Annotated in this window: 37 protein-coding genes and 1 pseudogene; 16 read left to right on the forward strand and 22 right to left on the reverse strand. The window is 64.4% G+C overall.

Features of this window, described 5'->3' with window-relative positions:
- Positions 1–409 precede the first annotated feature (409 nt).
- The gene (locus ACH49N_RS36555) at positions 410–1,090 is read left to right on the forward strand and encodes an FCD domain-containing protein (protein WP_358277929.1); all 681 of its coding nucleotides are present in this window, start codon (positions 410–412) and stop codon (positions 1,088–1,090) included.
- Positions 1,091–1,096: 6 nt separating this feature from the next.
- Here the strand turns inward: ACH49N_RS36555 and ACH49N_RS36560 are convergent, their stop codons facing one another.
- Complete coding sequence (locus ACH49N_RS36560) at positions 1,097–2,680, reverse strand: AMP-binding protein (protein ID WP_358277931.1); 1,584 nt, start codon at positions 2,678–2,680, stop codon at positions 1,097–1,099.
- 248 nt (positions 2,681–2,928) lie between these two features.
- Between ACH49N_RS36560 and ACH49N_RS36565 the strand changes: the two genes are divergently transcribed.
- Positions 2,929–4,938, forward strand: coding sequence for a GAF domain-containing protein (locus ACH49N_RS36565; protein ID WP_358277933.1), 2,010 nt, complete (start codon positions 2,929–2,931; stop codon positions 4,936–4,938).
- Positions 4,939–4,959: 21 nt separating this feature from the next.
- Here ACH49N_RS36565 and ACH49N_RS36570 read toward each other — a convergent pair whose 3' ends face one another.
- The gene (locus ACH49N_RS36570) at positions 4,960–8,241 is read right to left on the reverse strand and encodes a protein kinase (RefSeq protein ID WP_358277934.1); all 3,282 of its coding nucleotides are present in this window, start codon (positions 8,239–8,241) and stop codon (positions 4,960–4,962) included.
- Positions 8,242–8,702: 461 nt separating this feature from the next.
- On the opposite strand from ACH49N_RS36570, the gene ACH49N_RS36575 reads away from it, so the two are divergent.
- Together ACH49N_RS36575 and ACH49N_RS36580 are read left to right on the forward strand one after the other, a co-directional pair.
- Positions 8,703–10,145, forward strand: coding sequence for an MFS transporter (locus ACH49N_RS36575; RefSeq protein WP_358277936.1), 1,443 nt, complete (start codon positions 8,703–8,705; stop codon positions 10,143–10,145).
- 146 nt (positions 10,146–10,291) lie between these two features.
- Positions 10,292–10,639, forward strand: coding sequence for a hypothetical protein (locus tag ACH49N_RS36580; protein WP_358277938.1), 348 nt, complete (start codon positions 10,292–10,294; stop codon positions 10,637–10,639).
- Between the two features lie 117 nt (positions 10,640–10,756).
- On the opposite strand, the gene ACH49N_RS36585 is transcribed toward ACH49N_RS36580, so the two are convergent.
- The 7 genes from ACH49N_RS36585 to ACH49N_RS36615 all read right to left on the reverse strand — a co-directional run bounded on the left by ACH49N_RS36585 (position 10,757) and on the right by ACH49N_RS36615 (position 19,614).
- Positions 10,757–11,434: a response regulator gene (locus tag ACH49N_RS36585; RefSeq protein ID WP_358277940.1), complete on the reverse strand. Its 678-nt coding sequence runs from the start codon at positions 11,432–11,434 to the stop codon at positions 10,757–10,759.
- A complete protein-coding gene (locus ACH49N_RS36590) occupies positions 11,431–13,908 on the reverse strand; it encodes a sensor histidine kinase KdpD (RefSeq protein WP_358277990.1) in 2,478 nt (825 codons plus the stop codon). Before ACH49N_RS36590 ends, ACH49N_RS36585 begins: the two co-directional genes overlap by 4 nt.
- 91 nt (positions 13,909–13,999) lie before the next feature.
- Positions 14,000–14,650, reverse strand: a complete 651-nt coding sequence (locus ACH49N_RS36595; RefSeq protein WP_358277942.1) for a potassium-transporting ATPase subunit C — start codon at positions 14,648–14,650, stop codon at positions 14,000–14,002.
- Positions 14,651–14,655: 5 nt separating this feature from the next.
- On the reverse strand, positions 14,656–16,752 hold the full coding sequence (kdpB, locus tag ACH49N_RS36600; protein ID WP_358277944.1) for a potassium-transporting ATPase subunit KdpB: 2,097 nt from the start codon (positions 16,750–16,752) through the stop codon (positions 14,656–14,658).
- Positions 16,749–18,434: a potassium-transporting ATPase subunit KdpA gene (kdpA, locus tag ACH49N_RS36605; RefSeq protein ID WP_358277946.1), complete on the reverse strand. Its 1,686-nt coding sequence runs from the start codon at positions 18,432–18,434 to the stop codon at positions 16,749–16,751. The genes kdpB and kdpA overlap by 4 nt, the downstream gene beginning before the upstream one ends.
- Positions 18,434–18,532 (reverse strand): K(+)-transporting ATPase subunit F, encoded by a 99-nt coding sequence (kdpF, locus tag ACH49N_RS36610; protein ID WP_358277947.1) that lies wholly within the window; start codon positions 18,530–18,532, stop codon positions 18,434–18,436. Before kdpF ends, kdpA begins: the two co-directional genes overlap by 1 nt.
- Positions 18,533–18,882: 350 nt before the next feature.
- Positions 18,883–19,614 (reverse strand): MerR family transcriptional regulator, encoded by a 732-nt coding sequence (locus tag ACH49N_RS36615; protein WP_358277949.1) that lies wholly within the window; start codon positions 19,612–19,614, stop codon positions 18,883–18,885.
- A gap of 55 nt (positions 19,615–19,669) precedes the next feature.
- Here ACH49N_RS36615 and ACH49N_RS36620 point away from each other — a divergent pair, with 55 nt between their 5' ends.
- Positions 19,670–19,969: a hypothetical protein gene (locus tag ACH49N_RS36620; protein ID WP_358277951.1), complete on the forward strand. Its 300-nt coding sequence runs from the start codon at positions 19,670–19,672 to the stop codon at positions 19,967–19,969.
- A gap of 52 nt (positions 19,970–20,021) precedes the next feature.
- Here the strand turns inward: ACH49N_RS36620 and ACH49N_RS36625 are convergent, their stop codons facing one another.
- Positions 20,022–20,723, reverse strand: coding sequence for a cation transporter (locus ACH49N_RS36625; RefSeq protein ID WP_358277953.1), 702 nt, complete (start codon positions 20,721–20,723; stop codon positions 20,022–20,024).
- Positions 20,723–21,052 (reverse strand): metalloregulator ArsR/SmtB family transcription factor, encoded by a 330-nt coding sequence (locus tag ACH49N_RS36630; protein WP_358277954.1) that lies wholly within the window; start codon positions 21,050–21,052, stop codon positions 20,723–20,725. Before ACH49N_RS36630 ends, ACH49N_RS36625 begins: the two co-directional genes overlap by 1 nt.
- A 156-nt stretch (positions 21,053–21,208) precedes the next feature.
- On the opposite strand from ACH49N_RS36630, the gene ACH49N_RS36635 reads away from it, so the two are divergent.
- Both ACH49N_RS36635 and ACH49N_RS36640 read left to right on the forward strand, forming a co-directional pair.
- Positions 21,209–22,585, forward strand: a complete 1,377-nt coding sequence (locus tag ACH49N_RS36635; RefSeq protein ID WP_358277956.1) for a potassium transporter TrkG — start codon at positions 21,209–21,211, stop codon at positions 22,583–22,585.
- Positions 22,578–23,243, forward strand: coding sequence for a TrkA family potassium uptake protein (locus ACH49N_RS36640; protein WP_358277958.1), 666 nt, complete (start codon positions 22,578–22,580; stop codon positions 23,241–23,243). Before ACH49N_RS36635 ends, ACH49N_RS36640 begins: the two co-directional genes overlap by 8 nt.
- On the opposite strand, the gene ACH49N_RS36645 is transcribed toward ACH49N_RS36640, so the two are convergent.
- Positions 23,227–24,483 carry a LuxR C-terminal-related transcriptional regulator gene (locus ACH49N_RS36645; protein ID WP_358277992.1) on the reverse strand — a complete coding sequence of 419 codons (1,257 nt, stop codon included), beginning with the start codon at positions 24,481–24,483 and terminating at the stop codon, positions 23,227–23,229. The two genes, ACH49N_RS36640 and ACH49N_RS36645, sit on opposite strands and share 17 nt — an antisense overlap.
- A 192-nt stretch (positions 24,484–24,675) precedes the next feature.
- Between ACH49N_RS36645 and hxlB the strand changes: the two genes are divergently transcribed.
- Together hxlB and hxlA are read left to right on the forward strand one after the other, a co-directional pair.
- Complete coding sequence (gene hxlB, locus ACH49N_RS36650; RefSeq protein WP_358277960.1) at positions 24,676–25,257, forward strand: 6-phospho-3-hexuloisomerase; 582 nt, start codon at positions 24,676–24,678, stop codon at positions 25,255–25,257.
- Positions 25,258–25,313: 56 nt separating this feature from the next.
- Entirely contained in the window at positions 25,314–25,943 is a 630-nt protein-coding gene (hxlA, locus tag ACH49N_RS36655) for a 3-hexulose-6-phosphate synthase (RefSeq protein ID WP_109334663.1), read from the forward strand.
- Positions 25,944–26,119: 176 nt separating this feature from the next.
- On the opposite strand, the gene zwf is transcribed toward hxlA, so the two are convergent.
- Both zwf and ACH49N_RS36665 read right to left on the reverse strand, forming a co-directional pair.
- The gene (gene zwf, locus ACH49N_RS36660) at positions 26,120–27,658 is read right to left on the reverse strand and encodes a glucose-6-phosphate dehydrogenase (RefSeq protein WP_358277962.1); all 1,539 of its coding nucleotides are present in this window, start codon (positions 27,656–27,658) and stop codon (positions 26,120–26,122) included.
- A gap of 156 nt (positions 27,659–27,814) precedes the next feature.
- Entirely contained in the window at positions 27,815–28,300 is a 486-nt protein-coding gene (locus tag ACH49N_RS36665; RefSeq protein WP_358277964.1) for a hypothetical protein, read from the reverse strand.
- A 304-nt stretch (positions 28,301–28,604) separates the two neighbouring features.
- Here ACH49N_RS36665 and ACH49N_RS36670 point away from each other — a divergent pair, with 304 nt between their 5' ends.
- Positions 28,605–29,357, forward strand: a complete 753-nt coding sequence (locus ACH49N_RS36670) for an SDR family NAD(P)-dependent oxidoreductase (protein WP_358277966.1) — start codon at positions 28,605–28,607, stop codon at positions 29,355–29,357.
- 3 nt (positions 29,358–29,360) lie between these two features.
- On the opposite strand, the gene ACH49N_RS36675 is transcribed toward ACH49N_RS36670, so the two are convergent.
- The 5 genes from ACH49N_RS36675 to ACH49N_RS36695 form a co-directional block, all read right to left on the reverse strand.
- Positions 29,361–30,593 carry an FAD-dependent oxidoreductase gene (locus ACH49N_RS36675; protein ID WP_358277968.1) on the reverse strand — a complete coding sequence of 411 codons (1,233 nt, stop codon included), beginning with the start codon at positions 30,591–30,593 and terminating at the stop codon, positions 29,361–29,363.
- A complete protein-coding gene (locus ACH49N_RS36680; RefSeq protein WP_358277970.1) occupies positions 30,590–30,913 on the reverse strand; it encodes a 2Fe-2S iron-sulfur cluster-binding protein in 324 nt (107 codons plus the stop codon). Before ACH49N_RS36680 ends, ACH49N_RS36675 begins: the two co-directional genes overlap by 4 nt.
- A gap of 73 nt (positions 30,914–30,986) precedes the next feature.
- On the reverse strand, positions 30,987–32,288 hold the full coding sequence (gene eno / locus ACH49N_RS36685; RefSeq protein WP_358277972.1) for a phosphopyruvate hydratase: 1,302 nt from the start codon (positions 32,286–32,288) through the stop codon (positions 30,987–30,989).
- Between the two features lie 83 nt (positions 32,289–32,371).
- Positions 32,372–33,379 carry a C-terminal binding protein gene (locus ACH49N_RS36690; protein ID WP_358277974.1) on the reverse strand — a complete coding sequence of 336 codons (1,008 nt, stop codon included), beginning with the start codon at positions 33,377–33,379 and terminating at the stop codon, positions 32,372–32,374.
- On the reverse strand, positions 33,376–34,233 hold the full coding sequence (locus tag ACH49N_RS36695; protein WP_358277976.1) for a fumarylacetoacetate hydrolase family protein: 858 nt from the start codon (positions 34,231–34,233) through the stop codon (positions 33,376–33,378). Before ACH49N_RS36695 ends, ACH49N_RS36690 begins: the two co-directional genes overlap by 4 nt.
- A gap of 440 nt (positions 34,234–34,673) precedes the next feature.
- On the opposite strand from ACH49N_RS36695, the gene ACH49N_RS36700 reads away from it, so the two are divergent.
- From ACH49N_RS36700 to ACH49N_RS36725, 6 genes and pseudogenes are all read left to right on the forward strand, one after another.
- Entirely contained in the window at positions 34,674–35,696 is a 1,023-nt protein-coding gene (locus ACH49N_RS36700; protein WP_358277978.1) for a phosphotransferase, read from the forward strand.
- A gap of 390 nt (positions 35,697–36,086) precedes the next feature.
- Positions 36,087–37,340 carry a cytochrome P450 gene (locus ACH49N_RS36705; protein ID WP_358277980.1) on the forward strand — a complete coding sequence of 418 codons (1,254 nt, stop codon included), beginning with the start codon at positions 36,087–36,089 and terminating at the stop codon, positions 37,338–37,340.
- Positions 37,341–37,547: 207 nt separating this feature from the next.
- On the forward strand, positions 37,548–37,814 hold the full coding sequence (locus ACH49N_RS36710; RefSeq protein WP_358277982.1) for a 4Fe-4S binding protein: 267 nt from the start codon (positions 37,548–37,550) through the stop codon (positions 37,812–37,814).
- Between the two features lie 14 nt (positions 37,815–37,828).
- Positions 37,829–38,125 (forward strand): hypothetical protein, encoded by a 297-nt coding sequence (locus ACH49N_RS36715; protein ID WP_317612813.1) that lies wholly within the window; start codon positions 37,829–37,831, stop codon positions 38,123–38,125.
- An 8-nt stretch (positions 38,126–38,133) separates the two neighbouring features.
- Positions 38,134–39,501: an FAD-dependent oxidoreductase gene (locus ACH49N_RS36720; RefSeq protein WP_358277984.1), complete on the forward strand. Its 1,368-nt coding sequence runs from the start codon at positions 38,134–38,136 to the stop codon at positions 39,499–39,501.
- 277 nt (positions 39,502–39,778) lie between these two features.
- Positions 39,779–39,963, forward strand: a pseudogene (locus ACH49N_RS36725) (IS481 family transposase); the annotation flags it as partial.
- A 194-nt stretch (positions 39,964–40,157) separates the two neighbouring features.
- Here ACH49N_RS36725 and ACH49N_RS36730 read toward each other — a convergent pair.
- From ACH49N_RS36730 to ACH49N_RS36740, 3 genes are all read right to left on the reverse strand, one after another.
- On the reverse strand, positions 40,158–40,997 hold the full coding sequence (locus ACH49N_RS36730) for a fumarylacetoacetate hydrolase family protein (RefSeq protein WP_317612811.1): 840 nt from the start codon (positions 40,995–40,997) through the stop codon (positions 40,158–40,160).
- Between the two features lie 52 nt (positions 40,998–41,049).
- A complete protein-coding gene (locus ACH49N_RS36735; protein WP_358277986.1) occupies positions 41,050–42,534 on the reverse strand; it encodes a CoA-acylating methylmalonate-semialdehyde dehydrogenase in 1,485 nt (494 codons plus the stop codon).
- Between the two features lie 84 nt (positions 42,535–42,618).
- Entirely contained in the window at positions 42,619–43,176 is a 558-nt protein-coding gene (locus tag ACH49N_RS36740) for a chromate resistance protein ChrB domain-containing protein (protein ID WP_358277988.1), read from the reverse strand.
- Between the last annotated feature and the right edge of the window lie 310 nt (positions 43,177–43,486).

Genomic DNA, 43,486 nt, shown 5'->3' on the forward strand with positions numbered 1-43,486 from the left:
TTACTCATGGCACCACAATCCTTTGCTGACTCAGAAACAGTTCCTATAGATGATCTACAGCAACTGGGTCTTGTGTCAACCATCACTTTCCGCGATCCCCACCCCGGCCCACGGAAACACCTGCTCAACACCCTGCGCAGCAGTGCGCACACGTGACCCCGGAACGCAGACCACCGTCGGATCGATTCCTCCGAAGCGGGACGGCCCACTCGTCTGGCCCGATTCCTTGCAAGTTCGTCAGCGCCACATTTTGGCCACGGCGGAAGGGCCGCCTCTCGAGTTGTTCTCGTGTAGGCGCGATCTCGGGATGTGTTGAGTCACCATCGATTCGTCGGCGGTGTCGACGAATTGGCCACCTCACCCGTCTTCATCGCTTCACGCAGCGGTAATCCCTAGGGAGAGGGCTATCATGAGCGTTATGAAAGTTGTTGGCCGGAAGACTGCGCGACTGGTGGCGGGTCGAATCGTGCAGGACATTGGAGACGAAGGGCTCTCTCGGCTTCCCTCGGAAGCGGAGTTGCTCGAACGCTACGAGGTCAGCCGGCCGTCGCTTCGCGAAGCCCTTCGTATTCTCGAAATGTACGGAGTCATCTCCATTCGACCCGGCCCGGGTGGGGGTACCCGAGTAAATCAGGTCGCAAGCTCGCAATTTGCGAGCGCTTCATCGTTGTATTTCCATCTACTCGGCCTGACGCTCCGAAATGTGCTGAACACGCGCTTGCAGGTCGAGCCTTTGATGGCTCGGCTCGCGAGTGAACGCGTGAAGTCGGGTATACCCTGGGATCCTGAGGAGGCGGACGGGGACAACGCGGAGTCCGGTAGTTTCCACTTTTCAGTGGCCCGGTTCACCGGCGACCCGATTTTACTGTTATTCGCGGACGGACTCCGCAGCATATATGTCGATGAATCCGCCGACGAGAAGATTCCCCGAGAAGAATTGCCGGTATCGCACGATCAAATCGCCGACGCCATCAAGAGTGGTGATTCCGAAAAAGCTGAGCGCCTCATGCGTGATCATATTCGGAGTTATGTCGACGCGTTGGAGAAGAATTGTCCCGAGGTGCTGGACCAGGTAGTGGACTGGAACTAGTGACCGTTACGCGTCCTCGGACTTCAGCTGTGAGCGTCTGATCTTGCCGACACTTGTTCGTGGAAGTTCCGCCACCTGGTGCCAATCGCGTGGACATGCCTGTGGTGGAAGGTTGTTCGATGCCCAGGCGGTGAGCTCGTCGATGTCGAGCGGAGTCTCCACGTTGCGCGCTACTACATAGGCGACGGGAACAACGTCCCGAATGGGGTCCGGCCGCGGGACGACCGCGACCTCCAGGACACCGGGTGCCTGCGCCAATGCGGCCTCGACCTCGGTGAGGCTGACGTTCTCGCCGGACACCTTGATGACGTCGTCGACCCGGCCGACGAATCGCAGGCGCCCGTCCTGATCGGACACCACCAGGTCGCCAGTTCGTAGCCACGTCTCGCCGCCTTCTTCGAGAAGTGCGGCCGACGTCGCCTTCGGGTCCGAGAGATACTCCTGAAAAAGGTCACACCCGGGGGTGCCGGCCACCAGCAGGAGGCCGGGGGTCTCCGTGTCGACGGGCTCGAGGCTGTGGGGATCGACAATGGCGGTTCTGCGTCCTGCGTCGCTGGGGTTGCCGATGAAGACCGGACTCGCGTCTTCGGGGCTTTCCGCCGTGACCATGGCAACGGTTTCGGTCATTCCGTACAACTGGCGCGGTGCACATCCCACCATCGACGCGAACTCGTCGAAGTGACCGGGAGCGAGGCTTTGGGCGAACCACACATGCCTGAGATTCAATTGTGGTGTGTCCTCGGGACGCCGCGCAAGAATCATCCGAATCGGTGCCGCGAACAAGCTGGCGTGGGTGGCCTCGAGTCGGGCGGCCTGCTTACCCCACTGAGAGGCTGAGAATGTGTGGGTCAGGGCCACACTCGCACCCACGGCGATCGCAGGAGCGAAGCAATAGTACTGGGCGTTCGCATGGAAGAGTGGGAGTGTGACCAACCAGCGATCCCCCGATTTCAGGTCGGCGGCCTTCGCCATCGCCTGGGCGACATGTGCATAGTTGCACTGCGTCAGCACAACAGCTTTGGGCTCGGATGTTGTTCCAGACGTGAACATCACTGCGAGTCGGTCATGCGGGCCTGGTTCGTCGAGAAGACGTGGGAGGCGGTCGCGGGAGACCAGGAGGCTGCCAGGAAGCACGTCGATCGAGTCTTCCTTCAGGACAAGAAGTTCTATATCGAGTGCCGACCCCACACCCTCGTCGGACGCACGCTTGACGCCCTGGAGGTACGTGTCGGCATTCCGGGAACCGCACAGCGCCACAGTCGGTGTCGTTCGACGAATATGCATCGCGATGTCCCTGGCGGAGGACGCCGGATCGGCGAAAATGGCTGTTACGCCGATACGCGCTGCGGCGAGCCACACTGCCACGAAGGCGGGACAATTCTTCAGGACCACGTGGACCGCTGACCCGGGCACCGCTCCCGCCTCTTCGAGCGCGGCGGCCGTCGAATCGACGATTCGATCGAACTCCTCATAAGTCCATTGCGTGACGTCGTTCGTCGACCCTTCGAAGACCAAGAAGGTCTCGCTCGCGTGAACCGCGACCGTCTCGTTCCAGGTTCGTGCGAATGTTGCGCAGGCAACGGCGTCCAACGTGCACCTCACAGATTGTCGTACATATCTCGGATCGTTCTCGGTGCCTTGTCGTGCACCCACAACGTTCGGTCTGCCCTACACTTCGTGCGTCGATCGGGCCTCCGCCGAAGCCTACGTTCGTCGCGTCCGTGTCGATATGTCCGATGGAGACGGTACTTGCGCCGATTCTGGTCCGCGGTGGACATACACCGTATGGTGAAGGCAACTGCTGCGGCTGAATGCGCGCAGGATGAGATGAGGCGATCATGAAACACGAATTGCGGCTCACATCTTCCGAGAATCTGGCGGGTGGCACAGCCACCGACATCCTGCGAGTCGCGTCTGAGCTGGTGCGCGCCGTCTCCCGCACGGGTTCGGATCTCGGGGAGGTCGAGCGCACTGTCGTCGAGATCTTGAGCGCGGCTTCGGAGCTCCCGGTCAGCGCTGAGGAGCCGGGGTTCCATCCGGCCCTGCTTGCTCTCCTCAGAGAAGTCGCTGGTCAGCACGAGGCGCGAGATGATCGGTATCGAGCACTGTTGGACACCGTCGCTGACATCACCTCGGAAGACGATCCGGACAGGCTTCTCGGCGGTATTGCCGATCGTGCGCGGAGGCTTCTTCGCGCCGACGTCGTCTACCTCTGGTTAGCGGAACGAGAGGGTGAATACGCTTACCTGGGTGCGACCTCGGGGGGCATGACTTCCGAGCTTCTCGATCTGCGTGTACCGGCGGGGATGGCGATGACAGGGCGGATAATAGAGAGCGGAATGCCGTTGATCGTTTCGAGGTACTTCGGCGATCCGAATTTTGTTCATTTTCCAGACGTCGACCGGGTCATGGAGCGGGAGAAAATCGTTGCGACCGTCGGCGTGCCCCTGGTGAACGGATCTAAACGGCTCGGTGCGTTGATTGCTGCCAACCGTGACGAACGTGCCTACACTCCAGCGGATCTGGACCTTCTGCACTCGCTGGCCGGGCATGCCGCCATCTCGATCGAACGCTCGAGGCTCGCTGAGGAAACCAAGACTGCACTCCGGTCACTCGAGGACGCGAACCGCGAGCTGGCCCGCAGCAACGCCGAGTCCGAGCGCGCGACCACGGCGCACTTCACGCTTTCCCAGGTCGCCTTGGCCGGCGGAAACATCGACAATCTCGTTCAGGAAGTCGTCAAGATCGTCGGCGGTGAGCTGGCTGTGTTCGATCCGGACGACCGCCTACTCGCTGACGCAGGCGACCTCAGCGGAACTGCGCAGCCTCCCGAGTTGATTCGTCTCGCCGCTCTCGCGCGGACCACTCAAACGTCCGGGAGCCTGGTAGCCATCCCGATCTTGGCGGCCGCCAGACTTCTCGGCATTCTGTACTACCAAGGTGACGGGACTCCCGCGAAGCCAGACATTCAGATCCTCGAACGTGCAGCAGTCGTCGCTGCTTTGCTTCTACTCTTGGCCGAGGCAGAGGCCGGAGCCGCGGGTTTTCGTCGCGACGACTTCATCGACGATCTCCTGTCTGGTGACGAAGCTCCCAGCCGCCTGATCCACCGCGCCGCGCAGTTGCGAATGGAACTGCGTCAGCCGTACACCGTTCATGTCGTGCGAGCACCCTTGCAGCAACGTCGGCTTGCTTACCTCGCAGACGAAGCAGCGAAGATCCGAGGGGGCTTGGCCGGGCAAAGTCATATCCTCCAACGCGGAAACAAGTCGTCGGTAGTAGCCCTGATACCAGGAAATGATCCGCGGTCGAATTCCGCGGAGCTGTCCTCGGCAATCGCACGCGCTGGACGGGTGACGCCATCGGTGGCCGGCGCGGGACCGACGCGTGCGGTAGCCGGCGTGCGTGAGCTGTTCGACGAGGCGGTGACCTGCAGTGATGCGATGGAACGGATACAGGGCGGTGCCATGTCGGGCACCCTGGACGATCTCGGGTTCGTCGGACTGGTTCTGAGCAATCGACCGAATGTGGACCGATTCGTGCGGACGACGCTCGGCCCGGTGGCCCGGTACGACGTGGCACATCACACCGAATTGTTGAGCACTCTCGAGGCCCTCCTTGCAACGGATGGAAGTCCGACAGCAGCGTCGGAAGTTCTGCATGTTCACGTGAGTACGGTGAAACAGCGAATGCAGCGGTTGAAGGACCTATTGGGAGACGATTGGAGAACTGTGGATCGAACGAGCGAACTCCGTCTCGCGCTGAAACTTCATCGGCTCAATCAGAACACACTGGAAGCTGATGCCCAGTCGGCTCCACACAGGGGCGCCGCCTCGGCCGGCAGCTAGTCGAGCGGTTCTGTTTCGTGGCTAGGTTGAAGTCTGCTCGACGACCCACGCTGCGATCTGCGCGCGGCTGTTGAACCCGAGCTTGGACAGAATGTGCTCGACGTGGCCTTGAACGGTGCGCGGGGAAATGACCAATCGGGTGGCGATGGCCCTGTTGGTCAGGCCCTCCGCGACGGCCTCTGCTATCTGACGTTCTCTCTTGGTCAACGTCGCGGTCTCCCCAGGTGTGGGTGGCGGCGTGGGCGTTTTCTCACCGAGGGCATAGGCGATGGCAGCATTGAATCCCAGGACTCGGCCGTCCCTTCGGGAAGCCACGAATGTCGGTTCGCCGAGCGCGTGCATCGTCCTGCGCTCGCACTCGTCGTGATAATGGAGCAGGTTCGGGAACCACAGCGTGAAAGTCCCTACGGACTGCGCCATTTCCTCCGCGGCACCTATCAGTACAGCTGCACGCCGCGCATCTTTGTTCTCGGCTGCGACCCAGGCAAGGACTTCAAGGCACGTTGCGGTCGTACGGAGATCGCCTACCTCACGGGACAACTGCAGTGCGTGCCGCAGCAGTTCAACCGTGCCGGGGTGGTCTGATCGTCGCCATGCGGCGATGCCCAGTGCCCGGAGGGTCGCGGCGCGGTGCACGACCTCGCCGCAGGACTCGGTGATCGCGAGTGCCTGTGAATAGCACTCGTTCGCTCGTTGTTCGTCACCCGCCTGGTCGCATGCCCGTCCGAGCATGTGGAGCACCTCGATGTGCGAGAAATCGTGAGCGCCGAACTTCTCGATCGCGGTTTCCAGCAGTGATCGCGCCCGCGCGAAATCGCCGCGATACAGAGCGAGTGTTCCTTCGGCTCGGGCGACGAATGCATCTGCCGTCGAGTCGGAAACCCGTTGGGCCACCATGCGTGCCTCGGCTACCGAGGCGGAGGCCGCGGTCAGGTCGCCCTGCAGTTCGGCCAGGACGCTGTGTGCATGCAAGGCCTTCACCCGCTCCACCGTCGGAGTCTTCCACGGCGCAGCAAGGAGTCGGTCGAGCCAGCGCCGACCCTCGCTGAACAGTCCGCGCGCCTGCCAGAACGGCTGGAGGGCGGCGGCGATCGTCAGTCCGATTCCAGGATTGTCACTCAGGCAGAACTCCATCACCTCGCGAAGGTTGGTCTGTTCGCGATCCAGGCGGGAGATCCAGTCGAGCTGTCGGGGGCTGATCCACTCCGACTCCGCCTCGAGCGCCAACTGCCGGTACCAGTCTCGGTGGCGACAGCGCAGATCTGCGTACTCCTCGTTTCTCTGCGCGAGTTCCCTGCCATAGTCCCGCAGGATGTCGAGTAACCGGAAGCGCACTACTGCGCCGGACTCCTCCCGAATAAGGATCGACTTGTCGACCAGAGAAGTCAGCGCATCGAGTACCTCCTGCGCATCCATGTCATTGCCGCAAATCTGCTCAGCCGCATCCAGTTCGATGCTCCCCGCAAACACCGACAGCCGGGCCCACAGCAACCGCTCTACGGGGTTGCACAAGTCATAACTCCAGTCGACGCACAGACGCATCGTTTGCTGCCGGGTCGGGGCGGTTCGGCTGCTGCGGGACAGCAGCGTGTAGCGGTCGGTCAGCCGCTGGAGAATTTGCTCTGGCGACATGGCTCGCACCCGGGCCGCAGCGAGTTCGATGGGCAACGGTAATCCGTCGAGCCGATTGCAGATCTGGGCCACCGTGCCCGCGTTGTCCTCGGTCAGTGTGAACGTCGGGAGAGCCGTCGCGGCGCGTTCGGCGAACAATGTCACGGCGTCGTAGCTAGGTGTTCCTCGAAGTGAGGGCACGCGCTCGGGAATGGTGAGCGGCGGGACGCGCAGAACAGCTTCCCCGGCGATGCCGAGAGGCTCGCGACTGGTGGCGAGGATACGCAATTGCGGACAACCGCGAAGAAGGGTTGCGGACAGCTCTGCCGCCGCGTCCACTACCTGCTCACAGTTGTCGAGCACCAATAAGAGCTCGCGTGCAGCCAGAAAGTTCAACAGGCCGTCGCGCTGGTTGCTCGCCCGTTGATCCCGCAAGCCTAAAGCTGCAGCCACAAGGTCTGCCACCAGTGAACCGTCCGATAGCTCGGCGAACTCCACCAGCCATACTCCGTCGTTGAATCCGCGTCGCACACTGTCAGCTGCCCTGAGTGCGAGGCGTGTTTTGCCGACGCCTCCGAAACCGGTCAGTGTCACCAAGTGCGATGTTTCCAGGGAGCGTTTCACTTCCGACAGTTCATGCCTGCGACCGACGAAACTAGTCAGCTCCACCGGCAAGTTCCCTGTGGTCCTGCCCGGCAACCGAGTCGGGCCAGGATAGGAACTGCCTCCGGCGGGACGAACAACCATGGAGTTCGGCAGGGCCTCTTGCGGCCGCTCACCTCCTGAACCGGTGTGGAGCGCCATGTCGTCGACTGCGAAACCGTGATCGAATTGCGCGCGCCGGAGGGCCTCACCGAGGGTGGCGGCGGAGTGCCGGTCTGGTGCGGAAGTGGCCATCGCCCGTTCCACCGCCGCACTGACGTCGTCAGCGATGTCCTGTTCCCGTAGATCCGGAACGGGCTCGGTGGTGATGCGAACGAATTGCGCGACCAGCTGCTCACCGCTGCGCCGCTCGAAAGCAGCATGACCGGTCAATGCGCAGAAGAGAGTGGCGCCCAGCCCATAGACGTCCGAGGCCGGGCTCGGCGACTTTCCGGCTAGAACCTCGGGCGCGGTAAACGCAGGTGAGCCGGTGACGGTACCGGTGGCGGTTTCGAAACTCCCCTGAATGCGCGCGATACCGAAGTCAGCCAGTGCGGGCTCGTCGTAGTCGGAGAGCAAGATGTTCGCGGGTTTGATATCGCGGTGCAGGATGCCGAGCCGGTGCGCTGTTTCGAGGGCGCCCGCGATCTTCACCCCGAAGCGAAGGGCCTCGTCCAGTGGGAGAGGTCCGTGCCGGCGGACTCGCGTGTCGAGGCAGCCACGGGCGTAGTAGGGCATCACAAGAAAGAGCCGGCCACTGTCCGTGGTACCTATCTGCAGGACATTCGCGATGTTCGGGTGCCCTGTCAGCCTCCCCATCGCCCGCTGTTCGCGGAGAAATCGTTCCCGATTCTCGTTGTCGTCGAAGTCTGCGGTGAGAACCTTCACCGCGACAGTGCGATCGAGAGCGGTCTGCGTGCAGCGATACACGACGCCGAAGCCACCGCGCCCGATTTCCTCGGCATTGGAAAATCCCGCCGATTGCAGGTCCGTCACCAACAAAGCGTTGTCGACACGCTGTGTTGCGAAGGGATCATTGTCGGTCGCCATCTACGATGCGCTCTTTGCCCCTGTTGAGGGATTCGACGAGGTGTCGGCCGACACCTCCTGAATCACCAGGATATCGCTGGACGCGTCACCCAACAGTGCGCGATGGCCGTAGGCTGAAGACCGCAAACCCGAAATTCGACGGCTGCGTAATCCTCGAATGCACCGTCACCAACTCGCTCTATCGGCTGGCTACCCCCTCGGGGACACAAAGTCGAGGGCAGTGTGTCTCCGGCGGACATTTGTCATTGCTCCAACCAGGAATACTGTCTCTGTGTGTCGCGGATCACCACGGCCTCGCACGTCCGAGCTGACGGGCCTGGCTGCCCGATCAGCTCTGGTCCCGACCAACCCTGCTCGCCGGAAACCAAGGAGTCGCGCTACGCAACAGAAACCAGATGATCAGTGAAGTTCAGTCGGGTGCAATCGACGGCAATCACCATCATCTCTCCGGAGGACCAGAAGTGACATTATCCGAAAGATCGCAGGGGCACCGCGTCAATCCAACGCTGACGCTTGCGGTCGTTGTTGCCTCAGTATTCGCCTACAAGGGTCTCGAATCGATCCTTTCCCCTGCTCTGCCGCTGATTCAAGAGTCCCTCGGCGCAACAGAAGCACAGATCGCGTGGGTAATCACCGGTGTGCTGCTCACGGGTGCGGTGGCCACCCCGTTGATCGGCCGCCTGTCTGACATTCGCGACAAGAAGTCGATCCTCCTTGCCGTACTGGCAATCGTCGCAACCGGAACCGCAGTCTCGGGTCTTTCGAACTCGATCTTGATGCTTACCTTGGGACAGCTCCTGCAGGGTGTTGGCCTTGCGGTGGTCCCCCTTGCCTTCGGAATTATTCGCGATACTCAGACCGAAGCCCGGATCAAGTCGGGCAATGGTTCGGTCATTGCCTTCATCTACGCTGGGACGGCGTTTGCGCTCGTCGGCTCCGGGCTGCTCGTGAGCGTTCTCCCCTGGCGTTGGTTGTTCTCGGTCCCCTTCGTGATCATCACCATCATCTTCGTCGCCGCGTGGCGCCTGGTCCCATCATGTCCACCTGCCAATCACGGCCGCGTCGACTACACGGGCGCCACCTTCCTCGGCAGCGGAATGGCCGTCATTCTCATCGGCATCACCAAGGCGCCCGAGTGGGGTTGGCTCTCTGTCGAATTCGGAGCAACCGTGCTCGCGTGCGTTGCGCTGTTGACAACCTTCGTCGTCCTCGAGCTTCGTTCGTCCGAGCCGCTCATCGACGTGCGCTTGCTTGCGACGCGGCCACTTGCAGTGAGCTGCCTCGTGTATCTGCTGTGCGGGTTCGCTACGAATGCACTGTTTCTGGCGGTACCCATGCTGGTGCAGCAACCGACCGACACAGGGTTCGGTCTCGGCGCCTCCGAGTTCACGACGAGCCTTCTCCTGCTCCCCCTCGGCTTGGCCGGCGCCGTTGTAGCACCGCTGACAGGTTGGCTCGATCTTCGGGTCGGTGGACGAACCACCATGCTCACTGGTGTCATTCTGGCCGGGGCGTCGTTCGTCCTTCTTCTCACTGCAAACGGACATTTTCTCATGGTCATGGGAGCGACCATCCTCATCGGCGCTTCGGGTGGGATCACACTGACGCAGGCAATGAACACAGTGGCGCTGACGTCTCCGGTCAGCCGGATCGGGGCATTCAGCGGTCTCGCGTTTGTCGTCAAGGCAGTCGGTGGCACACTCGGCGTCCAACTTTCGGGAAGCATCCTCACTACCGGCACCAGTACGGCTGCGCCGACCTGGACTTCCTTCACGATCGTGTTCGTGATGGGCATCGCCGTCACAGCGCTGGTTGCCGTCAGCTGCTTGCTTCTGCCACGGAAAGTGACAACTTCGGCACAAGGAGCAGAACCACTGGTCACCACCAGGGTTTCGACCGACTGAACTGACCCCCGGTTACGTCAGAAGTAGTCGTCGACTCGACGTCGTCGAAATTCGGGTGCGGCAGTCTCCGGTGAGTCCGCCATTCCGCTGACTGCCGCACCTGCACGGGTGACCACATCAGCAAACAGACCGCCAAGTAGAAGCGGATGCCAGAAAGCTGTCCATTGAAGCCAACCAAAAACGGCGCAGACTCTACGGGCGTCGAAACCTACACGCGCGAGTATCGGAACTTGCGCCGGACCAAACACACCAGGCGACAAATACAGACGGAGTACAAGTCCCGGGGAGAAGCCGCTCGATTCATCGAATTCGCTCGAGCGTGGATTCCCTACGGCGGCGCGACTGACGAGGACATCTTCGTCAGCTTCGGCATGACACGTACTCGCTTCGTACAGATGCTTCGCCACTTCATCGTCGAATCCGGCCTCGATGCCGAAACCGTCAGAGAACTCGCCGACACCTATCCGTATTCGCCCCCTCAGGTCGATCGATGACCTGACACAGCCGACTCGGCAACTACAAGGACATCGCTCTCGTGGCTTTTTCACCGCCGGCCACCTGGACCTAGTCAGCGAGTTTCGGCAGCCAACAGCCCGAGCGGTGCACGGACCTCATAGCTGGAACCGGTATCCCATCCCGGCTTCGGTGATGAGATGCCGGGGTTTGGAGGGGTCGTCCTCGAGTTTGCGGCGAAGCTGGGCGAGGTAGACCCGTAGGTAATGGGTTTCGGTGGCGTATGCCGGTCCCCATACCTCGCGGAGTAGTTCCTTTTGTCCGACGAGTTTGCCCTTGTTGCGGACGAGCATTTCGAGCATCCCCCATTCGGTGGGGGTCAGGTGCACCTCGGCGTCGCCGCGCCGGACGGTTTTGGCGGTGAGGTCGACGGTGAACGAGTCCGTCTGCACCACAGGCTCGCTCGTGTCCACCGCCGCTGCACGGCGGGCGGCTGCCCGGACCCTGGCAAGGAATTCATCCATGCCGAAGGGTTTGGTGACATAGTCGTCGGCGCCGGCATCGAGGGCGTCGACCTTGTCGGCGGAGTCGGTGCGTGCGGACAGGACGATAACGGGCGCCGGACACCATCCCCGCAATCCGGCGAGCACTTCGGTGCCGTCCAGGTCGGGAAGGCCGAGGTCGAGGACGATCACATCCGGCAGCTTTTCGGCCGCGGCGCTCAGCGCATCCGCGCCGGTGGCGGCGGTCACCACGTCGTACCCGCGCACTGTGAGATTGATGCGCAGCGCACGCAGGATCTGTGGCTCGTCGTCGACGACGAGGATGCGTGTCATGCCTTCCCTTCTGCGCCGGCCAGTTCGACGACCATGGTGAGCCCGCCTCCCGGTGTGTCCGTGGCGGAGATCGTTCCACCCATCGCGTCGACGAATCCCCGCACCACCGACAGGCCGAGTCCGACACCGCTGGTCGTGTCGCGGTCGCCCGACCGTTGGAACGGCTCGAACAGCTGGTCCGCTTGTCCGCGTGGCACGCCCGGGCCGGTGTCGGCGACGGTGAGGAGGGTGCGATCCCCGACGGTGGCCGCGCCGACCCGGATCACCGAGTCCCCGCCGTAGCGCACGGCGTTGTCCACCAGATTCGCCACCACACGCTCGAGCAGGCCGGGGTCGGCCAGGGCCGTCACCGCTCCGACGTCGACCCGCACGCGTTCGCGCACCGGAGATCCGGTTCGCCCGCCGATGCCGAGGCCGACGAGGGCGCGGTGCACCACCTCGTCGAGGTACACCGGACGCAGTGTCGGTGTCACCACGCCGGCGGCGAGTCTGGAGGAGTCGAGCAGGTTGCCCACCAGGGCAGTGAGCGCGTCGGCCGATTCCTCGATGGTCGCGAGGAGTTCGGCGGTGTCCTCGGGGGAGAAGGCGACGTCCTCGCTGCGCAGGCTCGACACCGCGGCCTTCACGGCGGCGAGCGGGGTGCGCAGGTCGTGGCTGACGGCCGACAACAGCGACCGTCGCAGCCGGTCCGCCTCGGCCAGTGCTCGCGCCGCACTGGCTTCGCGTGCGAGCTCGTCCTGCCGGAGGAGCGCGACGGCCTGGTTGGCGACGGCGAGAAGGACCCGGCGATCGCGGGCACGGACCTCGGGGCCGCGCAGGACTAGTGCGTACTCGCCGTCGTGCACCTCACATATGGTGTCGGCGTCCTCGAGGCTTCGGGGCGGGTTGGGCCCTACCGAGCTGACCAGGGTGCCCGACCGGGACAGCAAGCCGGTCGATTCCTGTCCGTACGTTTCCCGGACCTTGCCGAGCAGTGCGTCGAGGTCGGCGCCGCGCAGCACGGAACCGGCGAACAGGGCGAGCAGTTCGGCTTCCTGCGACGCGCGGCGGGCCTCGCGTGCCCGTCTGGCGGCGGCGTCGACGAGCGCCGCGACGGCCACGGCGACGACGAGCAGGACCACCGTGATGATGAAGTTGTCCGGCTCGGCGATGGTGAAACTGTGCAGCGGTGGGGTGAAGAAGTAGTTCAGGAGCAGGCCGGAGATCAGCGCGGACAGCGCTGCGGGCGCTACACCACCGAGCAGCGAGACGAGCAGGACGACGATGAAGAACAGGGCGCCTTCACCGCCGATGTGGAACCAGTGGTCGATGAGGCTCATGGCCAGCGACGCGAGTGCGGGGACGAGAACGGCGGCAAGCCACGCCGTCAGCCGACGCGGCCGGGAGCCCACCGGCGCGAGCCGCCACGGACGATGCGCCTCTTCGTGGGTGACCAGGTGCACGTCTATCGACCCCGACTGCTGCACCACGGTGGCCCCGATACCCTCGTCGATGATCCGCGCCCACCGCGACCGCCGTGATGTCCCGAGGACCAGTTGGGTGGCGTTCGCGGCACGCGCGAAGTCGAGGAGGGTGGTGGGTACGTCGTCGCCGACCACGCTGTGCAGGCTCGCACCGATGCTCGCGGCGAGGGTGCGAACCTTGCCCATCTCCGACGCCGACACACCGGCGAGTCCGTCACCGCGGACGACGTGCACGACGACGAGTTCGGCGCTCGACCGCGATGCGATCCGGCTTGCGCGTCGCACCAGGGTCTCCGATTCGGGACCACCGGTGACGGCGACGACTACTCGTTCCCGGGCCTCCCAGGTGTCCGTGATCTGGTTCTCGGCCCGGTATTTCGCCAGGGCGGCGTCGACCTGGTCGGCCACCCACAGCAACGCCAGCTCGCGCAGCGCGGTGAGGTTGCCGGTCCGGAAGTAGTTACCCAGGGCGGCATCGACCTTTTCAGGGGCGTAGACGTTGCCGTGGGACAGCCTGCGCCGCAGCGCTTCCGGGGTGATGTCGACCAGCTCGACCTGCGCGGCCGCGCGGACGATCTCGTCGGGCACGGTTTCCCGCTGCGCCACCCCGGTAATCTGCTGCACGACGTCGTTCAGGCTTTCCAAGTGCTGGACGTTGAGTGTCGAGAGCACGTCGATGCCGGCGGCGAGGAGTTGTTCGACGTCCTGCCAGCGTTTGGCGTTGACGCTGCCCGGGGTGTTGGTGTGGGCGAGCTCGTCGACGAGCACGAGGGCCGGCCGCCTGCGGAGTACTGCGTCGACGTCGAGTTCGCGGCCGATCGTTCCCCGGTACTCGACGAGCTTCGGCGGAATCACCTCGAGATCGGCGAGCTGGGCGGCGGTGCGGGTGCGGCCATGAGTCTCCACCACGGCCGCAACCACGTCGCAACCCCGCTCACGCCGGCGGTGCGCCTCACCGAGCATCGCGTAGGTCTTACCGACACCGGGCGCCGCGCCGAGGTAGATGCGCAGCTGACCGTGTCTGCTGTCGCCGCTCTGCTGCGCGAGTCCGCGGTCGCTCCTCCGCGGCCCGACGACCCGCTCACTGCCCGTCACTACGTCATCATCCACCAGCGGCGGGGGTGGTGCAGTAAGGTGCCGTCAACCCGAGCGCGAGGTTGAGGGTCAGGACGTTCACCCGCGCCTCACCCAGCACCCCGAGCTGGCGTCCCTCGGTGTGGTCGGCGACCAGGTGACGGACACGGTCCTCACCGAAACCGGTCACAGCCGCCACCCGCCGCACCTGGAGCTCCGCGTACGCCGGGCTGATGTGCGGGTCGATGCCCGACCCGGAACCGGTGACCGCGTCGACGGGCACGGCTTCCGGGCTCACGCCTTCCCGGGCCGCGATCGCCGCCCGCCGCTGCGCGACGAACGACGCCAGAGTGGGACTGCTCGGGCCCTGGTTGGTGGGCAACGCGGCGGCCGGGTCCCCGGGTGCGAACGGGTCGTTCTCGGCTACGGAACCGGTGACTCGATTGTGGAAGAAGGGGTCGGGCTGGCCGGCCGGCACCTGTGGGTCGACGCCCACCCAGCGGCTGCCGACGACGCATCCGGCGCTGTCGTGAACGGGCGAGCCCTCGGCGGATCCGGCGCCGAGCCGGCTGACCCCCCACACGGCGGCCGGGTAGAGAACGCCGAGCACGGCAGTCAGGGCGAGCAGGACCAGCAGGCCCGCCCAGGTCTGACGGAGGAGACCGAGAACGAAGCGCATGACATTCACCCGATTCCGGGAACGAGGCGGACAAGAAGGTCGATCAGCCAGATCCCGGCGAACGGGGTGAGCACGCCGCCGATGCCGTAGATCGCGAGATTGCGGCCCAGCAGCCGGGACGCCGACGACGGCCGATATCGGACACCTTTGAGCGACAACGGGATCAGCGCGACAATCACCAGCGCGTTGAAGATCACCGCGGAGAGGATCGCGGACTCCGGGGTGGCGAGCCGCATGATGTTCAGCGTGTTCAGCTGCGGATAGATCCCGGAGAACAATGCGGGCAGGATCGCGAAGTACTTGGCGAGATCGTTGGCGAGGGAGAACGTGGTCAGTGCCCCGCGCGTGATGAGCAGCTGCTTGCCGATCTCGACGACCTCGATCAGCTTGGTGGGGTCCGAGTCGAGGTCGACCATGTTCCCGGCCTCTTTCGCCGCGGAGGTTCCCGTGTTCATCGCGACCCCCACGTCGGCCTGCGCGAGGGCGGGAGCGTCGTTGGTGCCGTCCCCGGTCATCGCCACCAGGCGCCCGCCCTGTTGTTCGCGGCGGATCAGGTCGAGCTTGTCCTCGGGTGTGGCCTCGGCCAGGAAATCGTCGACCCCGGCCTCGGCCGCGATCGCCTTGGCGGTGAGTGGATTGTCGCCGGTGATCATGACCGTGCGGATGCCCATTGCGCGTAGTTCCGCGAAGCGTGCGGCGATGCCGGGTTTGACGACGTCGGACAGGGCGATCGCGCCGAGTACCCGCGCCCCGTCGTCGTCCACGGCCGCGACGACCAGAGGGGTTCCGCCGCCCTGCGCGATCTGGTCGACGGAAACACCGACCTCGGCGGGCACGGTCCCGCCGTGGGAGTGCACCCAGGTGCGGACCGCGTCGCCGGCGCCCTTGCGAATCCGGGTGCCGGCGACGTCCAGACCGCTCATCCGGGTCTGCGCCGTGAACGCGACGAACTCGGAGTCCTTCTCGCCCACAGTAGGTGTGGAAGGCAGATCGAACCGTCGCACGCACAAGTCGACGATGCTGCGGCCCTCGGGCGTGCCGTCGGCCAGACTCGACAGCCGCGCGGCCTGTCCGAGTTCGTGCGCCGACACCCCTGGTGCGGGATACAGCTCGGTGGCCTGCCGGTTACCGAACGTGATGGTGCCCGTCTTGTCCATCAGCAGCGTGTCGATGTCGCCGGCCGCCTCGACGGCACGCCCGGACATCGCCAGCACGTTGCGTTGCACCAACCGGTCCATCCCGGCGATCCCGATGGCCGACAGCAGCGCCCCGATCGTGGTGGGGATCAGGCACACCAGCAGCGCGATCAGCTGCACGGGGTCCGGGCGCTGCCCGCCGTAACCGCCCATCGGCGCCAGGGCGACGACCGCGAGCAGGAACACGATGGTCAGCGACGCCAGCAGAATGTTCAGGGCGATCTCGTTCGGCGTCTTCTGCCGCGCCGCACCCTCGACGAGGGCGATCATGCGGTCGACGAACGACTGCCCGGGTGCGGCACTGATCTGCACGACGATGCGGTCGGACAACACTGTGGTGCCGCCGGTGACGGCGCTGCGGTCACCGCCCGATTCGCGGACGACCGGCGCGGATTCGCCGGTGATGGCGGATTCGTCGACCGTCGCGATGCCCTCGACGACGTCGCCGTCCCCGGGGATCACTTGACCGGCCTCGACGACCACGCGGTCCCCGACCGCCAGCGCGGTGCCGGGCACCGTCTCGACGGATCCGTCGACGGTGATCCGGTGGGCGATGGTGTTCTGCTTGACCTTCCGCAAGCTGGCGGCCTGCGCCTTGCCGCGGCCCTCGGCGACGGACTCGGCGAGGTTCGCGAACAGCACGGTGAACCACAGCCACGCCGTGATCAGCCATGAGAACACCGATGGGTCGGACACGGCCATTGCGGTGGTGGCGACGGACCCGGTGAACACCACGAACATCACCGGATTCCGCGCCAGATGGCGCGGATCGAGTTTGCGGACGGCACCGGGCAGGGCCGCGAACATCTGGGCCGGGTCGAAGACCCCTGCCTGCACCCGGTGACGTGTGTGGGTTGTGTCCGGGGCCGGATCGACATTCGGACGACTGGTCACGTCGATACTCACTGCAGTGCCTCCGCGATCGGTCCCAGCGCGAGGGCCGGGAAGAAGGTCAGGGCCGCCACCAGCACGGCGGTGCCGGTGAGGAGCCCGGTGAACATGGGGCCGGCGGTGGGGAGGGTGCCCGCGCCGGGCGGCGTGGTGCGCTGGGTGGCGAGCGAGCCGGCGAGGGCGAGCACGAAGATGATCGGCAGGAACCGCCCGAAGAGCATGCACAGACCCAGCGCGGACTGGAACCAGTCGCTGGTGACGGTGAGACCGCCGAACGCGCTGCCGTTGTTGTTCGCGGCCGACGCGAACGCGTAGAGGACCTCGGAGAAGCCGTGGATCGATTGCGGGGTTCCGGGGTCGCCACTATTGCCCTGGAAACCCGTCGTGGAGGAGAGAGCGACGGTGATAGCGGTGCCGATCAACACCAGTGCGGGCATGACCAATACGGACAGCGCGGCCAGCGTGATCTCCCGGCGCCGCAGCTTCTTTCCGAGATACTCGGGGGTGCGGCCGACGAGGAGACCTCCGACGAACACCGCGATCAGGGCGAGAACCAGGATGCCGTAGAGGCCTGTTCCGACGCCGCCCGGCGCGATCTCACCGAGCAACATGTTCAGCAGCACCGTCCCACCGCCGAGCGGCGACAGGCTGTCGTGGGCGGCGTTCACCGCGCCGGTTGAGGTGCCCGTGGTACTCACCGCGAACAACGCACTGCCGGGGATACCGAATCGGACCTCTTTGCCCTCCATCGTCGCGCCCGCCGCGGTCGCGGCGACACCACGGACATTCGATTCCGCGGTAAGGGTGACGGCGAGCAGGGCACCCCACAGCAGTCCCATCACCGCCAGCAGCGTCAGGCCCTGCCTGCGGTCGCCGACCATCGTGCCGAACGTCCGGGTCAGCGCCACCGGGATGAGCAGGATCGCGATGATCTCGACGATGTTGCTTGCGGGTGTTGGGTTCTCGAATGGGTGCGCCGAGTTCGCGGCGAGGATACCGCCGCCGTTGGTGCCGAGTTCCTTGATCGCCTCCTGGGAGGCGACCGGGGCGAGCGCGTTGGTCGTGATCGTCCCGTCGAGGCCGGTGGAGGTGAATCCGTCGTTGAAGGACTGGATCACGCCCTGACTCAACAGGATCAGCGCGATGACGAACGAGAACGGCAGCAACACCCGCAGGCTGCCCCGGGTGAGGTCGACCCAGAAGTTACCGATCTCCCCGCCACCGGACACCCGCACGAACCCGCGGATCAGCGCGACCGCCACCGCCATGCCCACCGCCGCAGACACGAAATTCTGCACTGCGAGCCCGACCGGCTGGACGAAGTTACTCATGGTGGTCTCGGGGGTGTACGACTGCCAGTTGGTGTTGGTCACGAAAGACACCGCCGTGTTGAACGCGACGGACGGGCTCACCCCGCCGAGGCCGCCGCCGAGCGGCAGCACCCCCTGTACCCGTTGGAGTAGGTACAGGAACAGCACGCTCGCCAGCGAGAAGCCGAGCACGCTGCCCGCGTACCCGGACCAGGTCTGGTCGGTGCGCGGATCGATACGGCAGATGCGGTACAGCGTCGCCTCGATCCGCAGGTCGTGGCGTGACTGATACGTGCGGGCCAGATAGTCGCCCACCGGAACGTACGCCACCGCGAGCACGCCGAAAACGACGGCGACCTGTAACCCGGCCGCGAGTGCGGGGCTCATCAGAACCGCTCCGGGTCGAGCAGCGCCACCAGCAGATACACCACCAGCGTCACCGCGACGGCGAGGAGGACGACGCTGACGATGCCCGCGCCGGTCATCGCGCTCCTCCCGCCTGCAGACCCCGCAGCACCAGGGCACACGCGGCGAATCCGCCGAGAACGAGCAACACGAAGGCCAGATCGGCCATGAAAAGGTTCCTCTTCGAGTCGGGCCTGTGATCCAACGCAGACGACGACACCCCGTTTCCCGAGGCGTCACGTCAGCATCACCCGCCGACCGGCCGAAATGGGTGTCGCTGACGGACCCTTTACGGCCCCGTCCGCCGTCTTGACGCTTTCCTTACGCCTCCCGGCCGGACACGGTCCTCCACTGCCACCCCATGCCAAGTGCCACGATGACGTACATTTCGCGGCGCGCTGACGGATGCACCGTTGTCCGTCGCGTCGAGTCACGGGTCGAGTTGTGCGCGTATGAGCGTGTCGAGTCGCTGCCATGCCGGGGACGAGGCGTTGACAGTCTGTTGGATCAGGGCCGGGATCTCGGAGGCTTCATGCAGCTCCGGAAGTTCGCCCTTTCCGTAGCGTTCCTGCGTCGCCGCCACGATCCGGCCCGCGAGGTCGTCGATACGGGGATCATCGGCGTCGAGGTCGTACGCGTGGTCGTAGTCGCGGAAGAGCTGCCGTAGCAGCGGGTCTGCATGAATGTCGGCTTGGTCGTGAAACAGTGTCATCGCGCGGTCCGGATGGGTGGCGAACACCAAAATCCACAGGTCGCGTTGCAGGTCGACCCATCGGGGTGTGAAACCCCAGCTGGCCAGGTGATCCAGATGGGCACCGACCTCCGTGGGTAGCGGTGCCAGATGCCCGGCGGCGAGCTGGCGCAGACGGCCTTGTGTGGCCTGCAGGTTCCGAATGTGGGCGGTGAGATTATCGTCGATCTCGCGCAGCGCCTGCTGGAATTTTTCCTCGGTCGCCGACCTCAGGTCCCGGATGCGGGCCAGGGGAACACCGGCTTCGGCGAGCGTTCGAATCTTGATCAGGTCGATGGCGTCCTTGGCGCCGTACCGCCGGTAGCCGGATGCATCGCGGTCGGGTTCAGGGAGCAGACCCTTGTCGTGATAGACGCGGATGGTTTTGATCGATACTCCCACGTATCTGGCCAGCTGCCCGATGGTGATCACCCGGCCCATCGTTCCACTTGACCTTTCCCTAGGGGAAGGGTTGCAGAATGGCCTCATGGCGAACATCGATCGGGAGACCCTGCGGGCGCTGGCCGACGAGGGCAACGAGACCGCTCTGGACCGGTTGGCCGACCTCGCCGACGCGGCCGGCGACCTCACGGAGCTGAGCGAGTTGCTGGACGAGGGATCCATGCGCGCCGGATTCCTGCTCACTCGACGCGCGGTGTCGGCCGGCGACCTGCGCGAACTGCAACGAATCTCCGACGCCGGCTACGACGAGGCAGGCAGCGAACTGGACCGGCTGCTGAAAGCACCCGCAGACGAGGAGAATCGAGAGCCCGACCGGCCGCGGTAGCAGAGCTCGAGATTGCGGCCGGCGCGGGTAATCCTGGCCATCACAGGTCCTTTCAGTCGTCACAACAATCGCAGTCGTGGCTGCCGGAGGAGGTGCCGCGGGCGGTGACCGGTGCGGGGCAGCAGGGATCGCCCTTCCAGGCATTGATCCCTTCCTTCACCGCAATCGTGGCGATCACGAGTGCGGCGATCGGGTCGGCCCAGGACCATCCGAAGAGACTGTTGAGTGCAAGGCCGATCAGCAGGACCGCGGACAGGTAGGTACACAGCAGTGTTTGTTTCGAGTCGGCGACCGCCGAGAGGGAGCCGAGTTCGCGGCCGGCGCGGCGCTGCGCCCAGGACAGCACCGGCATGACCGCGAGACTGACTGCAGCCAGGATGATTCCGACGGTCGAATGACCCGCCTCCCCGATCCCGAAGAGGGATCGGATCGCGTCGACCGTGACGTACAGGGCCAGGCCGAAGAACGAGAACGCGATGATCCGCAGTGCCACCTTCTCCCGCGCCTGCGGGTCCTGGCCGGCGAACTGCCACGCCACGGCCGCCGCGGAGGACACTTCGATGACCGAGTCCAGCCCGAAACCGATCAGTGCGGTCGACGACACCCGGGTGCCCTCGGTGAGCGCGATGATCGCCTCAACCACGTTGTAGCTGATCGTCGCCGCCACGAACCAGCGGATCCGCCGACCGAGGACCCGCCGCCGATCGGTCGTAAGAGCCGATCCCGCTTCAGGCAATCCCAGTTCGGAAGCCATCAGCAGCACCCCTCGGTGCCGGCGTCCGGGCAGAAGGATGGATCAACGGCCAGCACCAGCCCGATCAAATCACCCAACGCGCGCCCGATCCGCGGATCGGCCAGCTCATATCGCGTGCGGCGCCCCTCCGGTGCCGCGACGACCAGTCCGCAACCACGCAGGCACGCCAAGTGATTCGACAGAATCTGGCGCGACACCCCGATCTGATCGGCCAGCTCAGACGGATACCCGGGACCCGATCGCAGGATCAACAGAATCTGCGTCCGAGTGGTATCCGACAGCGCATATCCGAACCGGGCCAAGGCGTCGCGATGAATCAGCGTCTCCATGATCCTGACGATACAGATCTTTCTGTATTCAGGGAAATCTGAACCGCCGTGACGGGAGGTGTACAGGCCGAAACCCGGTTTCCGACTCCACTACAGGACCGCCGATTCCCAGGTTCGAACACCCGGGCGGTGACCTCGGGGTCTACCCTGCTGTTCGTGACATCACGCACCGGCTCGTCGCCGAGCGCACCCCTGCGTCGAGCGGGGGTACGGGCGACTCTGACCCCAGTTCGAGTGGTGGCCCTAGGATTCGCCGCCGCCATCACGCTCGGAACCGGGCTGCTCCTGCTGCCGGTGGCGAGCCAATCGGGAGCGGACACCGGATTCGTCGAGGCCCTGTTCACAGCGACGTCGGCGATGTGCCTGACCGGACTGATCGTGGTCGACACCCCCACCCACTGGTCCGGTTTCGGGCAGGGGGTCATCCTCGGGCTGATCCAGGTCGGTGGCTTCGGCATCATGACGATGGCCTCGGTGGTCGGGCTGATGCTCGCCAACCGGATCGGGCTTCGCGCCCGGCTCAACGCCGCCGCCGAGGTCCGCGCGTCCGGTCTGGGCGACGTACGCAGCGTCGTCGTCGGGGTGATCCGAATCAGCATCCTCATCGAAGCCGTCACCGCGCTGTGCCTGGCAATCAGGTTCGCGACCGGTTACGACGAACCACCCGGCCGCGCCCTGTGGCTCGGGATCTTCCATTCGATCTCGGCCTTCAACAACGCCGGCTTCGCGCTCTACAGCGACAACATCATCGGATTCGCCGACGACCCGTTCATCTGTCTGCCGCTGCTGGCCGCGGTGATTCTCGGTGGTATCGGATTCCCGGTGCTTTTCGAGGTCGGCCGACGCATGGGCGGCACCTCCCGCCGGTGGAGTCTGCACACGAAACTGACCGTCGCGGTGACCGCCATCCTGTTGGTGATCGGCCCGGCGCTGGTGCTGCTGTTCGAGTGGGGTTACACCCTCCGCGAGCACGATCTCGGGGCGAAGCTGCTCGTCGCCGCGTTCCAAGGCATCATGCCCCGCACCGCCGGATTCAACAGCGTCGACTATGCCCAGATGGATCCCGCGACCCTGCTGGTGACGGACGTGCTGATGTTCATCGGCGGTGGCAGCGGCGGCACCGCCGGTGGCATCAAAGTCACCACGTTCGCATTGCTGCTGTTCGCGATCGTGGCAGAGGTGCGCGGCGATCGGTCGGTGACCATCTTCGACCGGCGGATCGCACCGCGGGCGCAGCGCCAGGCCCTGTCGGTGGCCCTCATCGGCGTCGCCCTGGTCATGCTTCCGACCATTGTGCTGCTCGCCGGCACCGCCTTCGACCTCAACGTGCTGCTGTTCGAGGTGGTCTCCGCGTTCGCGACCGTAGGGCTGTCCACCGGCATCACAGCGCAACTGCCCGTCTGGGGCCAACTCATTCTGATCGGATTGATGTACTTGGGCCGGATCGGCTCCATCACCCTGGTAAGCGCGCTCGCCGCCCGGCAACGCGATCGCCGCTACGAACTTCCCGAAGAAAGGCCCTTCATTGGCTAGGAAACCGTCCTCCGACGTCGTGGTGGTACTGGGATTGGGCCGATTCGGCAAGTCCCTCGCCCTCGAACTGATGGATCAGGGCACCGAGGTGCTCGGCATCGACTCCAGTGATGCTGTGGTGCAGAAGATTTCACACCGGCTCACCCACGCTGCCGTCGCCGACACCACCGACGAGGAATCACTGCGCCAACTGTCGGTGCACGACTACGACCGCGCCGTGGTCGGGATCGGCTCCGACCTCGAGGCCAGCCTGCTCACCGCGTCGGCGTTGATCAACCTGGCGGTACCGAATGTGTGGGCGAAGGCGATCAGCAACGCGCACGCGAAGATCCTCCGGCAGATCGGTGTGCAACACGTTGTGCGTCCCGAGCACGACATGGGCCGGCGGGTGGGGCACCTGGTGCGGGGTCGGATGATGGACTACATCGAATTCGACGACGGCTTCGCCATGGTCAAAACCACCCCACCCGCGGCGATCATCGGCACACCCCTCGGCGAAACCACCGTCCGCTCCACGTACGGAGTGACCGTCGTTGCGATCAAACGCCCCGGCGAAGGCTTCACCTACGCCACCGCCGACACTGTCATCGAACCCGGCGACACCATCATCGTCTCCGGTCAGGTGCGGGACACCGAACGATTCAGCGAATTGACCTGATGGGCGCAGGATGTAAGTTCCCTGGCACGATTCCTGCTCGTATTCCGATGGCCCCGGCCTCTCCACGGTTGGCGACGTCGAGTTTCTTCAGCACGCTGGCGACGTGGAATTTGATGGTGCTCTGACTGATTCCGAGTTCCTCGGCGATGGTGCGGTTGCGTTTGCCCATTGCGAGGTGGGCGAGGACCTCGAGTTCACGCGGGTTCAGGGTGGAGAGTAAGTGCTCGTCGGGTCGGGCGGCGGGTGGGTCCAACGGAATGGTGAGCGTCACCCGGCTCCCCCACGCGGGGATGGATTCGATGTCGATCCGCCCGCGCAAGGTGTTCAGGCGCCCGGACAGCTGCCGTGTCAGGGCGTTTCGGTCGACGTTGCCGGGACCCTGGTCGCGGACCTCGATCAGGACGTTGTCGCCGTCGCAGTCCCACGCGATCCGCATTCTGGTGAGTACCGGTTGGGCGACGAATGCCAGGACGATGGCCCGGACCATCGCCCGCGCCGCGTGCGCCACCTCACCGGGGAGTGGACGGCCGTCGGCCGGCGGTTCGATGTATTCGACGTCGACCTCGCGGTGCTTGAGCAGTGGCCGTAATTCCCCGTGCAGTCTGGCGAATGCGGTGGTGACCGCTTCCTCGGACAGGGCGCGGTCGGCGGCACTTGCGGATCGCAGCGAAATCAAGGCGGCCGAGGCTGTTTCGCTGGCGGTGATCCGCGAGCGGCGGTCGTCGAGATCATTCGAGCGGAGAGTTCCGAGGATCGAGGAGAGGGTCGCCTCGTGAACCTCGGTCAATTCGGCAATGGTGCGGGCACGTTCACTCGACGCGGCCCGTGACTCGGCGAGATAGTCGGGGCTGGCCTGCGCCACCTGGTGCTGGATCGACGTGGCGACGATCCCGAACACGGCGGCGACCTCATCGGGGTCGGGTGTACCCGTCTGAGACGGCCGCGGAACCAGGACCAGCAGGGTGTCGCAGAGGTCGCGGATGGCCCACACTCGGCGGCGGACGCCGGCCAGCATGGCGACGCCGTCGTAAACGCCACCGGGTTCGAGAGAGTGCTTGATCTCGTCGAGTTCGTCGATGGTGACCCGGTCGACGATCTCGCGCTTACCGGCTACTTTGCGGGGACGCCCGGTGCACTCGCGGGTGAAGATGATCAGGGCTTCGTGCGGCCACAACTGGCCCAGGAACCGGGAGAAGCGCGTCGCGATGTCCGGGAGCGGTCCCGTGATCACCTTCCGCATCTCCACCCAGGGGTCGGCCTGCAACCGAACAGAGTCCTCCGTGCTTACCACGCATTCACAGTATCGACGGTAGGGGCGGGTGGGCACTGGCCAATCGGCCAGCCCGAACCCGCCGGGCGGCCGGGTGTCGAAGCAGGCGGTAGTTGGCAGTGTCGAGCTCACCACACAGAACGGCTATCACCGAGGAGGATCATGACCGTCACCGTCGAGCAGACACGCACACGGTTCAGTGACGGGCGCCGCATCGTGCTCGACGAGAACGAGCGGCTGCTCAATTCCGTCGCGGCGGAACAATGGGACCGCGCCGGGTCGCTGATCACCTCCGCTCGGGCGGTGTTCGTGATCGGCAACGGACGCAGCGGCCTGGCCATTCAGATGGCGGCCATGCGGCTGATGCACCTCGGCCTGCGCGTGCACGTCGCCGGTGAGGTCACGGCCCCCGCGATCGGCGCCGGCGACGTACTGATCGCCGTGTCCGGATCGGGTACCACCGCATCGGTGGTTGGCGCCGCCGACACCGCGAAGAAGGTCGGGGCCTCGATCCTGGCCGTCACCACCGCATCCGACTCGCCGCTCGCCCGGCGTGCCGACGAGGTGCTGGTCTTGCCGGCGGCCGACAAGCAAGACCACAGCGCGACCATCACCCGCCAATACGCCGGCAGCCTGTTCGAGCAGTCCGTGCTCCTCGCGTTCGACGCACTGTTCCAGGCGCTGTGGGACAACGAAGACCAGACCGCCGAGCGGCTGTGGGAACGCCACGCCAACATCGGCTGAGCATCCCCCGATCCCAAACCCCCAAACCCCCCGAAGATGGATAACAGGAGAAACACATGACGAAGCTGCAGGTTGCAGTCGATTTGCTCACCACTGCTGATGCGCTGGCGCTGACCCACAAGGTGGCCCCGTACGTCGACATCATCGAACTCGGCACCCCGCTGATCAAGAGCGCCGGCCTCAGTGCCATCAGCGCGATCAAGGCGGCGCACCCGGACAAGGAGGTCTTCGCCGACCTCAAGACCGCCGACGCCGGTTTCCTCGAGGCCGACCTGGCGTTCTCCGCCGGTGCCGACCTGGTCACCGTCCTCGGTGCCGCCGGTGATGCCACCATCAAGGGTGCGGTCGAGGCCGGTCAGAAGCACGGCAAAAAGGTCGTCGCGGACCTGATCGGCGTCGAGAACCGGGTCGAGCGCGCCCGTGAGATCGCCAAGCTCGGTGTCGCGTTCGTCGAGATCCACGCCGGTCTCGACGAGCAGGCCCAGCCCGGATACTCCATCCAGACCCTCCTCGACGACGGCAAGATCGCCGGTGTCCCGTTCTCCGTCGCCGGTGGCGTGAAGGTCGACACCATCGCCGCCGTCCGTGACGCCGGTGCCGACGTCGCCGTCGCCGGTGGCGCCATCTACAGCGCCGAGGACCCGGCCGCGGCCGCGAAGGCGCTCAAGGACGCACTCACCAAGTAGTCATCCAGTCGCGAAGGGCCCCGAACACGAATCGTGTTCGGGGCCCTTCGCTATTGACGGTGCGGTGTCGGCTGCAGTGTGCCTGTGTGGAGACTGGGCCCGCTCCAGACCGGGAGCGAGGTGGGACCGAACCCCTCGATCGGTCCCAGCTCGCCGAACCTCCCTGCCGTGTCGGGTCAGAGCGACCGCCACGCCCGGCCGGTCCGGCTGAGCATCCGATCCGCCGACTCCGGGCCGTACGTCCCGGACGGATAGTTGTCCGGGCGACCCACACCGGCCCAGTAGTCGAGAAGCGGATCGATGACCCGCCAGGACCATTCGACCTCTTCCCGGCGAGGAAACAGCGTGGCGTCTCCACGCAGCACGTCACAGATCAGCCGTTCGTAGGCCTCCGGTGCCGGGTCGAACACCGACCGGAAGTCCATCCCGAGGCTGACCGGCTGAATGTGCATGCCGCCGCCGGGGCGCTTGGCGCCGATGTGCAGCTCGATGCCGTCGTCCGGTTGTACCCGGAAGACGAGCACATTGGACACCGCAGCAGCACGCGCGGCCGGCGAACCGTGTGCGGGCGGTCTGAAGGTCACTGCGATTTCAGTCGTCCGCCGAGCGAGGCGTTTCCCGGTACGGATGAAGAACGGAACGCCGGCCCACCGGCGGGTCGCGACACCGACCGTCAGGGCCGCAAAAGTTTCGGTCGCCGAGTCGGCGGGAAAGCCCGCCTCGTCAACCAACCCCGTTACAGGAATACCCTTCTCGATACCCGCACCGTACTGGCCGCGGGCCGACGTCTCCGACAGTGGGCCGAGGAGTTCGGTGGCAGAGAGGACTTTGATCTTCTCGGCGGCGATGCTGTCGGCATCGAACGCGACCGGTTCTTCCATCGCGATCAACGCCAAGAGTTGCAGCAGGTGATTCTGGATGACGTCGCGGGCGGCACCGACACCGTCGTAGTACCCGGCACGTCCCGTGACTCCGACACTCTCGGCCATGGTGATCTGCACATGGTCGATGTGCCGATTGTTCCACAACGGCTCGAACATCCCGTTGGCGAAGCGCAGTGCGAGGATGTTCTGCACCGTCTCCTTTCCCAGGTAGTGGTCGATGCGGTAGATCGACGACGGCGGAAATACCCTCTCCAGTGCGGCACCGAGGGCCTGCGAGCTGGCCAGGTCGTGCCCGAACGGTTTCTCCACCACCACCCGGCGCCAGCCGTGCACAGTCCGGTTCAGTCCGGTGATCGCAAGTTGGTCGCAGACCGCCTCGAAGAAGGACGGCGAAACCGACAGGTAGAATACGTAATTGCTCGGTTTGCCGTGCCGGACATCGAGCTCGGCCAGCCGGGCGGCGAGCCGGGCGAACGCCGCGGTATCGTCGAACGAACCCTGTACCAGGTCGATCCGTTCGGCCAGTTCGTCCCACACCACCGGATCGAACGGTGTGCGCGCGTGTTCCCTCACGGACTCGCGAAGGCGGGCTTTGACATCCGTGATGTTTCGGGCAAAGCCGACGAGATCGAAGTCCGGCGGCAGCTGACCACCGTGCGCGAGGTCGTAGATGGCCGGGATCAGCTTCTTGCGCGAGAGATCACCGGTGATCCCGAAGATCACCATCGAAGCCGGCTCGGCCACCTGGCCGGTGTTGCCGATCAACGCCTCGCCGACAACGCCCGCGCCGCCTGCCAGCGGGTTCCGCTCCTGCACTTCAGATACGGTCACTTCAGCTGCACTCCGTCTTTTCGCTCCACTACAGGCGCATTCAGACAATGCGTCAGGTACCAGTGTCGAAGGCGGCGAGCCGGAATGCACTTGGCCGAGCGGCCAGTGCCGGCTGCCCGTCCGGTCAGGTGAACGCGGTCGTGCCGCCGGATGGGATCAGGCCGCAGCCTGGGCGGGGATGGGCTCGCACCATTCACTGTCGACGGACACGGCCCCGGAAAGCGCGATGGCGTCCCTGACTGGTCCACCGGTGCACAGCTGGTGGTCGACGTCGTGACGTGAGAGTCGGCGCGTTCCCCAGCCGTCTCGAATCATGCTCGCGGCGACCAAGATTTCGGCCGAATCGGTGCTGTGCTGTCCCTCGATGAGGACGGTTTCCTCGTCGACAACCCGCACGGGTACGTCGTCGGCGCCGATCACATCACCGACCATCAGGACCACAAGTTCGGTGTCCCACTCCGCGTCACGGTAGGCCAGCAGGCGCCCGGTGCGCGATCCGAGGGGCACGGTGACATCGAGGGTGATCCCGTCGTGCTCCTTCCCGGCTCCGTTCCCGCCCGACGACACGACGGATACGAGTGTGCGGGGAAGTACGACGCGCCTTGCGGTCCAGCTGAAGAACGGTTCGCTCGCGGTGTTCATGGTCCTCGTCCTCCTTCACCGGCGGATCTGTCTGTACTCCAATATTGTGTGACCTAGGCCATATTCTCTTGGCGTCTGTGCACAGTTCTCGACAACGATTTTGGACTGCCGGTGTCATGGCGGCCGTGCCTGTCACTCAGTGGGCCTTCACCCCCTCAGTAGATTGGGCTGCCAGGCCAACTGGCCGCCCCCGGTTGCGACGGCAGGCCAATTGTGCGATCGGGCCAAGTGGGGTGAGATTGCCGTAGTGGCCGATTCGGTTCCCACACCGATCGACGCATTCGTATCTACGAAAAGAGTGCTCATGTCTACAGACGGTCAACCCGACATTCGCACCGCCGTCGTCACTGGCGCCAGTTCAGGGATCGGCGAGGCGACGGCACGGACTTTGGCGGCCCGCGGGTTCCACGTCGTTCTCGGTGCCCGGCGGCTGGATCGGTGCCAGGTGATCGCCGACGACATCGGGGGCACCGCGATCGAGCTCGACATCACCTCCGATCAGTCGGTCTCCGACTTCGCTGGACGGATCGACGACGTGTCGGTGCTGGTGAACAATGCCGGCGGCGCCCGGGGCCTGAGCACGATCGCCGAGGCCGACATCGATGAGTGGCGGTGGATGTGGGAGACGAACGTCCTCGGGACCCTGCGCCTGACCAGAGCCCTGATTCCAGCCCTGTTGGCCACGAAGCGGGGGGTGATCGTGACGGTGACGTCGACCGCGGCGCTGGAAATCTATCCCGGCGGGGGCGGGTACACCTCGGCGAAGCACTCCGAACGGGTGTTGCACCGCATGCTGGAGGCCGAACTCGCCGACACGCCGATCCGGTTCACTGAGGTAAGCCCGGGAATCGTCGAGACCGACTTCTCATTGAAGAGATTCGACGGTGACACCGACAGGGCAGCCGGAGTGTACGAAGGAATTACCCCGCTGACCGCGCAGGACGTTGCCGAGGTCATTGCCTACGCTGCGGACTGCCCCGAGAATGTCACCCTCGAGCACATTGTCATGCGTCCACGGGCGCAGGCAGATTCGACCCACATACACCGCGACGACTGACCGCTACTGGACGGGACGGACTTCCTTCAGGCTGAATTCGGGGTTGGCCGCCTGCTCGGGCAGCAGCGATCCGCGAAACTCGAGAATTCGTCGGGCCGCCATGTGGTCGCCAGGTTTGTTGATCGACTCCACTGTGACCAGATCTGTTCCGCGATACCCGAAGATGGAGAACCGTCCGGACGAGATGTCACCACGCACAATGGAGTGGTCGACACCGGCAGCGATGCCTGCAATCTGAAGTTTCACCTTCCCTTGATGGCTCCAGAACCACGGCACACGCTGGTACGGCTCAGGACTGCCCGTGATTCGTGCAGCAACGCAGCGAGCCTGGTCGACGGCGTTTTGCACGGATTCCAGCCGGCGGAACGTGGAACCATCGGGAAAGCGGGCGCAGTCACCGATCGCGGAGATCGCCGGGTGGTTTGTCCGCAGGTGGTCATCGACGAGGATTCCATCGGAGTTCTGTGCTCCGGTCGCGATGCCGGCGGCCTCCGCCAGCGCGGTGTTCGGCAGCGCACCTACGCCTACCAGTACAAGGTCCGCAGGGATCCGGCTGTCATCACCTGTGATGACGGCGCTGACCGCCCCACGGAGTCCTTCAATTCGCGAGACTGTGGCTCCGGATCGAATCGACACCCCCTCAGCGGTGTGCGTGTCTTCGAGATAGGCCGAAGTGTGAGGCGAGACCGCTCGCGCCATCGTCCGCGGGGCGGCTTCGAAAATCGTCACGGTCTTGCCCATTGCCGCCACGGCCGCCGCGAACTCCATGCCGATGAAACCGCCACCGATCACGACGACGTCCTGAGCGCTGCCGATACGCTCGCGGACCGACCGCGCATCTTCGGCGGTGCGCAGTCCGACCACACCGTCGAGAGCTGCGCCGTCGATCGGAACTGTGCGGTTGCGAGATCCCAGGGCGAGGATCAGGTGGTCGAAATGGACCTTCTCGCCCGAGTCGAGGTCCAACTGCTGTGTGCACGGGTCGAGGTTCCGCGCACACACCCCCCGCGTGAGTTCGATGTCGTTGTTGGTGAAGAACTCTTCGCTTCGAAGAGGGTCGAGCTCGGCATCCGGCGACGCGATGAAGGACTTGGAGAGCGGCGGCCGATGGTAGGGAAGGTCGGGTTCGTCGCCGATCAGCAGGATCCGGCCGTCGTGACCTATTTCGCGCAGCGAGGCGGCGGTCTGCACGCCGGCGTGGCCGGCGCCGACGATAACCACATTGGCGTTGTTCACCACTGCGCCTCGGGGATCGTAACGGTGATCGGTTCTGACGTATCCGGCAGGTTCAGTTGGCAGCTGAGCCGACTGTTGTCATGTCGGACGCTGAATACTTCGTCGAGCATCTCGATTTCTTCTTCGGACGCCGGAGGAAATTTTGCTTCGTCCGCGGGATCGACGTAGACATGGCATGTCGCGCACGCGAGGCTACCGCCGCAGTCCGCCACGATTCCTTGCACGTCGTTCGATACCGCTGTATTCATCATCGACGACCCCGGAGTTGCCGACACCTCCACGGCAGATCCGTCAGGTTGAACAAAGGTGACTGTGGGCATACGAATCAGGCCTCCTGTCTGGTTGTGGTTCGGCACCGGCTAGTGACTGTCGGTGCCGCGCCTGGGGGTGTTGTCAGATACTCGGGTTGGGTGAGAGTGCCGCGGCGCCTGCGTAGCCGGCCCGGGCGCCGAGGCGTGCTTCGATTTCGAGCAAGCGATTCCATTTCGCGGTGCGCTCGGAACGCATCGTGGAGCCGACCTTGATCTGTCCCGTCCGCCAGCCAACTGCAAGATCGGCCAGCCAGGAATCCTCGGTCTCACCGGATCGGGCGGACAGCACGGTGGCGTATCGGGCACTCTGGGCGGCGCGCACAACCTCGCGGGCGTCCGACAGTGTTCCCACCTGGTTCGGCTTCACGAGTACCGCGTTTGCCGCGCCGGTCTCGATTCCGCGGCTCAGCCGCGTCGAATTGGTGACGAACAGATCGTCACCGAGGAGCTGCACTTTGGCCAACGTGGATGTGCCTGTGGCCCAGTTGTCCCAGTCATCCTCCGCGAGAACGTCTTCGATCGACACAATGGGGAAGTCTGCGCACCAACTCCGAAGCTCTTCGACGAGTTCGTCGGACGTGAGCGCCCGGCCTTCGGACGCCAGCTCGTAGCGGCACTTCTGCGCGTCGTAGAACTCGGTGGCCGCGACGTCGATGGCGATGGCGGCATCGATTCCCGGTTGAAGCCCCGCGCGTTCGATTCCTGCTGCAAGAAGCTCCAACGCGGATCGGTTCGAGGGCAATGGAGCGGCGATACCACCCTCATCGGCGACGAGGGCAACGTTGTATCCCCGCTCCTCGGCGACTGCGGCGGTACCGCGGCGTACTCGCCAGGCGACGTCGATCGCTTCGGTGAAGCTGCTTGCACCGACCGGAACCACGAGGAAATCCTGCACGTCGATCGCCCGACCGGCGTGTGCACCACCGGAGATGATATTCACCATAGGCAGGGGCAGCAGGGGCTCGGCGCCGCCGTCGGCGACGTAGGAGTACAGGGGTTCGCCTGCGGCATCGGCGGCGGCCTTCACATTCGCAATGGAGATCGCGAGAGCTGCATTGGCGCCCAGTGCAGAAAGATCGGCAGTGCCATCGGCCCAACGTAGCGCTGCATCGATGTCTGCCTGGTCGGTGGCATCGCGACCTCGGACGGCGTCGGCGAGTGGGCCGACGACATTGGCGACGGCAGCACTCACTCCCCGACCGCCGTATCGGTCTCCGCCATCACGTAATTCGACTGCTTCGTGGGTTCCCGTCGATGCGCCGGACGGAACAATCGCTGTTCCACGTCCACCGCCCGCGAGAACCACCTCGCAGGCAACGGTGGGTGTTCCTCGGGAGTCCAGCGCTTCCCATGCGAAGAGTTCGCTGATGTCAGTGTTGTTCACGGAGGATTCCTTCATTGCTCGTGGTTCGCGACGAACCGAGAGTGTGATTTTCTACGATGATGCAAGCGTGGGGTGGTGTGAGATCACCCGCGCGCGGTGCGCAGGGGCACCCGCAGGGATGGTGATTGCAGTACTTCGCCGTTGACTGTTGTTTCGGGGATTTCGCCGCGCAACACGGTGGTGACGTTCCGGGCTGCCTTCTGCTGCAACTCGGTGACGGACTCCTCCGACATGAACGCGGCATGGGGGGTCAAGATGGTGTTGGGGAGCTGGCGCAAGGGATGCGTCGGGAGCGGTGGTTCGCTCACCAGTACGTCCAGTGCGGCACCGTGGAGTTGGTGGTTGTTCAACGCTGCGACGAGCGCGTCTTCGTCGATCAGAGCGCCGCGCGAGGTGTTGACCAGGCAAGCTCCGGGTTTGAAAGCGGCCAGTTCTTCAGCGCCGATGAACTTGTCGGTTGCCGGTGTCGCGGGCAGATGGAGCGAGACGATGTCCGCCTCTCGAAGGAGCGAGTCGAGGCTGTCGGCGAAGCGCACCGAACCATCTCCCGGTGCTCCGACGCGTGATGGGCTGAAAGCCACCACATCCATACCGAAGGCCAATGCCCGCGCCGCCACACCACGAGCGATACTTCCGTAGCCGACGAGCCCGAGAACCCGACCGCGCAGCCTGTGCATCGATCCGAATTCCTTGTTATCCCAACCGCCGCGGGAAACCTGTCTGTCGTATGCAGGGATATGCCGCGCCTGAGAGAGAATCAAGGCGAGGGTGTGGTCGGCCACTTCGTCACTGCAGAAGTCGGGGACGTTGCTGACGAGGATCCCCAGCTCGGTTGCTGCTCGTATGTCGATGTTGTCGAGTCCGACGCCATAGCGTGCAACCGTCCGGCAGTTCGCGGCCGCCTGTAGCACCCCGGCGGTCACCGGTTTCCAGCACGTCAAGATGGCGTCGACGTCGGGAGCAAGGGAGATGAGTTCGTCCTCGAGCCCGGTTTCGGCGACGATGAGTTCCGCATCGATCTCGGACAGAATTGCTCGTTCGATGTCCAAGGACGGCCACGCGTAATCGGTGACCAGCACTCGCACGCTCATGCCGACATCACCGGGCCGCGGGTGAAGGTGTGAGTCATTTGGCCGATTCCGGTAATCCAGCTCGTGACTACGTCGGTCGAGGTGAGGAAACGAGGCGGATCCATGACGCTTCCCACCCCCGCCGGCGTGCCGGTGAAGATCAGGTCGCCGGGCAACAGAGTGAGCATGCCCGAGAGGTACTCGATCAGCTGCGGAACTGTGAAGATCAGGTCGCCGGTGGTGCTGCGCTGAACTTCCTGCCCGTTGAGAAGGCAACCGAGTTCGATCTCGTCGGGATTGTCGAACTCGTCGGGTGTGACGAGGCAGGGGCCGATCGGTGCATAGCCGGGGAATGATTTTCCGAGGCTGAATTGAGGGAAGGTCTTCGGCCTCATCTGTGCGTCTCGGTCCGAAATATCCTGGCCCACCGTCAGGCCGGCAACATAGTCCCACGCCTTGTCGGCCCGGACCCGACGCGCACGCCGGCCGATGACCACCACGAGCTCGACCTCCCAGTCCACCTGCGACCCGGAGAGTTCGATGACGTCTCCCGGTCCGGTGATCGCGCTCTGGTATTTGGTGAACACCAGGGGCACTTCAGGCGTAGGCCACCCGACTGCTTCGATGTATCCACGATAGTTCGTGCCGATACCGAATGTCTGGGGTGGTTTGGGATTTGGCGCGCCGAGTCTGCCATCGAGGAGGGGGGGAGCGTCGGCAAAGTCTTGTCCTTCAGCCCACTTGCGGAACTCGTCCCAGCGCTCATAGATCAAGGCGATGTCCGAGGAGAACAGCCCATCGCTGACCTTCGCAACATCAAGGTATCTTCCCTCGTCGACCAGGACTAAACGGTCGTCGTGGTTGGCGATGCGCATAGTGAAATCTCCTGTGGCTGGAACGAGTGGGCTCGCGGTCGGGCAGATTTCCCGGAACGGGGATCTCTACGGGATTCATCGTGCGTGATTGACATCACTGGGCGCTTGTTCCCGTTAACTAGAGCACAACGCCAGCCCTGGACCGACGGCCCAAAGGTGAACACATTCCGCTGCGCGGTCGTCCCACCGGTCCAACGAGGAAGGAGAATGTGGACCTCGAGCACAGGACGTGCCCGCTCGGTCTCCCGTTAACTGTCATGTGAAACAGGCCACCGTGACCGAGAATATCCGTCGGCACAAACCCTTGGTCCACCCGATGAGAGACCGGCCGGGCCGGCTCCAGAGGCTACCGATCCATCTCCGCAGCTGGCTCAGAGGTTTGTGTTCGGACGCTCTCGGTCGCGTCCACATTGCGCAACCTCACGAGGCGGGTAACTCAGATGACGACCGATGAAGTGACCGGGCGACTCGACAGTGAGTCGGCAACGCAACCGCCCGCTCACATACTGGAATACCTGGTAGAGACCAGAATCATTGATGACGAGTCGTCTGTCGTCGCGAGTTCTTTGAGCGGTGGGGTATCGAACGACGTCCTCGCGATTACGGCGCCCGGAGTCGACGTCGTCGTCAAGCAGGCGCTACCGAAGCTTCGGGTCGAAGCCGAGTGGTTTGCATCGCCCGACCGCATCATTACCGAGGCGAAGGCGCTCCAAACCGCTGGCGCCATCCTCCCGGACAACGTGCCCCCTGTCCTGGCGTTCGACGAGGTCCGTCACCTCATGGTCATCGGCCGCGCGCCGCGATCGAGCTACGAATGGAAGAGCGATCTCATGTCGGGGATCGTCGACGACGCGATCGCCACGAAACTCGGTGAGGTTCTGGCGCGCTGGCATCGGGTGACGGCACACGATGCCGCACTCGCGGACAGTTTCGGCGACACGGAGGCGTTCGTCGAGTTGCGAGTGGACCCCTTCTATCGGTGGGTCGGAACCCAGCACGCCGGCGTCCGTGGGACTGTCGACGCCGTTGTCGACCGCATGCTCGACACCAAGACCTGCCTGGTTCACGGGGACTTCTCGCCCAAGAATGTGCTCATCGGTAGCGCGAACCCCTGGGTGATCGATTGGGAGGTCGCGCACATCGGCGATCCGACTTTCGACCTCGCGTTTCCAATCACTCACCTTCTCTGCAAGGCGCTGTATCGCCCCGAATCCCGGCCGCAGTACCGACGCACCGGGGAGAGCTTCCTCGGCGCGTACACGCGTGCGGTGAAGAACTCGATCGCGGTGGCAGACGAGGAGTACCTCACCCTGCAGATCGCGTGTCTGCTGCTCGCCCGTATCGATGGGAAGTCGCCGGCGCCCTACCTCGACGATTCGGCACGCTCTCGTGGTCGGGCCATCGCACTCGATGTGCTGAACTCCGCAACGCCTCGGTTCGAGAAGCTATGGGCGCTCGGCTGACATCCTGGCCACACCCCCCGGCGGGGTCACCGGTTTCTCGTAATGGCCGTGGACTCGTCGTGGGGGCTGTCCTCTGCTGAAGCGGATCGGGACCACGAGGTCGGGTGCAAACCGGCCGGTGAGATTTAGGCCCGCCGACCAAGCTGCTGAGACACATCCCGAATAGCCTATGACGGACAACACACCAGCTTGCCAAAGTGACTCAACTTACAAACCAGTCGAGGTGGACGGCGTTGAATCCACCGAGGTAGCGATATCGGAATCCTCGGAGCGCCGCGATTCGAGTCCGGAAGACGTTGAATCCGGAAACCCGAACAACCCTTCAGCCAATACATCTGTTTGACGGTGTGAGTCCACGCTTCGCTGTTGAGAACCTACAGGAGGAAGACAATGACAAATGCCGAAGTTACCGACGTGTCGGCTCGCGCAATCGAGCTGATCTCCGAAATTTTTGCGGGCAAGCCGGAAGATCCCGCTCCGCTCTACGACGAGCTGCGTGAATTGGGCGATGGAGTGCACTACTTCCCTCCTGCCCAAGCATGGTTCGCGTTCCGCTACGACGACGCGCAGACCATCGCCCGTCACGATGGAATCTTCAGTAGCGATTTCTTCGACCAGGCACCAATGGGGATCCATGACCCCAACGACCCGGAACACGTCCGGTTCATCGACTTCTCACGGCGCCTGATGGCCTTCAACGACGCACCGCGCCATACCGCGCTGCGCAGTGTGGTGCGCAAGGCGTTCACCCCGAATGCTGTCAACCGTTGGCGGCCCACGGTCGAGCGCGCGGTCGACGAGCTCCTGGACCAGTTCGCTCCCGGTCAGAGTGTCGATTTCGTCGAGCAGCTGAGCATCGACGTCCCCGTCGAGGCCATCTGCGCAGTGCTCGGTGTCGAGCACGTCGACCGTCCCATGATCAGGGCGGGATCTGCGGGCCTGGCCTCTACATTCGATCCGACCATCCTCGGTGACGCGCGCGACAAGGCGATTCGCGACGCCCTCCGGATGGTCGACAGCATCGACAGCGTCATCGCCGCACGTCGCGCACAGCCCACCGACGACCTCATCTCGCTCGTCCTCGAACAAGAGACCGAGGAAGGGGAGAACCTCGACGCCGCGGATCTGCTGTCCCAGTTGGTGTTCCTCCTCGCCGCAGGAAACGAGACGACCGTCAACATGCTGTCCGGCGGCATCTATCACCTCCTCCAGTACCCCGGTCAGCGGGCCTTGCTACAGAAGGACCTGACCCTGGTCAGTGCCTTCATCAACGAGACACTGCGACTCGATACGCCGATCGATATGCCACCTCCGCGTCTTGCCCGCGAGGCGACGACTTTGGGCGAGACCGAGATCCCCGAAGGCGCGTTCGTGTTCCAGGTGCTCGGAGCGGCCAATCGCGACCCGCGGCGATTCGATGCCCCGGATGAGTTCCGTATCGAGCGGGCACCCAATCCGCACATGACGTTCAACCAGGGAATCCACAGTTGTGTCGGGGCCCCCCTGGCGCGACTCGAAGGTGAAGTCTTCTTCACCAAGTTCCTGACTCGTTACCCCGACTTCAGCGCCGGCGACGAGCCTGCTCGCCTTCGCGCCGGCCACGTGCAGGTTCGTGGCTTGGAGACCTTGCCGGTTCGGCTCTGACCGCGCAGGCCTCGCCCCTCGCGCCCCACCCGGCCGCCGTCCCGCCGGTACATGAACCCACATGGGACGGCGGCCACCAGACCACAGCCCACTCTGCGCATCCGCGCCCGGGCCACATTTCCACCGACATTGCTTGAATCCTCGTCGGAGTTCGCTCGAACCGACCGAGTTTCTCGAGTAGCTTTCAACAAAGAAAGGCCAGTTCTGATGACGTACGTAATCACCCAGCGATGCGTCGGTATCAAGGATTCTTCGTGCGTCGCGGTATGCCCGGTTGATTGCATCAAGCCTCTCCCTGAGGACGAGGAATTCGGTCAGGTCGATCAGCTCTACATCGACCCCGACACCTGCATCGAGTGCGGGGCATGCATGCCCGCATGCCCCAACGATGCGATCTTCGCGGACGAAGACGTCCCTGAGGAGTACACCGGTGACATCGCCGCCAACGCCGACTATTTCCTGTCGAAGTCCTGAAGGGACCCCAGCTGATGAGTGAAGTGAAGCTACGAGAAACAGCAGAGAAGCATGCCGCCGCGGTCGTTGCCGGCGATGTCGACTCGGTTGTGTCCGATCTGGATTCAAGCCTGCACGAGCACATTCCGGCCATGGTTGCAGCCATGCCCCAGAACCTTTCCAGTGCCGAGTTGTCCTCTCTGACCGCGGAAGCCAACGGCGGAACGACCGACACCCGGTATATCGGAAGTTCCGGGAGCATCGTCGTCCGTGCCACGTGGGAACTGCGTGGGGATCGCTACGTCGTCACCGCAGCCGCGCCGGTGGAATGAGAACCGACATGCCTCCTTTCTACGTCGCCATCGTCGGATCCGGTCCGGCCGGATTCTTCTCCGCAGCTGCGTTGCTCAAACTGAAAGACGTCGAAGTGCACGTCGACATGTTCGAGCGGCTGCCCACCCCCTGGGGATTGGTGCGGTCCGGTGTCGCCCCAGATCATCCCAAGATCAAGATGGTGAGTGCCGTGTTCGCGAAGACGGCAGATCACGAGCGATTCCGGTTCTTCGGTAACGTCGAACTGGGCAAGGACATCACCCGCGGAACCCTGCTCGATCAATACGATGCGGTCATCTACGCCGTCGGTGCACAGGAAGACAGACGGCTGGGTATCCCGGGGGAGGAACTGGCCGGAAGCGTGGCCGCGACAGATGTGGTCGGATGGTACAACGGCCACCCCGATTTCGTATCGGCTCCTGTCGACCTCTCCGCCGAACGCGCCGTGATCTTCGGCAACGGCAACGTCGCCTTGGACGTCGCTCGCATGCTCGCGATGTCACCGGCAGATCTTCGTGCAACCGACATCGCCGATCACGCTCTCGAAGCGCTCGAATCGAACAGCATTCACGATGTGACAGTGCTGGGTCGCCGTGGCCCTCTGCAAGCAACCTTCACACCCGCCGAACTGCGGGAACTCGGAGAGCTCAGTGGGGTGTACGTCGACATCGACCCAGCGGATCTCGAGGACATCACCGAGGAAGATCTCGATGCGGCTGGGTCGATCGTCCGCCTCAATATCGAGGCCCTGCGGGATCTGGCGGGACGAGATCGGTCACCTGAGCAGACGAAACGGATCGCACTTCGATTCCGTCGCTCTCCGCTCGAACTTCGCGGCGATACGCGTGTCGAGAACGTGGTGCTCGCGCGTAACGAATTACGCGTCGACAGCACGAACGGAGTGAAAGCTGTCGACAGCGGTGAACGGGAAACCGTCGAAGCGGGATTGGTGATTCGTGCGATCGGTTATCGCGGGTCCCGTCTCGACAACGTTCCGTTCGATGAGCAGCGCGGTGTCATCCCGAACGAGGACGGCCGCGTTGTCGGCGGAGACCGAGAGTACGTCGTCGGCTGGATCAAGCGTGGTCCGTCGGGAATCATCGGAACCAACAAGAAGTGCGCCCAGGACACCGTGGACACCGTCGTCCGCGACATCGCTGACCTTGTCAAAGAATCTCGCCGTGATTCGGACTACCGACCGAACGCTGTCTCTGTGAACCGACACCCTCAGGTAGTGCTTGCGGAGCATTGGAATGCGATCAACGAGTACGAACTCGAGGTCGGTAAGAGATCCGGCCGCCCAAGGGTCAAACTCTGCACCATTCCCGAGCTGCTCGAGGCCGCTCACGCCATGCGTGTGTCCGCACAGAAGTAGCCACTGCGACGCGAGGCACCACGAACTACTGAGCGTGAAGAACCTGTCCTATCCCCGCTGCGCCGGGGCCCGGCCACCCGGCCAGGCCCCGGCGCAGCTCGTTGTCTGCGAAGCGTGACTACCGAACCGGTGTCGACGGCTTCGCCGACTGGGCCATCCCGAAGGCGGGATGTGTCCTGCAACTGCCTCTGGCGGAAGAAGCTTCCGGTCGATTCTGCAATTTTGAGACAGGTCGTGGACGGCGTGCGTCGTGAAGTAGGTGTGGAGGTCGGGTATCGGTGTGGCGTTGCACCGAGCCGCTGAACGATTTCGGTGCTCACCGGCCACAGCGAAGAAATGGCGGATCGTCACCGCGCCGGTGGCTCCGCGGCGATGAACGACGTCTCGAGCCAGCCGCGCACGTGCAAGCACCGGACCCGGACGAATCGAACACCGAATCATCAGTTGCGGTTGACCCGCCGGCGCCGCATCGAGCAGGAGCGGCCCGGTGGCCTTGTCCAGGGCCAGGTCCTCGCCGAGAGAATGGGCTGGACCGTCGAGTCGGAGGCAGCAAGAAACGGCCTGCCACCGATCGATTCGGGGGCAGGCCGTGTTCGCGGGTGGTGTTCGTCCCACGGGTCGGATCTCTCGTGTCTCGACCCGTGGGACGAGGTCTGTTATTTCTGTGACTTGCTCCGGTCGACGATGGTGTTGCGGAGGATTCCGATGTTCTCGACTTCGACCTCGACGACGTCACCGGGGTGCAGCGACTCCGGAGGAGTGCGACCGGCTCCGACGCCGGTGGGCGTGCCGGTAGCGATGACATCGCCCGGAAGCAACGTAATGGTGTCGGTGATGTACTCGATGATCTGCCCCACCGAGAACAGCAGGTCCCGAGTGTTGCCATCCTGCTTGGTCACGCCGTTGACTCGGGTCTGCACGCGCAGGCCGGTCGGGTCGGGCAGTTCGTCAGCGGTGACGATCACAGGACCGATCGGCGCCGACTTGTCGGGGTTCTTTCCGAGAGTCATGCTCGGTGTTTCGAGCTGCTTGGCGCGGGCGGTGACGTCATTGAACCCGGTATAGCCGAGCACGTGTTGCTGGGCGTTGTCTGCGGTTGCAGCCCAGATCTTCTCGCCGATGACGGCGGCGAGCTCGCATTCCCAGTCGAGCCCCTCGTTGAGGGGGACCGGAATTTCGGTACCGTCGGCGACGAGGGTGGAGCCGAATCGTCCGATCACGAATGGATGCTTCGGGAGGTCGAGGTCTCCGAGACGCTTCGATTCCTCGGCGTGGGAGAGGTAGTTGATTCCGAGGATGAACACCCGGGCGGTCTCCGGCACGGCGGGGGCCTGCTCGAGGTCGGCCAGATTGAGACTCGGGCCGGCTGGTTCCGCGGCGAGAGCGGCCGCGGTGTCGCTGTAGAAGTTGGCGGCAGTGCCCAGCGGGGCAACCTTGTCACCGTCGACGGCGCCGATATGGCGCACCCCGTTTTCGAGGTATCCGATCAAACGCATGAGAGTTGTTCTCCTTCACCGGGTGAGGTTCGACCCGGTCGTGGGGTTGTGGTTAGTTGGGGCGGAAGCCGAAGTCGACACCGGTGACGGTTTCGTCCCAGCGGGCGGTGACGTACTTCGGTTGGGTGTAGAACCGCCAGGCGGCGTTGTTCAGGCCGGTGTCACCGAAGACCGAGTTCTTCCAGCCGGCCACCGAATACGGTGCGACCGGGACCGGGATCGGCACGTTGACCCCGACCATGCCCGCGGACGCTTCGCGCTGGAACTTGCGGGCCGCACCACCGGAGGCGGTGAAGATCGACGCCCCGTTGCCGTACTCGTGCTCATGGATCAGCGCCAACGCCTCGTCGAGGGTATCGACCCGGACCACCACCACGACCGGCCCGAACACCTCGGCCTGATAAATCTCCGCGGTCGGATCAACATTGTCGACGAGGGTGGGGCCAACGTAGAAACCGTCCTCGAAACCGGGCACCACCTCGGTCGAGCGGTCCACCACCACGGTCGCGCCGGCCCGCTGTGCGGCCGCGACGATGCCCCGGATCCGTTGCTGGGCGGCGGCAGAGACGACCGGCCCGATCTCGGATCTGGGGTCGTTGCCCGGTCCGACGACGACCGCGTTCGCCCGCTCGGACAACGCAGCGACCAACTCGTCACCGACCCCGCCGACCGCCACAGCCACCGAGATCGCCATGCACCGCTGCCCGGCGGCACCGAACCCGGCCGAGGAAATCGCGTCCGCGGCCGCCGCGATCGGGGCGTCGGGCATCACGACCAGGTGGTTCTTCGCCCCACCGAACGCCTGGACCCGTTTGCCGGCGTTCGCGGCCCGTTTGTAGATGCTGTGCGCGATCGGGGTCGAGCCGACGAACGAGACCGCGGCGACCTCCGGGTGATCGATCAGCGATTCGACGACCTGCTGCCGGCCGTGGATCACCGTGAGCACACCGTCGGGCAGGCCGGCTTCCTGGGCGAGTTCGGCGATCCGCAGCGCCGGGCCCGGGTCCTGTTCGCTGGGCTTGAGGATGAAGGTGTTCCCGGCGGCGATCGCGACGGCGGCCATCATCAGCGGGATCATCACCGGGAAGTTGAACGGGGTGATTCCCAACACCACCCCGAGCGGGTGCAGGGTGGAGAAGGTGTCGATCCCGCGGCCGGTCTGCTCACTCATCTCCCCCTTGAGTAATCCGGGTACCCCGCAGGCGAGTTCGACCGAGTCCAGGCCCCGGGCCACCTCGCCGCGGGCGTCGTCGAGGGTCTTGCCGTGCTGGGCGGTGATCAACTCGGCCAGCTCGTCCTGATGGCGGCGGATCAGATCCCGGAAGGTGTAGAGCACCTGCGCGCGGCGGGCCGAGGGCAGATCACGCCAGGCCGGGAACGCGGCCACCGCCGACGCCACGGCCTGCTTGACGGTGTCCTCGTCCGCCAACGCGACCGCCGCCAACACGGCACCGGTCGCCGGATCGACCACCGGCAACCGATCACCCGCCGACACATGCGGCCGACCCTCGATCCAATGGGGAATAGTAGTGGTCACAACGACCCTTCCGGTTCTGTGGAAATATTATCTGGCGACAGCCGCAAGCACGGTATTGCGCTACAGTACTTTTCAGCTCCGGGACTACTTCTTCCCGAAGAAGGCCGTCCAGTCGCGGGCCTCTTGAATCTGGTCGATTCGCTTCCGCGGGTGCTCCGGGAATCCGGGCGCTCCTTCGCCGTAGTTCGCCCACATGCTGATGTAGAGCGCATCGTAGAAGGGGAAGCTCTGCCTCAGATTCTCGTGATCGTCGGGATAAAGGACGGCCATTCCTTCCGCGAAGAAGGCTAAGGACGCGGCGTGCTGGAGCAAATCTTCCGAGAGCGGCGGCAAATCCTTCTGCGAGGATTGCGGTAGATCCTTCTGTAAGGAGATTGCAATACCCGCCTCGACGCAGTCTGCCATCTTCACCAGTACGGGATCGGTTATCGAATACTTGCGGAGAATCTTGCGGAAGGTCGATCCGTCGGCGTCTAGGGGGCCGAGTTCGGCGCCGGGAATCGTCAGGGCGATCGCGTCGGCAGGGACGTCCTCCCCCTCGTCGACGAAATCGAATTTTGCGTCTGCATCAACGAATCGGTCGACGAGCCAGGGCGAGGCGACGCGGTCGAGATGGAGACGGGGACGGGTTACCCACAGCATCAGGAACTACCTTTCGATCGAAGAAGAAGTTTGTATGTTTACGTGCGCTCGGTCACAGTCGGCGGCACATTGGACAGTTAACGGGAGCACAACGACGCACGTCCTGTACCTCGGGCCCAGAATTTGACGCGAATTTGGACCGCGAGAGCGGGGCGGCTTCGGAGGGCTCACTCGATTGGACTGGCAGTCCACAAGAGGTATTGTGATCTGGTTAACTACTTCGACCTGAAAAAGTCGGGGTGTGGCGGTGCGTGATCAGCCAGTCCTGAAACGGGACAATGGCCTCAACCCTTGGGCTAGAAGGGATTGA

The sequence above is a fragment of the Rhodococcus sp. NPDC019647 genome (assembly GCF_044389235.1).
Classification (GTDB): Bacteria; Actinomycetota; Actinomycetes; order Mycobacteriales; family Mycobacteriaceae; genus Rhodococcus_F; species Rhodococcus_F oxybenzonivorans.

What these genes read in the sequence shown, in the direction of transcription:
- ACH49N_RS36730 (WP_317612811.1), bottom strand. Translation starts at nt 40,997, where the DNA reads ATGCGTTTGATCGGATACCTCGAAAACGGGGTGCGCCATATCGGCGCC.
- ACH49N_RS36555 (WP_358277929.1), top strand. Translation starts at nt 410, where the DNA reads ATGAGCGTTATGAAAGTTGTTGGCCGGAAGACTGCGCGACTGGTGGCG.
- ACH49N_RS36645 (WP_358277992.1), bottom strand. Translation starts at nt 24,483, where the DNA reads ATGCGGAAGGTGATCACGGGACCGCTCCCGGACATCGCGACGCGCTTC.
- ACH49N_RS36680 (WP_358277970.1), bottom strand. Translation starts at nt 30,913, where the DNA reads ATGCCCACAGTCACCTTTGTTCAACCTGACGGATCTGCCGTGGAGGTG.
- hxlA (WP_109334663.1), top strand. Translation starts at nt 25,314, where the DNA reads ATGACGAAGCTGCAGGTTGCAGTCGATTTGCTCACCACTGCTGATGCG.
- ACH49N_RS36620 (WP_358277951.1), top strand. Translation starts at nt 19,670, where the DNA reads ATGGCGAACATCGATCGGGAGACCCTGCGGGCGCTGGCCGACGAGGGC.
- ACH49N_RS36625 (WP_358277953.1), bottom strand. Translation starts at nt 20,723, where the DNA reads ATGGCTTCCGAACTGGGATTGCCTGAAGCGGGATCGGCTCTTACGACC.
- ACH49N_RS36565 (WP_358277933.1), top strand. Translation starts at nt 2,929, where the DNA reads ATGAAACACGAATTGCGGCTCACATCTTCCGAGAATCTGGCGGGTGGC.
- ACH49N_RS36700 (WP_358277978.1), top strand. Translation starts at nt 34,674, where the DNA reads ATGACGACCGATGAAGTGACCGGGCGACTCGACAGTGAGTCGGCAACG.
- ACH49N_RS36595 (WP_358277942.1), bottom strand. Translation starts at nt 14,650, where the DNA reads ATGCGCTTCGTTCTCGGTCTCCTCCGTCAGACCTGGGCGGGCCTGCTG.
- ACH49N_RS36710 (WP_358277982.1), top strand. Translation starts at nt 37,548, where the DNA reads ATGACGTACGTAATCACCCAGCGATGCGTCGGTATCAAGGATTCTTCG.
- ACH49N_RS36585 (WP_358277940.1), bottom strand. Translation starts at nt 11,434, where the DNA reads ATGACACGCATCCTCGTCGTCGACGACGAGCCACAGATCCTGCGTGCG.
- ACH49N_RS36670 (WP_358277966.1), top strand. Translation starts at nt 28,605, where the DNA reads ATGTCTACAGACGGTCAACCCGACATTCGCACCGCCGTCGTCACTGGC.
- ACH49N_RS36580 (WP_358277938.1), top strand. Translation starts at nt 10,292, where the DNA reads ATGCCAGAAAGCTGTCCATTGAAGCCAACCAAAAACGGCGCAGACTCT.
- hxlB (WP_358277960.1), top strand. Translation starts at nt 24,676, where the DNA reads ATGACCGTCACCGTCGAGCAGACACGCACACGGTTCAGTGACGGGCGC.
- ACH49N_RS36715 (WP_317612813.1), top strand. Translation starts at nt 37,829, where the DNA reads ATGAGTGAAGTGAAGCTACGAGAAACAGCAGAGAAGCATGCCGCCGCG.
- kdpF (WP_358277947.1), bottom strand. Translation starts at nt 18,532, where the DNA reads ATGACCGGCGCGGGCATCGTCAGCGTCGTCCTCCTCGCCGTCGCGGTG.
- ACH49N_RS36740 (WP_358277988.1), bottom strand. Translation starts at nt 43,176, where the DNA reads ATGCTGTGGGTAACCCGTCCCCGTCTCCATCTCGACCGCGTCGCCTCG.
- ACH49N_RS36570 (WP_358277934.1), bottom strand. Translation starts at nt 8,241, where the DNA reads ATGGCGACCGACAATGATCCCTTCGCAACACAGCGTGTCGACAACGCT.
- ACH49N_RS36695 (WP_358277976.1), bottom strand. Translation starts at nt 34,233, where the DNA reads ATGCGCATCGCCAACCACGACGACCGTTTAGTCCTGGTCGACGAGGGA.
- ACH49N_RS36690 (WP_358277974.1), bottom strand. Translation starts at nt 33,379, where the DNA reads ATGAGCGTGCGAGTGCTGGTCACCGATTACGCGTGGCCGTCCTTGGAC.
- kdpA (WP_358277946.1), bottom strand. Translation starts at nt 18,434, where the DNA reads ATGAGCCCCGCACTCGCGGCCGGGTTACAGGTCGCCGTCGTTTTCGGC.
- ACH49N_RS36705 (WP_358277980.1), top strand. Translation starts at nt 36,087, where the DNA reads ATGACAAATGCCGAAGTTACCGACGTGTCGGCTCGCGCAATCGAGCTG.
- ACH49N_RS36720 (WP_358277984.1), top strand. Translation starts at nt 38,134, where the DNA reads ATGCCTCCTTTCTACGTCGCCATCGTCGGATCCGGTCCGGCCGGATTC.
- ACH49N_RS36630 (WP_358277954.1), bottom strand. Translation starts at nt 21,052, where the DNA reads ATGGAGACGCTGATTCATCGCGACGCCTTGGCCCGGTTCGGATATGCG.
- ACH49N_RS36665 (WP_358277964.1), bottom strand. Translation starts at nt 28,300, where the DNA reads ATGAACACCGCGAGCGAACCGTTCTTCAGCTGGACCGCAAGGCGCGTC.